Origin of the sequence: Ramlibacter sp. (assembly GCA_019635435.1) — a bacterium.
GTDB lineage: Bacteria > Pseudomonadota > Gammaproteobacteria > Burkholderiales > Burkholderiaceae_C > JAHBZM01.
This window is the reverse complement of sequence record JAHBZM010000001.1, coordinates 2,085,362-2,141,532: the sequence shown is the minus strand read 5'-3', so window position 1 is coordinate 2,141,532 and position 56,171 is coordinate 2,085,362. Positions and strand designations below refer to the sequence as shown.

Annotated in this window: 55 protein-coding genes and 2 tRNA genes (2 of these 57 running past the window's edge); 26 read left to right on the top strand and 31 right to left on the bottom strand. The window is 67.5% G+C overall.

Features of this window, described 5'->3' with window-relative positions:
* On the bottom strand, positions 1-1,307 hold the start of the coding sequence (gene clpB, locus KF796_10320; protein MBX3587032.1) for an ATP-dependent chaperone ClpB. 1,339 nt of this gene lie to the left of the window's left edge; the window shows 1,307 of its 2,646 coding nt (coding positions 1-1,307); its start codon is at positions 1,305-1,307; the stop codon falls past the left edge of the window.
* 107 nt (positions 1,308-1,414) lie between these two features.
* On the opposite strand from clpB, the gene KF796_10315 reads away from it, so the two are divergent.
* Complete coding sequence (locus tag KF796_10315) at positions 1,415-1,987, top strand: hypothetical protein (GenBank protein MBX3587031.1); 573 nt, start codon at positions 1,415-1,417, stop codon at positions 1,985-1,987.
* Between the two features lie 20 nt (positions 1,988-2,007).
* On the opposite strand, the gene moaE is transcribed toward KF796_10315, so the two are convergent.
* The 7 genes from moaE to KF796_10280 all read right to left on the bottom strand — a co-directional run bounded on the left by moaE (position 2,008) and on the right by KF796_10280 (position 8,717).
* The gene (gene moaE / locus KF796_10310; GenBank protein ID MBX3587030.1) at positions 2,008-2,469 is read right to left on the bottom strand and encodes a molybdopterin synthase catalytic subunit MoaE; all 462 of its coding nucleotides are present in this window, start codon (positions 2,467-2,469) and stop codon (positions 2,008-2,010) included.
* Positions 2,470-2,556: 87 nt separating this feature from the next.
* Entirely contained in the window at positions 2,557-2,808 is a 252-nt protein-coding gene (gene moaD / locus KF796_10305) for a molybdopterin converting factor subunit 1 (GenBank protein MBX3587029.1), read from the bottom strand.
* On the bottom strand, positions 2,805-4,070 hold the full coding sequence (locus KF796_10300; GenBank protein MBX3587028.1) for a molybdopterin molybdotransferase MoeA: 1,266 nt from the start codon (positions 4,068-4,070) through the stop codon (positions 2,805-2,807). Before KF796_10300 ends, moaD begins: the two co-directional genes overlap by 4 nt.
* The gene (mobB, locus tag KF796_10295; GenBank protein MBX3587027.1) at positions 4,067-4,600 is read right to left on the bottom strand and encodes a molybdopterin-guanine dinucleotide biosynthesis protein B; all 534 of its coding nucleotides are present in this window, start codon (positions 4,598-4,600) and stop codon (positions 4,067-4,069) included. The genes KF796_10300 and mobB overlap by 4 nt, the downstream gene beginning before the upstream one ends.
* Before the next feature lie 97 nt (positions 4,601-4,697).
* Entirely contained in the window at positions 4,698-6,113 is a 1,416-nt protein-coding gene (locus KF796_10290) for a threonine synthase (protein MBX3587026.1), read from the bottom strand.
* Positions 6,114-6,123: 10 nt separating this feature from the next.
* Positions 6,124-7,446 carry a homoserine dehydrogenase gene (locus KF796_10285; protein MBX3587025.1) on the bottom strand — a complete coding sequence of 441 codons (1,323 nt, stop codon included), beginning with the start codon at positions 7,444-7,446 and terminating at the stop codon, positions 6,124-6,126.
* Positions 7,447-7,493: 47 nt separating this feature from the next.
* Positions 7,494-8,717 (bottom strand): pyridoxal phosphate-dependent aminotransferase, encoded by a 1,224-nt coding sequence (locus KF796_10280; protein MBX3587024.1) that lies wholly within the window; start codon positions 8,715-8,717, stop codon positions 7,494-7,496.
* A 99-nt stretch (positions 8,718-8,816) separates the two neighbouring features.
* Here KF796_10280 and KF796_10275 point away from each other — a divergent pair, with 99 nt between their 5' ends.
* The 3 genes from KF796_10275 to KF796_10265 all read left to right on the top strand — a co-directional run bounded on the left by KF796_10275 (position 8,817) and on the right by KF796_10265 (position 11,679).
* Positions 8,817-9,194 carry an Mth938-like domain-containing protein gene (locus KF796_10275; protein ID MBX3587023.1) on the top strand — a complete coding sequence of 126 codons (378 nt, stop codon included), beginning with the start codon at positions 8,817-8,819 and terminating at the stop codon, positions 9,192-9,194.
* 105 nt (positions 9,195-9,299) lie between these two features.
* A complete protein-coding gene (locus KF796_10270; protein ID MBX3587022.1) occupies positions 9,300-9,776 on the top strand; it encodes a peroxiredoxin in 477 nt (158 codons plus the stop codon).
* Positions 9,777-9,951: 175 nt separating this feature from the next.
* On the top strand, positions 9,952-11,679 hold the full coding sequence (locus KF796_10265) for a PhoH family protein (GenBank protein MBX3587021.1): 1,728 nt from the start codon (positions 9,952-9,954) through the stop codon (positions 11,677-11,679).
* A gap of 72 nt (positions 11,680-11,751) precedes the next feature.
* Here KF796_10265 and dnaB read toward each other — a convergent pair whose 3' ends face one another.
* The 8 genes from dnaB to ppsA all read right to left on the bottom strand — a co-directional run bounded on the left by dnaB (position 11,752) and on the right by ppsA (position 19,739).
* A complete protein-coding gene (gene dnaB, locus KF796_10260; protein MBX3587020.1) occupies positions 11,752-13,158 on the bottom strand; it encodes a replicative DNA helicase in 1,407 nt (468 codons plus the stop codon).
* A gap of 180 nt (positions 13,159-13,338) precedes the next feature.
* Positions 13,339-13,791, bottom strand: coding sequence for a 50S ribosomal protein L9 (gene rplI / locus KF796_10255; GenBank protein MBX3587019.1), 453 nt, complete (start codon positions 13,789-13,791; stop codon positions 13,339-13,341).
* A gap of 12 nt (positions 13,792-13,803) precedes the next feature.
* Entirely contained in the window at positions 13,804-14,085 is a 282-nt protein-coding gene (gene rpsR, locus KF796_10250) for a 30S ribosomal protein S18 (GenBank protein ID MBX3587018.1), read from the bottom strand.
* 15 nt (positions 14,086-14,100) lie between these two features.
* Complete coding sequence (gene priB / locus KF796_10245; protein ID MBX3587017.1) at positions 14,101-14,433, bottom strand: primosomal replication protein N; 333 nt, start codon at positions 14,431-14,433, stop codon at positions 14,101-14,103.
* Positions 14,434-14,453: 20 nt separating this feature from the next.
* The gene (gene rpsF, locus KF796_10240; GenBank protein ID MBX3587016.1) at positions 14,454-14,822 is read right to left on the bottom strand and encodes a 30S ribosomal protein S6; all 369 of its coding nucleotides are present in this window, start codon (positions 14,820-14,822) and stop codon (positions 14,454-14,456) included.
* 131 nt (positions 14,823-14,953) lie between these two features.
* Positions 14,954-15,217 (bottom strand): DUF4212 domain-containing protein, encoded by a 264-nt coding sequence (locus tag KF796_10235; GenBank protein MBX3587015.1) that lies wholly within the window; start codon positions 15,215-15,217, stop codon positions 14,954-14,956.
* A gap of 2 nt (positions 15,218-15,219) precedes the next feature.
* Entirely contained in the window at positions 15,220-17,274 is a 2,055-nt protein-coding gene (locus KF796_10230) for a VC_2705 family sodium/solute symporter (protein ID MBX3587014.1), read from the bottom strand.
* Between the two features lie 71 nt (positions 17,275-17,345).
* Positions 17,346-19,739 (bottom strand): phosphoenolpyruvate synthase, encoded by a 2,394-nt coding sequence (ppsA, locus tag KF796_10225; GenBank protein ID MBX3587013.1) that lies wholly within the window; start codon positions 19,737-19,739, stop codon positions 17,346-17,348.
* 199 nt (positions 19,740-19,938) lie between these two features.
* Here ppsA and KF796_10220 point away from each other — a divergent pair, with 199 nt between their 5' ends.
* Positions 19,939-20,760, top strand: a complete 822-nt coding sequence (locus KF796_10220; GenBank protein MBX3587012.1) for a kinase/pyrophosphorylase — start codon at positions 19,939-19,941, stop codon at positions 20,758-20,760.
* A gap of 56 nt (positions 20,761-20,816) precedes the next feature.
* On the opposite strand, the gene KF796_10215 is transcribed toward KF796_10220, so the two are convergent.
* From KF796_10215 to KF796_10185, 7 genes are read right to left on the bottom strand one after another with little or no spacing between them, the layout of a single operon-like run.
* The gene (locus KF796_10215; protein MBX3587011.1) at positions 20,817-21,608 is read right to left on the bottom strand and encodes a heme ABC transporter ATP-binding protein; all 792 of its coding nucleotides are present in this window, start codon (positions 21,606-21,608) and stop codon (positions 20,817-20,819) included.
* Positions 21,608-22,657, bottom strand: coding sequence for an iron ABC transporter permease (locus tag KF796_10210; protein MBX3587010.1), 1,050 nt, complete (start codon positions 22,655-22,657; stop codon positions 21,608-21,610). Before KF796_10210 ends, KF796_10215 begins: the two co-directional genes overlap by 1 nt.
* On the bottom strand, positions 22,654-23,109 hold the full coding sequence (locus tag KF796_10205; protein MBX3587009.1) for a hypothetical protein: 456 nt from the start codon (positions 23,107-23,109) through the stop codon (positions 22,654-22,656). Before KF796_10205 ends, KF796_10210 begins: the two co-directional genes overlap by 4 nt.
* Positions 23,106-23,975 (bottom strand): ABC transporter substrate-binding protein, encoded by an 870-nt coding sequence (locus tag KF796_10200; GenBank protein MBX3587008.1) that lies wholly within the window; start codon positions 23,973-23,975, stop codon positions 23,106-23,108. Before KF796_10200 ends, KF796_10205 begins: the two co-directional genes overlap by 4 nt.
* On the bottom strand, positions 23,972-25,045 hold the full coding sequence (locus KF796_10195) for a hemin-degrading factor (GenBank protein MBX3587007.1): 1,074 nt from the start codon (positions 25,043-25,045) through the stop codon (positions 23,972-23,974). The genes KF796_10200 and KF796_10195 overlap by 4 nt, the downstream gene beginning before the upstream one ends.
* A 20-nt stretch (positions 25,046-25,065) precedes the next feature.
* Positions 25,066-25,380: a hypothetical protein gene (locus tag KF796_10190; protein ID MBX3587006.1), complete on the bottom strand. Its 315-nt coding sequence runs from the start codon at positions 25,378-25,380 to the stop codon at positions 25,066-25,068.
* Between the two features lie 10 nt (positions 25,381-25,390).
* Positions 25,391-27,592, bottom strand: a complete 2,202-nt coding sequence (locus KF796_10185) for a TonB-dependent hemoglobin/transferrin/lactoferrin family receptor (GenBank protein MBX3587005.1) — start codon at positions 27,590-27,592, stop codon at positions 25,391-25,393.
* Between the two features lie 294 nt (positions 27,593-27,886).
* Between KF796_10185 and ahpC the strand changes: the two genes are divergently transcribed.
* The 18 genes from ahpC (at position 27,887) to KF796_10095 (ending at position 46,468) form a co-directional block, all read left to right on the top strand.
* Positions 27,887-28,459, top strand: a complete 573-nt coding sequence (ahpC, locus tag KF796_10180; protein ID MBX3587004.1) for a peroxiredoxin — start codon at positions 27,887-27,889, stop codon at positions 28,457-28,459.
* A 121-nt stretch (positions 28,460-28,580) separates the two neighbouring features.
* The gene (gene ahpF, locus KF796_10175; protein ID MBX3587003.1) at positions 28,581-30,149 is read left to right on the top strand and encodes an alkyl hydroperoxide reductase subunit F; all 1,569 of its coding nucleotides are present in this window, start codon (positions 28,581-28,583) and stop codon (positions 30,147-30,149) included.
* Between the two features lie 115 nt (positions 30,150-30,264).
* Positions 30,265-30,741 carry a bacterioferritin gene (gene bfr, locus KF796_10170; GenBank protein ID MBX3587002.1) on the top strand — a complete coding sequence of 159 codons (477 nt, stop codon included), beginning with the start codon at positions 30,265-30,267 and terminating at the stop codon, positions 30,739-30,741.
* A 260-nt stretch (positions 30,742-31,001) separates the two neighbouring features.
* On the top strand, positions 31,002-31,199 hold the full coding sequence (locus KF796_10165) for a hypothetical protein (protein MBX3587001.1): 198 nt from the start codon (positions 31,002-31,004) through the stop codon (positions 31,197-31,199).
* 12 nt (positions 31,200-31,211) lie between these two features.
* Positions 31,212-33,401, top strand: coding sequence for a TonB-dependent receptor (locus KF796_10160; protein ID MBX3587000.1), 2,190 nt, complete (start codon positions 31,212-31,214; stop codon positions 33,399-33,401).
* Between the two features lie 10 nt (positions 33,402-33,411).
* Positions 33,412-34,527, top strand: coding sequence for a PepSY domain-containing protein (locus KF796_10155; GenBank protein ID MBX3586999.1), 1,116 nt, complete (start codon positions 33,412-33,414; stop codon positions 34,525-34,527).
* Positions 34,528-34,663: 136 nt separating this feature from the next.
* Positions 34,664-35,437 carry a ferredoxin--NADP reductase gene (locus KF796_10150; protein MBX3586998.1) on the top strand — a complete coding sequence of 258 codons (774 nt, stop codon included), beginning with the start codon at positions 34,664-34,666 and terminating at the stop codon, positions 35,435-35,437.
* 342 nt (positions 35,438-35,779) lie between these two features.
* Positions 35,780-37,981: a TonB-dependent siderophore receptor gene (locus tag KF796_10145; protein ID MBX3586997.1), complete on the top strand. Its 2,202-nt coding sequence runs from the start codon at positions 35,780-35,782 to the stop codon at positions 37,979-37,981.
* A gap of 70 nt (positions 37,982-38,051) precedes the next feature.
* Positions 38,052-38,732 (top strand): Fe2+-dependent dioxygenase, encoded by a 681-nt coding sequence (locus KF796_10140; GenBank protein ID MBX3586996.1) that lies wholly within the window; start codon positions 38,052-38,054, stop codon positions 38,730-38,732.
* A complete protein-coding gene (locus KF796_10135; protein MBX3586995.1) occupies positions 38,729-39,838 on the top strand; it encodes an alpha-hydroxy-acid oxidizing protein in 1,110 nt (369 codons plus the stop codon). The genes KF796_10140 and KF796_10135 overlap by 4 nt, the downstream gene beginning before the upstream one ends.
* A gap of 40 nt (positions 39,839-39,878) precedes the next feature.
* Positions 39,879-40,151 carry a (2Fe-2S)-binding protein gene (locus KF796_10130; GenBank protein MBX3586994.1) on the top strand — a complete coding sequence of 91 codons (273 nt, stop codon included), beginning with the start codon at positions 39,879-39,881 and terminating at the stop codon, positions 40,149-40,151.
* A gap of 87 nt (positions 40,152-40,238) precedes the next feature.
* Complete coding sequence (locus tag KF796_10125) at positions 40,239-40,925, top strand: energy transducer TonB (protein MBX3586993.1); 687 nt, start codon at positions 40,239-40,241, stop codon at positions 40,923-40,925.
* An 8-nt stretch (positions 40,926-40,933) separates the two neighbouring features.
* The gene (locus KF796_10120; GenBank protein ID MBX3586992.1) at positions 40,934-41,662 is read left to right on the top strand and encodes a MotA/TolQ/ExbB proton channel family protein; all 729 of its coding nucleotides are present in this window, start codon (positions 40,934-40,936) and stop codon (positions 41,660-41,662) included.
* 2 nt (positions 41,663-41,664) lie between these two features.
* A complete protein-coding gene (locus tag KF796_10115) occupies positions 41,665-42,072 on the top strand; it encodes a biopolymer transporter ExbD (protein MBX3586991.1) in 408 nt (135 codons plus the stop codon).
* Between the two features lie 155 nt (positions 42,073-42,227).
* Positions 42,228-42,983: a carotenoid biosynthesis protein gene (locus KF796_10110; protein ID MBX3586990.1), complete on the top strand. Its 756-nt coding sequence runs from the start codon at positions 42,228-42,230 to the stop codon at positions 42,981-42,983.
* On the top strand, positions 42,980-44,398 hold the full coding sequence (locus KF796_10105; protein ID MBX3586989.1) for a DUF2236 domain-containing protein: 1,419 nt from the start codon (positions 42,980-42,982) through the stop codon (positions 44,396-44,398). Before KF796_10110 ends, KF796_10105 begins: the two co-directional genes overlap by 4 nt.
* Positions 44,376-46,157 (top strand): diguanylate cyclase, encoded by a 1,782-nt coding sequence (locus tag KF796_10100; GenBank protein MBX3586988.1) that lies wholly within the window; start codon positions 44,376-44,378, stop codon positions 46,155-46,157. The genes KF796_10105 and KF796_10100 overlap by 23 nt, the downstream gene beginning before the upstream one ends.
* A 107-nt stretch (positions 46,158-46,264) precedes the next feature.
* Positions 46,265-46,468 (top strand): hemin uptake protein HemP, encoded by a 204-nt coding sequence (locus KF796_10095; protein ID MBX3586987.1) that lies wholly within the window; start codon positions 46,265-46,267, stop codon positions 46,466-46,468.
* A 94-nt stretch (positions 46,469-46,562) separates the two neighbouring features.
* Here the strand turns inward: KF796_10095 and KF796_10090 are convergent, their stop codons facing one another.
* Positions 46,563-46,970 carry a heme-binding protein gene (locus KF796_10090; protein MBX3586986.1) on the bottom strand — a complete coding sequence of 136 codons (408 nt, stop codon included), beginning with the start codon at positions 46,968-46,970 and terminating at the stop codon, positions 46,563-46,565.
* Between the two features lie 205 nt (positions 46,971-47,175).
* Between KF796_10090 and KF796_10085 the strand changes: the two genes are divergently transcribed.
* Positions 47,176-47,865, top strand: coding sequence for a Bax inhibitor-1/YccA family protein (locus KF796_10085; GenBank protein MBX3586985.1), 690 nt, complete (start codon positions 47,176-47,178; stop codon positions 47,863-47,865).
* A 58-nt stretch (positions 47,866-47,923) separates the two neighbouring features.
* Here KF796_10085 and rlmD read toward each other — a convergent pair whose 3' ends face one another.
* From rlmD to surE, 5 genes are all read right to left on the bottom strand, one after another.
* Positions 47,924-49,357 carry a 23S rRNA (uracil(1939)-C(5))-methyltransferase RlmD gene (gene rlmD, locus KF796_10080; protein MBX3586984.1) on the bottom strand — a complete coding sequence of 478 codons (1,434 nt, stop codon included), beginning with the start codon at positions 49,355-49,357 and terminating at the stop codon, positions 47,924-47,926.
* A gap of 25 nt (positions 49,358-49,382) precedes the next feature.
* A complete protein-coding gene (gene rpoS, locus KF796_10075) occupies positions 49,383-50,345 on the bottom strand; it encodes an RNA polymerase sigma factor RpoS (protein ID MBX3586983.1) in 963 nt (320 codons plus the stop codon).
* A 65-nt stretch (positions 50,346-50,410) separates the two neighbouring features.
* On the bottom strand, positions 50,411-51,292 hold the full coding sequence (locus KF796_10070; protein ID MBX3586982.1) for a peptidoglycan DD-metalloendopeptidase family protein: 882 nt from the start codon (positions 51,290-51,292) through the stop codon (positions 50,411-50,413).
* Positions 51,293-51,305: 13 nt separating this feature from the next.
* A complete protein-coding gene (locus KF796_10065) occupies positions 51,306-52,067 on the bottom strand; it encodes a protein-L-isoaspartate(D-aspartate) O-methyltransferase (GenBank protein MBX3586981.1) in 762 nt (253 codons plus the stop codon).
* 26 nt (positions 52,068-52,093) lie between these two features.
* Positions 52,094-52,870 (bottom strand): 5'/3'-nucleotidase SurE, encoded by a 777-nt coding sequence (surE, locus tag KF796_10060; protein MBX3586980.1) that lies wholly within the window; start codon positions 52,868-52,870, stop codon positions 52,094-52,096.
* 114 nt (positions 52,871-52,984) lie between these two features.
* Between surE and KF796_10055 the strand changes: the two genes are divergently transcribed.
* The gene (locus KF796_10055; protein MBX3586979.1) at positions 52,985-53,959 is read left to right on the top strand and encodes an NADPH:quinone oxidoreductase family protein; all 975 of its coding nucleotides are present in this window, start codon (positions 52,985-52,987) and stop codon (positions 53,957-53,959) included.
* Between the two features lie 39 nt (positions 53,960-53,998).
* Positions 53,999-54,074 (top strand) — tRNA-His (locus KF796_10050).
* A 78-nt stretch (positions 54,075-54,152) separates the two neighbouring features.
* Here KF796_10050 and KF796_10045 read toward each other — a convergent pair.
* Both KF796_10045 and KF796_10040 read right to left on the bottom strand, forming a co-directional pair.
* Positions 54,153-56,090 (bottom strand): SurA N-terminal domain-containing protein, encoded by a 1,938-nt coding sequence (locus tag KF796_10045; protein ID MBX3586978.1) that lies wholly within the window; start codon positions 56,088-56,090, stop codon positions 54,153-54,155.
* A gap of 60 nt (positions 56,091-56,150) precedes the next feature.
* Positions 56,151-56,171 (bottom strand) — tRNA-Val (locus tag KF796_10040) (it continues 55 nt past the right edge of the window).

Genomic DNA, 56,171 nt, shown 5'->3' with positions numbered 1-56,171 from the left:
TTCGAGGCCTCGTCCTTCTCGCGCTTGATGGCCTCGCGCTCGATCTGCAGCTGGATCAGACGGCGGTCGAGCCGGTCCATGACCTCGGGCTTGGAGTCCATCTCGATCTTGATCTTGCTGGCCGCCTCGTCGATCAGGTCAATCGCCTTGTCGGGCAAAAAGCGGTCGGTGATGTAGCGGTGGCTGAGCTCGGCCGCGGCCACGATGGCCGGGTCGGTGATCTGCACGCCATGGTGCACCTCGTATTTTTCCTGCAGGCCGCGCAGGATGGCGATGGTCGCCTCCACGCTGGGCTCGCCCACCAGGATTTTCTGGAAGCGGCGCTCCAGCGCGGCGTCTTTCTCGATGTATTTGCGGTATTCGTCCAGCGTGGTCGCGCCCACGCAGTGCAGCTCGCCGCGCGCCAGCGCGGGCTTGAGCATGTTGCCCGCGTCCATCGCGCCCTCGGCCTTGCCGGCGCCCACCATGGTGTGCAGCTCGTCAATGAAGACAATGGTCTGGCCCTCGTCCTTGGCCAGTTCCTTGAGCACGGTCTTCAGGCGCTCCTCAAATTCACCGCGGAATTTGGCACCGGCCAGCAGCGAGGCCATGTCCAGGCTCAGCACGCGCTTGCCCTTGAGCGAATCGGGCACTTCACCGGCCACGATGCGCTGGGCCAGGCCCTCGACAATGGCGGTCTTGCCCACGCCGGGCTCGCCGATCAGCACCGGGTTGTTCTTGGTGCGCCGCTGCAGCACCTGGATGGCGCGGCGGATCTCGTCGTCGCGGCCGATCACCGGGTCGAGCTTGCCCAGGCGGGCGCGCTCGGTCAGGTCCAGGCAGTATTTCTTGAGCGCCTCGCGCTGGCCTTCGGCGTCGGCGCTGTCCACGCCCTGCCCGCCGCGCACGGCGTCGATGGCGGCCTCCAGGCTCTTGCGCGTGAGGCCGTTGGCGCGGGCCATCTGGCCCAGCTCGCCCTTGTTGTCGGCCGCGGCGAGCAGGAACAGCTCGCCGGCAATGAACTGGTCACCGCGCTTGAGCGCTTCCTTCTCGGTGGCCTGCAGCAGCTTGCCCAGTTCGGGGCCGCCCTGCACCTGCTCCTGGCCCTGCACCTGGGGCAGCTTCTTGATCGCGGCATCGGCCGCGGCCTGCAGGCCCGGCACGTTGACGCCGGCGCGTTGCAGCAGGGCCTTGGGCCCGTCGTCCTGGCGCAGCATGGCGGCCAGCACGTGGACGGGTTCGATGTAGGCGTTGTCATTGGCCAGGGCCAGGCTCTGGGCATCACCCAGGGCTTCCTGGAATTTGGTGGTCAGTTTGTCGAGTCGCATGAGGGCTCCGTGTCTTGTCGCATGTCCGGCACCTTGGGGTTATCCACAGGTTTTCAAGGTCAGTTTGCGCCTGCGCGCGAGGGCGCGGGCTGACTAAAATCAACCGGATGAAAGTTCACCAGTTATCCGTCACCTACCTGGGCGAGCAGGACCGCGTGCTGGTGCGCATCAACACCACCGAAGCCGAGGAACTGCGCCTGTGGTTCACGCGCCGGCTCACGCTGGGGCTGTGGCCGCTGCTGAACAAGGTGCTGACCGAGCAGCTGGTCAAGCTGGAGGCCAGCGTCACCTCGGGCACGGGCGCCGACGAGGACATGAAGGCCATGCTGGCCGATTTCCGCAAGCAGGAGTTCCTGCAGCAGGCCGACTTTGACACCCCTTACAACGAGAAACAGAACTCCCTGCCGCTGGGCGAGGACCCGCTGCTGGTGACCGACGTGAGCATCACGCCGCTGCCCGGCAGCATGGTGCGGCTGGACTTTGTGGAGAAACCGCCCGGCGACGGCGCGCCCCGCAGCTTCCAGCTCGAACTCGACCCGCAACTGATGCAGGGCCTGCTGCACCTGACGCGCCAGGCCCTGGTGCAGGCCGACTGGCAGGTGCCGCAGGCGGTGGCCACGCCGGCCGAGCCCGAGGCGCCGGACGACCCGTCGCAGGGGCGGCCGCGCTACCTGAACTGAGTCAGCTCAGCGCAGGCTGATCAGCTCAGGCCCCAGCGCGCCAGGGCCTCGTCGTCCTGCGCCCGCGCATCGACCCAGCGCGCGCCCTGCGGGGTCTGCTCCTTCTTCCAGAATGGCGCGCGGGTCTTCAGGTAGTCCATGAGGAACTCGCAGGCCTGGAAGCTCTGGCCGCGGTGGGCCGAGGTCACGGCCACCAGCACGATCTGGTCCAGTGGCTGCAGCAGGCCCACGCGGTGGATCACGCGCGCGGCGTGGATGTCAAAGCGCTTGAGCGCCTCGTCGATCATGGCCTCGATGGCCTTCTCGGTCATGCCGGGGTAGTGCTCCAGTTCCATCGAGCCCACCTGGGTGCCGTCATTGCGGTCACGCACCGTGCCCACAAAGCTGCAGACCGCGCCCACGCGGCCATCGCCCTGGCGCAGCGCGGCAATCTCGTCGGCGAGGTTGAAATCGGCCTGCTGGATGGACACGCGCGCCGGCATGTTCAGCCCCCGCCGGGCCGCCCCAAGGCGGCTGAAGCCCCCTCGGGGGGCAGCGCAGCACACAAAGTGGCAAGCGTGGGGGCCATGTCAGCCCCCGGTCACCGGTGGAAAGAACGCCACCTCGCAGCCCTCGGCCAGCACCGCGGCCTCGTCGGCCATGACCTGGTCAAGCGCGGCGCGCACGGCCCGCCCGCGCGCCAGGCTCTGGGCATGGGCGCCGCCGCGCGCGATCAGCTCGTCGCGCAGCGCGCCCACGGTGGTGGCCTGGGTCTGCACGGTTTCGCTGCCCTGGCCAAGGGCCTCGCGGATCGAGGCAAAGTACTTGATGCCCACCTTCATGCCATGAGCTCCGTGAGTGAAATGAACGGCACGGTGTCGCCGGGCGCGATGGTGCGGCCCGGCGCGATGTCCACCAGGCCATCGCCCCAGACCATGGAGGTCAGCACGCCCGAGCTCTGGTTGGCAAACAGGTCCAGGCCGCCCGCCGCGTTGCGCCGCACGCGCACGAACTCGCGGCGCCGGTCGGCCCGGGGCCAGGCAAAGTCGGCCCGCGCGGCGGCCGCCGGGACCGACAGCGCGGTTGCGCCCTGCAGCTTGAGGATGAAGGGCCGCACCAGCAGCAGATAGGTCACGAAGCTGGACACCGGGTTGCCCGGCAGGCCGATGAAATGGGCCGCGCCCACCCGCCCATAGGCAAACGGCTTGCCGGGCTTGATGGCGAGCTGCCAGAGGTCCAGCGAGCCCAGCTGCTGCACCGCGGGCTTGACATGGTCTTCCTCGCCCACCGAGACGCCGCCACTGGTCACGATCAGGTCATGGGCCTGCGCCGCGCCGCGCAGCGCCTGCACGGTGGCATCGAGCCGGTCGGGCACCACGCCCAGGTCGGTGACCTCGCAGCCCAGCCGGCGCAGCAGAGCGCGCAGAAAGAAGCGGTTGGCGTTGTAGATGGCGCCGGGCTTCATCTGCTCGGGCGGCACATCGCCGGGCAGCACCAGTTCGTCGCCCGTGGAGAACAGGGCCACGCGCGGGCGGCGGGCCACCGGCAGCCCGGCCAGGCCCATGCTGGCCGCCAGGCCCAGCGAGGCGGCGTCCAGCCGCTGGCCCCGCGCCAGCACCACGCTGCCCAGACGGATGTCTTCGCCCGCGCGGCGGATGTGCTGGCCCAGCGGCGGCGGCGCGGCGAAGCTCACGCGGCCTTCGCCCGCGGGCTGGGCCTCTTCCTGCATCACCACGGCATCGGCGCCCGGCGGCACGGGCGCGCCGGTGAAGATGCGCGCCACGCTGCCCGGGGCCAGGGCCGTGCCCGTGCTGCCCGCGGGAATGCGCTGGCTCACGGCCAGGGGCTGGCCGGCGGCGGTGGCGAGGTCGGCCACGCGCACGGCGTAGCCGTCCATGGCGCTGTTGTCCTGCGGCGGCACCTGCAGGGCCGAGACCAGGTCTTGCGCGAGCACGCGGCCGTCGGCCTCGAAGGTGGAGACGGTGTCGGTGCCGGCCAGCGGCGTGGCGTGGCCCAGCAGGTCGGCCAGCACCTCGTCGAGCGGGCGCAGCGGCGCGCGCGGGGCGGCGGCTGGCGAGGTGGCCTGGGGAGTGGAAGCGCTCATGCAAACAGTTCCGGGTTGTAGTCGAAGCGTTCGCCATTGTCGGCCAGCCAGCGCGCGATGGCAGCCGGGTCGTCCAGATCCAGCACCGGGCGCAGGGTGGGTTCGGGCAGCTGCGCGGGCAGCGACGTGGCCACGGCGGCAATGAAGTCGTCGTGCGGGTAGCGCACCGGGTGGCCCGCGGCCGCGCGCCAGACCTCGATCTTCTGGAGGTTGCTGTCCCGAAAGCCCTCCACCAGCACCCAGTCCACGCCCTCGTAGAGCTCGGCCAGCAGGTGGTGCACCGTGAGCGGCGTGGGCTGCTCGAACTCGCGCATCAGCGCCAGCCGCTTGTCCGAGGCCACCACCACCTCGAAGGCGCCGGCCTCGCGGTGGCGGAAGGTGTCCTTGCCCGGGTGGTCGATGTCGAACCTGTGGTGCGCGTGCTTGACCACCGACACGCGCTGGCCCAGCGTCCTGAGCGCGGGAATGAGCTGCTCGATCAGCGTGGTCTTGCCCGCGCCCGAGAACCCTGCAAAGCCTGCGACCTTCATGTGAACTTCCGGTTTGCTATGGTTTCAGGTGCACACAATGGCCGCCCCGTCTGGACTCCAGGCCTGTTTGACTCCAAACTCGGGCGCCACAGGTGCCTCAGGCGCAATGTGCCGCAATGTAGGCCTGCACGGCCGCGGTGTCGGCCGGCACCACCTGCACGCGCTTGGGCAGGTCTTCAATGCCCTCGAACTGCGGCGGGCGCTCGGGCTCATGGCCCAGCGCCTCGACGATGGTGGCGGCGAACTTGATGGGCAGCGCGGTCTCCAGCACCAGCATGGGCACGCCGGGCGTCAGGTGCTCGCGCGCCACCTTCAGGCCGTCGGCGGTGTGGGTGTCGATGGTCACGCCAAACCGCTGGTGCGTGTCGCGGATGGTGGCCAGGCGGTCGGCGTGAGTGCTCTTGCCGCTGACAAAGCCAAAGGTTGACGCAGCCCTGGCAAATGCCGGGTCGCCCGACAGGTCGAAGCGGCCCGTGGCCGACAGCTGCGCGCCAAACAGGTCCTTGACCCGCGCGCCATCGCGGCCCAGCAGGTCGAACACAAAGCGCTCGAAGTTGCTGGCCTTGGAAATGTCCATCGACGGGCTGGAGGTCTCGTGCGTGTCGGCGCTGCCGCGCACCCGGTAGACGCCAGTGCGGAAGAACTCGTCGAGCACGTCGTTTTCATTGGTGGCCAGCACCAGCTGGTCGATCGGCAAGCCCATGCTGCGCGCCACATGGCCGGCGCAGATGTTGCCGAAGTTGCCGCTGGGCACGGTGAAGCTGACTTTCTGCGTGTTGGCCGTGGTGGCCTGCAGGTAGCCGGCAAAGTAATACACCACCTGCGCCACCAGCCGGGCCCAGTTGATGGAGTTGACGGTGCCGATGCGGTACTTGCGCTTGAAGGCCAGGTCGTTGCTCACGGCCTTGACGATGTCCTGGCAGTCGTCAAACACGCCTTGCACCGCGAGGTTGTGGATGTTGGCGTCCTGCAGGCTGAACATCTGCGCCTGCTGAAACGGGCTCATGCGGCCATGCGGGCTGGTCATGAACACGCGCACGCCCTGCTTGCCGCGCATGGCGTACTCGGCCGCGCTGCCGGTGTCGCCGCTGGTGGCGCCCAGGATGTTGAGCTGCTCGCCGCGGCGCGCCAGTTCGTACTCGAACAGGTTGCCCAGCAGCTGCATGGCCATGTCCTTGAAGGCCAGCGTCGGGCCGTTGGACAGGGCCTGCAGGCTCAGGCCCGGCTCCAGCGGCTTGAGCGGCACGATCTGCGGCGTGCCAAAGACGGCCTCGGTGTAGGTCTTGTGGCACAGCGCGCGCAGGTCAGCGGGCGGGATGTCGTCGATGTACAGCGAGAGGATTTCAAACGCAAGGTCGGCATACGCCAGGCCGCGCCAGCGCGTGAGCGTGGCATCGTCCACCTGCGGGTAGCGCTCGGGCAGGTACAGGCCGCCATCGGGCGCCAGGCCCTCCAGCAGGATTTCGCAGAAGCGTTTGCGGTCGGGGTGGCCGCGGGTGCTCAGGTAGTGCATGCCTTGGTCCTTACGCCAGCTCTTCCTTGCGGATGCGCGTGATCGGCGCCACCACGGTGGGCAGGGCCTGCATCTGCGCGAGCGCCTCGTTCATGGTGCCCTCGCGCGTGTCGTGCGTGAGGATGATCAGGTCGGTCTGGTTCTCGCCGGCCTGGCTCACCTCGTCGGCCTCGCGCTGCAGCACGGCGTCGATGCTGATGCCCGCGCCGGCCAGGATGCCCGTGACCTTGGCCAGCACGCCGGCCTCGTCGGCCACGCGCAGGCGCAGATAGTAGCTGGTCACCACCTCGCTCATGGGCAGCACAGGCGCGTCGCTCATGGCATCGGGCTGGAAGGCCAGGTGCGGCACGCGCTGCGCGGCGTCGGCCGTGTGCAGGCGGGTGATGTCCACCAGGTCGGCAATCACGGCGCTGGCCGTGGGCTCGGAGCCCGCGCCCTTGCCGTAGTACAGCGTGGTGCCCACGGCATCGCCCTGCACCACCACGGCGTTCATGGCCCCTTCCACATTGGCGATCAGCCGCTTGGTGGGCACCAGGCTGGGGTGCACGCGCAGTTCAATGCCCGTGGCCACGCGCTTGGTGATGCCCAGCAGCTTGATGCGGTAACCCAGCTGCTCGGCGTACTTGATGTCGGCGGCGCCAAGCTGGGTGATGCCCTCGACGTAAGCCTTGTCAAACTGCACCGGGATGCCGAAGGCAATGGCGCTCATGAGCGTGACCTTGTGCGCGGCATCGACGCCTTCGATGTCGAAGGTGGGGTCGGCCTCGGCATAGCCCAGGCGCTGCGCTTCCTTGAGCACCACGCCAAAGTCCAGCCCCTTGTCGCGCATCTCGGACAGGATGAAGTTGGTGGTGCCGTTGATGATGCCGGCGATCCACTCGATGCTGTTGGCCGTGAGACCCTCGCGCAGCGCCTTGATGATGGGAATGCCGCCGGCCACCGCGGCCTCGAACGCCACCATCACGCCCTTGCGGTGCGCGGCGGCAAAAATCTCGGTGCCATGCACGGCCAGCAGCGCCTTGTTGGCGGTGACCACATGCTTGCCGGCCTCGATGGCCTCCATGACCAGGGCCCGCGCAATGCCGTAGCCGCCGATCAGCTCGATGACGATGTCGATGTCAGGGTTGGCAATGACGGCGCGCGCGTCGTTGACCACCCGGGCCTGGTCGCCCACCACGGCCTGGGCGCGCGCGGTGTCCAGGTCGGCCACCATGGTGATCTCGATGCCGCGGCCGGCGCGGCGGCGGATTTCTTCCTGGTTGCGCTTGAGCACATTGAAGGTGCCACTGCCCACGGTGCCAATGCCCAACAGGCCTACTTGGATCGGTTTCATCTTGCTTTTTCTGAATAAAAGTGGCTGTAGTCCACGCCAGCCGGCGCTCAGGCGCTACGTTTTCGATAGCTTTCGAGGAACCGCGCAATGCGGCCGATGGCTTCGCGCAGGTCGTCCTCGTGCGGCAGGAACACGATGCGGAAATGGTCCGGCGTGGCCCAGTTGAAGCCCGTGCCCTGCACCAGCATCACGCGTGTTTCCTGCAGCAGCTCCAGGAAGAACTGGCGGTCGTCGGTGATCGGGTAGACCTTGGGGTCCAGCCGGGGGAACATGTACAGCGCGGCCGACGGCTTGACGCAGCTCACGCCCGGAATGGCCGTGATCAGCTCGTAGGCCAGGTCGCGCTGGCGGCGCAGGCGCCCGCCCGGGGCGATCAGCTCGTTGATGCTCTGGTAGCCGCCCAGCGCGGTCTGGATCGCCCACTGACCCGGCACATTGGCGCACAACCGCATGTTGGTGAGCATGTTCAGGCCTTCGATGTAGTCGGCCGCGGGCTTCTTGTCGCCCGACACCACCATCCAGCCGGCCCGGTAGCCGCAGGAACGGTAGCTCTTGCTCAGGGAGTTGAAGGTCAGCGTGAGCACGTCTTCGCTGAGGCTGGCGATGGCCGTGTGCTTCGCATCCTCGTACAGCACCTTGTCGTAGACCTCGTCGGCCAGGATCACCAGGCCATGCTCGCGCGCGATCGCGACGATGGCCTTGAGCAGTTCGTCTGAGTACAGCGCGCCCGTGGGGTTGTTGGGGTTGATGACGACGATGCCCTTGGTGCGCGGCGTGATCTTGCGGCGCAGGTCGTCCAGGTCGGGCATCCAGCCGTTGGCCTCGTCGCACAGGTAGTGCACCGGCGTGCCGCCCGACAGGCTGACCGCGGCGGTCCACAGCGGGTAGTCGGGCGACGGCATCAGCAGTTCGTCGCCGTCGTCGCACAATGCGTTGGTGGCCATGACGATCAGCTCGCTGGCGCCGTTGCCCAGGTAGATGTCTTCCAGCACCACGCCCTTGATGCCCTGCTGCTGGGTGTAGTGCATCACGGCCTTGCGCGCCGCAAAGATGCCCTTGCTGTCCGAATAGCCGGCCGAGGTGGGCAGGTTGCGGATCATGTCCTGCTGGATTTCCTCGGGCGCATCAAAGCCGAACGGCGCCATGTTGCCGATGTTGAGCTTGATGATCTTGTGGCCGTCTTCCTCCATCTGCCGGGCCGCATCCATGATGGGACCGCGGATGTCATAGCAGACGTTGGCCAACTTGGCAGATTTCTGGACGGTCTTCAAAGTCCCTCCGGGGGCGTTTTTACGGGGTGAAACCTATAATTTGACCACAGTTCTGCATTCTTTTAGTGCAGCGCAACATTCAACCTCCCCCCATGCACCATGAAGCTGCAGCCTGACAAATCCGACGTCCAGACCATCAGTGGCTATGGCCCCGGCTGGGTCGGCGTGCAGGGCGAAAAGATCACCGGCAGCGTCATCATCGGCTCGCGCGGCCAGCGCATGGCCTGGCCCTGCAGCCGCTTTGAAGAGCTGGACGCCAGCCACTTCGAGCAACTCGCGGCGCTGCAGACCGAGCTGGTGATCTTCGGTTCCGGCGCGCGCCTGCGCTTCCCGCAGGCCGCCTGGCTGCGGCCGCTGATCGAGCGGCGCATCGGCCTGGAGACCATGGACACGGCCGCCGCCTGCCGCACCTACAACATCCTCGCGGGCGAGGGCCGTGACGTGGTGGTGGCGGTGCTGCAGGAGCCTCTGGAGTGAGGCGCGGGAGTTGCGCAGCGTTTCGGGGTAAAATCTCGGGTTGCAAAGGGGAAGCCCAGTCCCCGAGTCGCAACGAGCAACCCCTGTCACACGAGATATCAATTCATGGCGATCGTTGTCAACAAACCCATCCCCGAATTTGAAGCGAACGCCACGGGCGGCATCAAAGTTTCCAACACCTCCCATCTGGGCCACGTCGTGGTGCTGTACTTCTACCCCAAGGACAACACCCCCGGCTGCACGACCGAGGCCATGCAGTTCCGCGACAAGTACAAGGACTTCGTGAAGGCCGGCGCCACCGTGTTCGGTGTGTCGCGCGACAACATGAAGTCCCACGACGACTTCAAGGCCAAGCTTGAGCTGCCGTTCGAGCTGATCGCCGACACCGAAGAAAAAATGTGCCACATGTTCGGCGTGGTCAAGAACAAGATCATGTACGGCAAGAAGGTCAAGGGCATCGAGCGCAGCACCTTCCTGATCGGCGCCGACGGCCTGCTCAAGAACGAATGGCGCGGCCTCAAGGTGCCGGGCCATGTGGACGACGTGCTCAAGGCCGTCAAGGCCCTCAAGAAGGCCGCCTGACGTTTTGCAGCAACAGCCGCGGCGTGCGGTTGAAGCGTCATCGGACTTGTGCATAATGAACTCATGCCGTTGATCCCGACGCACCGCGTCATCACCGCCAAACCCGAAAAAGCCGCCCGGCTCGCCTGGCGGCTTTTTCGCTTTTTGATCCCCTACCTTGTGAGTGCCCCCACCCATGCCATTGCCACCCGCCCCTACCAAGCGCGCCGCCCTGCTGTCCCCCGAGGCCTACGACGCCCCGGCCCGGTCCACGCACAAGGCATCGCGAAAATCGGAGGCGCACTTCACGGACAGCCCGCTGGCTGACAAGCCCCAGGCCATGGACTTCGACCCGCGCAGCGGTGGCGGCGCGCTGCACCCCGCGGCGTTCAGCGCCGAGCCGGCCGTGCAGGCCATGATCCAGGTCGAAACACGCAAGCGCCCAAGCCCCGCCGTCACGACCGCCGCCCCCGCCACCCCCACGCGCAGCAAGCGGCCCCGCCCCAGCGGGCCGGCCAAGCTGTTTGTGCTGGACACCAACGTGCTGCTGCACGACCCGATGTGCCTGTTCCGCTTCGAGGAGCATGACATCTTCCTGCCGATGATCGTGCTGGAAGAGCTGGACGGCCACAAGAAGGGCATGACCGAGGTGGCCCGCAACGGCCGCCAGACCAGCCGCACGCTGGACGCGCTGGCCGGCGCCCAGGGCGCCGACATCGCGGCCGGGCTCAAGCTCAACACCACGGGCCACCGCGAGGCTGGCGGCAGCCTGTTCTTCCAGACCGAGCCGTTGGACGCCAAGCTGCCCACCAGCCTGCCCCAGGGCAAGGCCGACAACCAGATCCTGGGCGTGGTGCAGGCCCTGCGCGACCTGCACGTGGCCAAGGCCAAGGCAGCCAATGTGCCGGCCCGCGACGTGGTGCTGGTGTCCAAGGACATCAACATGCGGGTCAAGGCCCGGGCGCTGGGCCTGGCCACCGACGACTACCAGAACGACAAGACGCTGGAAGACGGCGACCTGCTCTACGCCGGCGCGCTGGCCCTGCCGCCGGACTTCTGGGCCAAGCACGGCAAGACCGTGGAAAGCTGGCAAAGCGGCCTGCACACCTTCTACCGCGTGACCGGCCCGATCGTGCCCAGCCTGCTGATCAACCAGTTCGTGTACTTCGAGTCCCCGGGCGAGCCCAGCCTGTACGCGCGCGTGACCGAGGTGCGCGCCAAGACCGCCGTGCTCAAGACCCTCAAGGACTACGGCCACCTCAAGAACTCGGTCTGGGGCGTGACCACGCGCAACCGCGAGCAGAACTTCGCGATGAACCTGCTGATGGACCCCGAGGTGGACTTCGTCACCCTCACCGGCACCGCGGGCACCGGCAAGACGCTGATGGCGCTGGCCTCGGGCCTGACCCAGGTGCTGGACGACCGCCGTTACACCGAGATCATCATGACCCGCGCCACCGTGAGCGTGGGCGAGGACATCGGCTTCCTGCCCGGCACGGAAGAGGAGAAGATGGGTCCCTGGATGGGCGCGCTGGACGACAACCTCGAGGTGCTGGCCAAGACCGAGACCAGCGCCGGCGAATGGGGCCGCGCGGCCACCAACGAGCTGATCCGCAGCCGCATCAAGATCAAGAGCATGAACTTCATGCGCGGGCGCACCTTCCTGAACAAGTACGTCATCATCGACGAGGCGCAGAACCTCACGCCCAAGCAGATGAAGACGCTGATCACCCGCGCCGGCCCGGGCACCAAGATCATCTGCATGGGCAACCTCGCGCAGATCGACACGCCCTACCTCACCGAGGGTTCATCAGGCCTGACCTTTGCGGTGGACAAGTTCAAGGGCTGGCCGCACAGCGGCCACATCACGCTGGCCCGCGGCGAGCGCTCGCGGCTGGCCGATTTTGCCTCCGAGGTGCTTTGAGTCAGGCTCAAAGCTGCTCGGTTTTTGATAGCACGAAGTGGCCGGCTGGCCTGGACTCCAGCCCTGTTTGGCTTAAAAGTCGTCGCTCATGCCACTGGCCAGGCTTTCAAACTTGGTCAGCGGCTTGAGGAAGGCCAGCTTGCAGGTGCCCGTGGGGCCATTGCGCTGCTTGCTGATGATGATCTCCGCCACGCCGGGCTCTTTCGAGTCCTTGTTGTAGTAGTCGTCGCGGTAGATGAACATGATCACGTCGGCGTCCTGCTCGATGGCGCCGGACTCGCGCAGGTCGCTCATCATGGGGCGCTTGTCGGTGCGTGACTCCACGCCGCGGCTGAGCTGCGACAGCGCAATCACCGGGCACTGCAGTTCCTTGGCCAGCATCTTGAGGCCGCGCGAGATTTCGCCCACGGCGGTGGCGCGGTTCTCGTCGTTCATGCTGCTGGACACGCTCATGAGCTGCAGGTAGTCGACCACGATCAGGCCCAGCTTGCCGCACTGGCGCGCCAGCCGCCGCGCATTGGCGCGCAGCTCGCTGGTGGTCAGGCCCGGCGTCTCGTCGATGTGCAGCGACACATTGCGCAGCTTCTCGATGGCCTCGGTCAGGCGCGGCCACTCGTCGTCGGTGAGCTTGCCGGTGCGCAGGTGGCTCTGGTCGATGCGCCCGATGGAGCCGACGATACGCACGGCCAGTTGCGAGGCCCCCATTTCCATCGAGAACACCGCCACCGGCAGGCCTTCGTTGAGCGCCACGTGTTCGGCGATGTTGATCGCCAGCGCGGTCTTGCCCATGGACGGCCGCGCCGCCAGCACGATCATGTCGCCGGCCTGAAAGCCCGAGGTCATGCGGTCCAGGTCGTAGAAGCCGGTGGGCACGCCCGTGATGTCGTTCGGGTTGTCGGCCATCTCCTGCACGCGGTCCAGCAGCTCGACCACCAGGGAGTCCATGCCCTGGAAGCCCTGCTTCATGCGCGAGCCTTCCTCGCCGATGTTGAAGATCTTCTGCTCGGCCTCGTCCAGGATCTTGTCGACCGGCTTGCCCTGGGTGTTGAAGGCCGCGGTGGCAATCTCGTCACTGGCGCTCACCAGCTTGCGCAGGATCGAGCGCTCGCGCACGATCTCGGCATAGCGGCGGATGTTGCTCGCGCTGGGCACGTACTGCGCCAGCGAGTTGAGGTAGGCCAGGCCGCCAATTTCCTCGGCCTTGCCCAGGCTTTGCAGCTGCTCGTAGACCGTGATCACGTCGGCCGGCTTGGTCGCGTTGACCAGCCCGCCGATCGAGGCGTAAATCAGCCGGTGTTCGTAGCGGTAGAAGTCACTGTCGGTCAGCAGGTCGCCCACGCGGTCCCAGGCGCCGTTGTCCAGCAGCAGGCCGCCCAGCACGCTCGACTCCGCTTCGATCGAGTGCGGCGGGATGCGCAGCTGCGCGACCTGGCGGTCGGAGGAAAAGTCGTCTTCGAGGGAACTTAAAACGGCGGACATTCGGGACCTTTGGTAACCGGCCATGCTAAGGCGCGCCACCCCTCACGTCCAGAGCAAAGCCATGGGGGAAAGGTGTGGATAAATTTTGTAAGGCTGTGGATTCCCGGTGGCCAACGCGGGATAACCAGGAGCCCAAAGAAAAAGGCCGCCCGAAGGCGGCCTGTGCGGGGCCGGTGGCGATCAGGCGGTTTCGCCGAGCACCGTCACGGTGATGTCAACCGTCACGTCGGTGTGCAGTTGCACGCTGACGGTGGAGTCACCCACGGCCTTCACGGGGCCATTGGGCATGCGGACCTGGGCCTTGGCGACCTTGTAGCCCTGCTTGGCGAGCTCTTCGGCGATGTCGGCGTTGGTCACCGAGCCGAACAGGCGGCCATCGACGCCGGCCTTCTGGGTCAGCTTGATGGTCAGGCCAGCGAGCTTCTCGCCCTGGGCCTGGGACTCCGCCAGCTTGGCCGCGGCGGCCTTTTCGAGTTCGGCGCGCTTGGCTTCGAACTCGGCCTTGTTGGCGGCGGTGGCACGGCGGGCACGGCCCTGGGGAATCAGGAAATTGCGGGCGTAGCCGTCCTTGACCTTGACGATCTCACCGAGGTTGCCAAGGTTCACGACCTTGTCGAGCAGAATGATTTGCATGGGGGTCGCTCCTTAGATGCGGTGCTGGTCGCTGTACGGCACCAGGGCCAGGAAGCGCGCGCGCTTGATGGCGGTGTTCAGCTGGCGCTGGTAGATCGCGCGGGTGCCCGTGAGGCGGGCCGGGATGATCTTGCCGTTTTCGGCAATGAAGTCGCGCAGGACATCAACGTCCTTGTAGTCGATTTCCTCGACGCCGGCGACGGTGAAGCGGCAGAAGCGCTTGCGCTTGAACAGCAGCGACTGGGTGTTGCGCTTCGGGCGCTTGTCTTTGTTGAATTTCTTGAACGTGGCCATGATGGGACCTCTTCTCTAAATGGGAGGGGCAGAACCTGGGGTCTGTCCCGCAAAGCTAACTTGATCTGCCAGGAATTCCTGGACGTGGAACACGACGTACTTGCCGTTGCGCGGTGTGGCCAGAAAGCCGCTGAACCTGCCGGTGCTGCCGATGGGCCGTTTGCCGAGGGTTTCGGCCAGGGCGCCCAGGGCCACCGCCTTGATCGCCGCCTTCACCTGCCGGGTCTGCCCTGCTTCAACCACCTCGGACTCGTGTTCGAGCCGCAGGTCAAGCGCGGGGATTCCGGCCGGTGTGTACCGCAGGGCCTTGGCCTCGGCGATACAGGCGTTCAGGACCAGCTGGTTCACTGACTGCCGGCGCGCACGCGTCAGCTGTTCGCGTACTCCGCCTGTTGGGCCTTGCGGGCCTCTTCACGCTCGACGGTCTTCATCATCGCGGACGGGCCGGTGTCGGCCTTCTTGCGAACGACGGTCAGGTGGCGCAGCACGGCGTCGTTGAACTTGAACGCATGCTCAAGTTCAGCCATCACGGCCTGGTCAGCCTCGATGTTCACGCACAGGTAGTGGGCCTTGGCGAGCTTGTTGATCTGGTAGGCCAGCTGGCGGCGGCCCCAGTCTTCTACGCGGTGGATCTTGCCGCCGCCGGCGGTGATCATGCCCTTGTAGCGTTCCAGCATGGCCGGAACCTGTTCGCTCTGATCCGGGTGGATCAGCAAGATGATTTCATAATGACGCATGGACACTCCTTGTGGATGGGCCAGCCCTCGCTAACGGGATCAGCGGGAGCCGGCTGTTGGTAAAGCCGCCCACTGCGTCAGAAGTGGTGCGGCAAGGCAAAGCCAAGCATTATAGCCCAACCGCGACGGGGTCAGGGCGGCGGCTCGTCCTGGATGCCGTACTCGCGGTCCAGCCGGTTCATGAAGCGCGCGTAGTACCAGATGATCAGCACATAGACGATCAGCGCCCCCTGAGCGCCCATCCAGAAGCTGAAGGGCCAGCCGAAAAAGCGGAACTGCAGGTCGCGCGCGAAGTAGACCACCACGAATGTCACCAGGAACCAGGCGCCCAGCAACAGCGCCGTGACCCACGCGGTCTTGCGCCGGTACTCGCGATCACGGGTGGAAGGCGGCATGCTCAGTCCCCTCCCCGGGTCGCCAGGCTCACGACCAGGGCGATCGCAAAGCCCGTCAGCACCCCGAACACACCGGCCGACACCGGCAGGATGCCGAACCAAAGCACCGAGCCCGCCTCCAGGCCCAGAAAGGCGCGGACCGCGGGCGAATTGGCCAGCATGTAGTACACGGTCACGCCCAGCCCGCCCAGCATGCCCGCCACGGCGCCGGCCCGGGTCGCGCCGCGCCAGAAGATGCCCAGCACCATCACCGGCACAAAGGCCGAGGCCGCGAGCGAGAACGAGGCGGAGACCAGCGGCAGGATGTCGGCCGGCTTGAGCGCCGCCACAAAGGCCGCGAGCATGGCCACGCCCAGCAAGGCGAACTTGGACAGGATCACGCGCTGCTCGGGCGGCACATCGCGCCGCACCTCGTGGCAGTACACGTCGCGCACCAGGGAGTTGCTGATGGTCAGCAGCAGCGCGTCGGCCGTGGACAGCGCGGCCGCCAGGCCACCGGCCGCCACCAGGCCCGACACCACGTAGGGCAGGCCGCCCACCTCGGGCGTGACCAGCATCACGATGTCGGCGGCGATGCGGATTTCGCTGAACTGCAGGATGTGGTCGCCGTTGACGTCGGTGATCGAGATCAGCGCCGGATCCACCTTGGCCCACTGGCCGATCCACGACGGCAGCGCATCAAAGCTGCTGCCCACGAGGCCCTGCATGACCTCGAACTTGACCAGCACCGCGAGCGCCGGTGCGCTCAGGTACAGCAGCACGATGAAGAACAGCGACCAGGCCACCGACGAGCGCGCCTCCGACACCGTGGGCGTGGTGTAGAACCGCGTCAGCAGGTGCGGCAGGCCCGCTGTGCCCACCATCAGGCAGAACACCAGCGCGAGGAAATTCAGGCGCGACGTCTCAAAGGCCTGCTGCTCCTGGGGCGTGCCTTGCGGGTCACCGGCAAAGGCCTGGCCGTGCGGGGGCAAGCCGCCCAGCGGCTTGGCGCGCTCGTGGGCATCGGCCATGGCGCGCGTCCACAGCTCGCGGGCGCTGGCGGGGGTCTTGGGCAAGGCGGCCAGCTCGCGCGCGGCCGCGACGATCAGCGCCGAATCGGCATCGCGCGCCTTGAGCTGGCGCACCCGCTCCAGCGCCGCGGCCCGGTCGCGCCGCAGGGCGCCTTCGATGTCCTGCAGCCGCGCCTCGTATTCCTTCTCGCGCCGCTCCCAGACCCGGCGCACCTGCCGCTCGGCCGGCGAGTCGCGCAGCACCTTCTCGATCTCGGTGATCTTCTCGATCTGCTTGCCGTACACCAGCGGCGCCAGCGGGTTGCCCAGCTGCTTGTAGGCCAGCCAGGACACCGGGATCAGGAAGGCCAGCAGCAGGATGATGTACTGCGCCACCTGGGTCCAGGTGATCGCGCGCATGCCGCCCAGGAACGAACACAGCAGCACGCCGCCCAGCCCCAGCAGGATGCCGATCTCGAACTGCACGCCGGTCAGGCGCGAGGCGATCAGCCCCACGCCGTAGATCTGCGCCACCACATAGGTGAACGAGCACAGCACGGCGGCAAAGGCCGCAATCAGCCGCGGCCAGCGGCCGCCAAAGCGCACGTCGAAATAGTCCGGCACCGTGTACAGGTTGAGCCGGCGCAGGTGCGGCGCGATCAGCAGGCCGACCAGGCAGAAGCCGCCGGTCCAGCCCAGCACATAGGCCAGCCCGCCGGGCTGGGCCTCGGTGCCTGAAAAGCCCTGCAGGTACAGCCCGCCAGCCAGGCTGATGAACGAGGCCGCGCTCATCCAGTCGGCGGCGGCGGCCATGCCGTTGTACATGGGCGGGATGCGGCGGCCCGCCACGTAGTACTCGCTGGCGTCCGAGGTGCGGCCATAAATGCCGATGGCGGCATAGATCATGACCGTGGAGAACAGGAAGATCGGCCCCAGCCAGACACGCGAAAGCCCCTGGCGCTCCGCCCAGGCCATCAGCAGGAAAAACGCTGCAAGCCCGAGGCCGTAGAACGCCAGATTGCGGTGAATACGCCGCTTGTAGGCGGCGTAGGCGGGGCTGTCGGACATCCGTCCGATCATCCCACCGGGGCCGCCACCCTAGCCTAGGTATTTCCTAGAAGGAATGGCCGGCCCGTTTGTCAGCCCCGTGCAAGCTGCTTCCAGGTTTCAATGACGCTGTCGGGGTTCAGCGAGATCGAGGCAATGCCCTCGGCCGCCAGCCACTGCGCAAAATCGGGGTGGTCGCTGGGCCCCTGACCGCAGATGCCCACGTACTTGCCCTGGGCCTGGCAGGCCTTGATGGCGCGGCTCAGCAGCGCCTTGACGGCCGGGTCGCGTTCGTCAAAGTCGGCGGCCAGCAGTTCCAGGCCCGAATCGCGGTCCAGCCCCAGCGTGAGCTGGGTCAGGTCGTTGGAGCCAATCGAAAAACCGTCGAAGTACTGGAGGAACTCGTCCGCCAGGACGGCGTTGCTGGGCACCTCGCACATCATGATGACCTTGAGCTCGTCCTGGCCACGCTTGAGGCCATGCCCGGCCAGCAGCTGCGTGACCTTGTCGGCCTGGCCCAGCGTGCGCACGAAGGGCACCATCACCTGCACATTGGTCAGGCCCATGTCGTTGCGCACGCGGCGCAGGGCCTCGCATTCCATGGCAAAGGCCTCGCGGAATTCGGCGCTCACGTAGCGCGCGGCGCCCCGGAAGCCGAGCATGGGGTTTTCTTCCTCGGGCTCGTAGCGGCTGCCGCCGATGAGCTTGCGGTATTCGTTGGACTTGAAGTCGCTCAGCCGCACGATCACCGGCTTGGGCCAGAACGCCGCGGCGATGGTGGCCACGCCTTCGGCGACCTTGTCCACATAGAAGGCCTTGGGCGAGGCATGGCCGCGCGCCACCGACTCCACGGCCTTTTTCAGGTCGGCATCGACGTTGGGGTAGTCAAGGATGGCCTTGGGGTGAACGCCGATGTTGTTGTTGATGATGAACTCCAGCCGCGCCAGGCCCACGCCTTCATTGGGCAGCTGGCAGAAGTCAAACGCGAGCTGGGGGTTGCCCACGTTCATCATGATCTTGGTCTTGAGGGCCGGCATCACGCCGCGCTCGACCTCGGTGACCTCGGTCTCCAGCAGGCCGTCATAGATGAAGCCGGTGTCACCCTCGGCGCAGCTCACCGTCACCAGGGTGCCGTCCTTCAGGCGCTCGGTCGCGTCGCCGCAGCCCACCACGGCCGGAATGCCCAGTTCGCGCGCGATGATGGCCGCGTGACAGGTACGCCCGCCGCGGTTGGTCACGATGGCGCTGGCGCGCTTCATCACTGGTTCCCAGTTGGGGTCGGTCATGTCGGTCACCAGGATGTCGCCGGCCTGCACCTTGTCCATCTCGGCAATGCTGTGCACCAGCCGCACCGGGCCGGTGCCGATTTTCTGGCCGATGGCGCGGCCCTCGGCCAGCACGGCGCCGCGGCCCTTGAGCTTGTAGCGCAGCTCGGCCTTGTCGCCCTGCTGGCTCTTCACGGTCTCGGGGCGGGCCTGCAGGATGTAGAGCAGGCCATCGGTGCCGTCCTTGCCCCACTCGATGTCCATGGGCCGGCCATAGTGCTGCTCGATCACCAGCGCGTACTGGGCCAGTTGCTCGACATCGGCATCGGTCAGCGAATAGCGGTTGCGCTGCTCCAGCGGCACGTCGGTGGTCTTGACCAGCTTGCCGTCACGGGCCTTTTCCTCGTTGCTCGCAAACACCATCTGGATCAGCTTGGAGCCCAGGTTGCGGCGGATCACGGCGCGCTTGCCGGCCTTGAGCATGGGCTTGTGCACGTAGAACTCGTCGGGGTTCACGGCGCCCTGCACCACCGTCTCGCCCAGGCCATAGCTGCTGGTGATGAACACCACCTGGTCAAAGCCCGACTCGGTGTCGATGGTGAACATCACGCCGGCCGCGCCCAGGTCGGAGCGCACCATGCGCTGCACGCCGGCCGACAGGGCCACCACGTCATGCGCGAAACCCTTGTGCACGCGGTAGCTGATGGCACGGTCGTTGTAGAGGCTGGCAAACACTTCCTTCATCTTGTGCAGCACGTCGTCAATGCCGACCACGTTGAGGAAGGTTTCCTGCTGGCCGGCGAACGAGGCGTCGGGCAGGTCTTCGGCGGTGGCCGACGAGCGCACCGCGAACGAGGCGGCGGGGTTGCCCGCGCTCAGCGTGGCAAAGGCCTCGCCAATGGCTTTTTCGAGGTCGGCCGGAAAGGGCTGGGCTTCGACCCAGCCGCGGATTTCGGCGCCGGCGGCGGCCAGCGCGCGCACATCCTCGGTGTCCAGGCGCTTGAGCCGTTCGCTGATGCGGTCGGCCAGGCCGCCGTGGGCCAGGAACTGCCGGAACGCGTGGGCCGTGGTGGCAAAGCCCGTGGGAACGCGCACGCCCTGGGGCAGCTGCGAAATCATCTCGCCGAGGCTGGCGTTCTTGCCGCCAACCGCCTCGACGTCGGTCATTCTCAGGTTTTCAAACGGTACGACCAAGGCGGTCGCGCTGAAAAGTGCAGACATGGGAAAGCTCCAGAAGTTAAAACTTGTGCGACACCCCGGGCTGGCAGAGGTGTTTTCCCATGGCACGGCGGGCGGCTTGGCTGTTGTTCGAATGGGCAGCGGCGGTGCATGGCGGGGGAATTTGGATAATTGCCCCGATTGTAGGCCGCCCCCCACGCCAGCGGCCTTGCAGCAAACTGAAAGCATTACAAGGGCCGCCATGCACACACGCACCGTCTTTTTCATCTCCGATGGCACCGGCATCACGGCCGAAACCTTTGGCAACGCCATCCTGGCCCAGTTCGAGATGAAGCCCCGCCACGTGCGCCTGCCCTTTGTCGACACCGTGGACAAGGCACACCAGGTGGTGCGCCAGATCAACCACACGGGCGAGATCGAGGGCCGCAAGCCGCTGGTGTTCACCACCCTGGTCAATACCGAAATCCTCACCGTCATCGAGGAAGGCTGCAAGGGCATGCTGATGGACATGTTCGGCACCTTCGTGCGGCCGCTGGAGGTGGAGCTGGGCATCAAGTCCAACCACCGGATCGGCCGCTTCAGCGATGTGAGCAAGAGCAAGGAGTACCACGACCGCATCGAGGCCATCAATTTCAGCCTGGCCCACGACGACGGCCAGTCCAACCGCGACCTGGAGTCCTCCGAGGTGATCCTGGTGGGCGTGAGCCGCAGCGGCAAGACGCCGACCTCGCTGTACCTGGCCATGCAGTACGGCCTGAAGGCCGCCAACTACCCGCTGATTCCCGAGGATTTCGAGCGCCAGCAACTGCCGGCCGCCCTGCTCGCTCACAAGAAGAAAATCTTCGGCCTGAGCATCCAGCCCGAGCGGCTGAGCGAGATCCGCAACGAGCGCCGCCCCAACAGCCGCTACGCGAGCCTGGACAACTGCCGCATGGAGGTCAGCGAGGCCGAGGCCATGATGCGGCGCGCCGGCATCCGCTGGCTGTCGACCACGACCAAGAGCATCGAAGAGATCGCCACCACCATCCTGCAGGAGATCAAGCCGGAGCGGCTGGTGTATTGACTTGCTCTCGTTTTGATAGCTGAAAGTGGCCGCCCGGTCTGGACTCCAGCCACTTTTCAGTCAGAAATCAGCCCGAACACGTATTGCCGCCCTGCCGCGGCGCCCTGGACCGCCTCGCAGCGCACGCCCCACAGGCGCGTGACGAGTTCCGGGGTCAACACCTCCAGGCCCGAACCGGCCAGCGCCGGCTGGCCCGGCGCCAGCAGCAGCACGTCGTCGGCGTAGCGCAGCGCCAGGTTGACGTCATGCAGCACCGCCACCACGCCCACGCCCTGCGTCCGCGTCCAGTGGCGCAGCAGGTGAAGCGCCTGGTGCTGGTGCGCCAGATCCAGCGCTGCCGTGGGCTCGTCCAGCAGCAACCAGCGCGCCGCGCCATCGGGGCGCGGCTGCCAGACCTGGGCCAGCGCGCGCGCCAGCTGCACCCGGGCCTTTTCACCGCCCGACAGGGTGTTGAACACCCGTTGTGCCAGAGGCGCCACGCCGGTGGCTTCCAGCGCCTGCGTGACGATGCCGGCCTCGTCCTGCGACGGCTGGTGCCGGTGGGGGTAGCGGCCCAGCTCGGCGACCGCCTGCACGGTGAAGTCAAAGGCCACGGCGCTTTCCTGGGGCATCACGGCACGGCGCAGGGCCAGCGCTTCGGGCCGCCAACGCTGCAGCGCGGCGTCGTCCAGCGTCACCTGGCCGGCATCCGGCTTGCGCTGGCCGCTGAGCACGGACAGCAACGTGGACTTGCCCGCGCCGTTGGGCCCCAGCACGGCGGTGAAGCGGCCGGGCTGCAGGCGGGCCGTGGTTTCGCCCAGCAGCGTCCTGCCGCCCAGGGTGACCCGCGCCGCCAGGCATTGCAGCATCAGAGCCGCCCCCTGAAATGCCGCAGCATCAGCAGGAACATCGGCACGCCGATCACCGCGGTCAGCACGCCCAGCGGCAGCTCGGCCGGCTTGGCGACGGTGCGCGCCAGCGCGTCGGCCGCCAGAACCAGGGCCGCGCCCAGCAGGGCTGAGGCCGGCAGCACCACGCGGTGGTCGGGCCCGGCCACCAGCCGCACCCAGTGCGGGGCGATCAGGCCGACGAAGCCGATGATGCCGGTGGTCGCCGTGACGGCGCCCACGATCACGGCCGTGACCAGGATCAGGGCGCGCTTGGCACGTTCGACATTGACACCCAGCAGCGCCGCCTGCGCCTCGCCCAGCGCCATGGCATTCAACGGCCGGGCCCAGCCCAGTGCGGCGCAGCCCGCCATGAAGACCAGAGCGCCGACCAGCCCCACCGCGCTCCAGCGGGCACCGCCCAGGCTGCCCAGCAGCCAGAACTGGATGTTGCGCAGCTGTTCGTCGCTGGCCATGAAGCTCAGGAAACCCAGACCCGCCCCAGCCAGCGCGTTCACGGCCACACCGGCCAGCAGCATCAGCCCGATATGGGTCCCACCCTGGGTCTGGGCCAGCGCGTAGATCAAAAGCGTCACCGTCAGGCCGCCGGCAAAAGCCATCAGCACCAGCGTCCAGCTGCCCAGGGTGCGCGGCAGTTCAGGGAACCACCAGCCCCCCAGCACGATGGTGACGCCGGCGGCCAGCGCCGCACCACTGCTGATGCCCACCAGCCCGGGATCGGCCAGCGGGTTGCGGAACAGGCCTTGCATCAGCGCACCGCTGAGGCCCAGACCGGCGCCCGCCGCCGCCCCCAGCAACAGGCGGGGCAAGCGGATGTTCATGAACACCAGATGCTCGGGTGACGGGCTGGCCGACCCGCCCAGTGCGCCCCTCAACGCCTCGGCCAGCACCTGCCACAGTTGCTGCGGCGAAATGGCGTAGGCGCCGCGCGCGCTGCCGGCCACAAAGGCCACAGCCACCAGCAACACACCGCCCCACAGCACGGCGCGCGGCGAGAGGCGCGCGCTCATGGAATGCGCGGGGCCCGGTGGCCCGGTGCCGGCATGCCCCCCGGTGGGGTCAACCGGTCCTCAGCGAGGACCAGACGGCCCAGCGCCCACTGCACGAACACCAGCCGGTTGCCTTCGGCATCCAGCAGGCAGAACTCCCAGGCGCCCCAGGGCTTGAGGCGCGGGGCGTCGTCGATCCAGGCCCGCGCCGAGGCCGCCAGCCGGGCGTGGCACTGGAAGATGTCCAGGTCCGGCCCGTCCAGCGGAATGCGGCAGCAATCGGGCTGCGGCAGCTGACCGTGCTGCCACAGCTGCAGGCACAGCGGGCCATGGCGCAGCAGCGCGACCACGCCGGGCACCTCTTGCGCCAGGGTAAAGCCCAGCGCCTCCTGGTACAGGCGTTGCGTGCGCGCCAGTCGCGCGGTGCGAAGCACCGGAATGGCCAGTGCGGGGAGCCGATCCCGGTCGCTCATGCAGCCGCCAGCCTGTCGTGCACCTCGCGCACCGCCTGTGGCAGGCGCGGGCCAAAGCCCAGCAGCAGCAAGGCGTCCAGCGTGATCAGCGACCGGCGGCGGTAAGCCGGCGTCAGCGCCAGTTCGGGGCGCTGCCAGAAGCTCGCCTCGCCGCCCATGGCGTCGATGCCCTGCTGCGTGGTCAGGATGACATCGGGCGCGGCAGCGGCCATGGCCTCGGCGGTCATGGGGCGGTAGCCCTCGAAGCCGCCGATGGCATTGCGGCCACCGGCATAGCGGATCAGCGCGTCAGCCGCCGTGTGCTGTCCTGCCACCTGCGGGCTCGCGCTGTGCGACAGGATGAACAGCACGCGGGGCCGCGCGCCGCCACCCGCCTGGACACGCGCCTCGACCCGCGCCTGGACGGCGTCCCAGTCGGCATCCAGCCGGGCCTGCAGGGCCTGCGCCTGCGGTTCACGGCCGGCCGCGCGGCCCACGGCCAGCACCTTGGCGCGCACCTCGTTCCAGCTGTGGTCGGCCTGGACCAGTTCGACCTTCACGCCGGCGCTGCGCAACTGGTCCATCACCACCGGCGGCCCGGCCTCGGTGGTGGCGATCACCGCATCGGGCCGCAGCGACAAGACGCCTTCGGCCGACAACTGGCGCATGTAGCCGACCTTGGGCGTCCTGAGCGCCGCGGCCGGGTAGAGGCTGGTGGTGTCGGTGCCCACGAGCTGCGCCTGGGCGCCCAGCAGGTAGACCACCTCGGTAATGGCGCCGCTGACGGTGACCAGGCGCGCAAGGCGCGGGGACGGCTGCGCCAGGGCCTGCCGCGGCCCCGTGGCAACAAGGATCGTTGCGGTCGCCAGCAGTTCGCGCCGCTTCATGCCGCCACCCCGTCAAGACGCGACAAATCCCTGACGATCCGGCGCCACCCTTCGCGCTCGGGCTGGCCGGGCTTGCGCGCGCCAAAGAACATGGCCATGAGCCCGCCTTCCGCGTCAAACGCCTCGATCGAGGTCACCACGCCATCGGAGGTGGGCTTCTCGACCACCCAGACATGCTCGATCAAGTCCTCGCGCAGGTGCAGGTTGAAACCCGGGTCCAGCACGTTGAGCCAGTGCACCCCCTTGATTTCCATCGGCTCGACGCGCGTGACGGGCCCGCTGTGGATCTGGATGCACCCGGGACTGCCGACGAACACCATGATGGGCGTGCCGTCGAACGCCGCCTCCTGCAGCAACTCCCGCACCGCACGGCTCGAAGCACGCGCGGTGAAACGCCCCTCGGTCAGGCGAAAGCTCTGCTGGCGCTCCACCGCAAACTTCCGCAGCAGGCCGAAAAACTGGTGCGTGTCCGTCATGGCCGCCCAGGCCTCTGACAGGCCCTTGACGTCAATGCCGCTGTCAGGCCCCGGCACAGGCTTGCGATCAGGCACCACGAACACGCTGGCCAGCGATGGCTCGCCGAAATGGCGCATGACGGTCTCGAAGGCATCGCGGTCGGTCTGCTCGCGCGCAAAAATCTTGTGCACGGCGACGCCACTGGCATCAAAGAACTGCAGGCTCAGCGAGGGTGGGTTGCCCGGGTTGGCGGCGGCCTCGGTCACGGCATACCCGGCGTGCCAGCGGTCAAGAAAAAGGCGCAGATCGATGGCCTCACCCAACGCCAGGCCCATGTGCCCGCTGGCCGACAGGTTTTCATAAACGCCGGTCTTCTCGTGCACGGTGGTTTCATTGCGCGTGAGGGCCAGCACCGGGCCGCACAGGGACAGGGCGTGCAGCAGATCCATCCATGGGCCCTGCAGCGCGACCGCCTGCAGCGGGCCGTCGTGCGTCCCGGCATGGGCGGCGACAGCTTCGCCCTCGCTCACCCCGATCGCAGCGGCGGCATCCCGGGCCCGCAGTCCGGTGGCCCGCGCGGCGGCAAAGTCTTTTCTCAGTGTGATGGCGTTCATGGTGTGCCCGGAGGTAACAGTCAATTGAGTGAAGAGGGTGAGACATGCCACAGCCTGCGGTCCTGCTCGCCGGCAGAAAGGGCCTGGGCCTGGTCAAGCTGTGCCTGCCAGTGCCCGCGCAGGTTCCAGAGCATGGTGCGGAACTCGGCCGACAGAACGGGGTGCCCGGCCAACTGCGCGAGCTGGCTCACGACCTTGGCGGCCATCCGTTCACGGCGGGGGTCGCAGCACCCCTGGGCAAAGCCCGTCATCAGGGCCAGCGTGCTGGCCAGCAGCGCCTCGGCGCAGGGCAGGCGGTATTCCTCGTCGGCGTTCATTCCGGTATCGGTGTTCATGAAAATCTCCTCAGAAATCAGCCACCAGCGACACCCGCAGGTAGCGCCCGGGCTGGGTGTAGGCATCGGCCACGCTGGAGCCGGAGGCCAGGCCGCGCACATCCGACCAGTTCCAGTACTTTTTGTCGGTCAGGTTGAACAGGCCCAGGTTCAGGCGCAGGTCCTTGCGGATGCGCCACTGGCCGCTCAGGTCCAGCGTGATGGCAGCCGGCGTGGCGAACTGCGTGGCGGGAGGCGCCACCGCCGACGCCTGGTCAATGTCGCCGCCCTTCTTGGCCGCGCGATGGGTCAGGTCCATCCGCACGCTGAAAGCGGCGGCGTCGTACTTCAGGCCGGCATTCAGCCGGGACGGGTTGATGGAGTTGACCGGCAGGCCGGTCGTGCTGTCGGTGCCCCGGGTCCGGCCATAGCCGAAGGCGGAACTCCATTGCCCGCCGGCCGCCCGGCCCCATTGCACGTTGCCCTTGACCTCGAAGCCGCTGATGCGGACGTTGCCGATGTTCACCGTCTGGAACACGATGGGGTTGCCCGGCACGCCGGCACCACCCACCTGACGGTACTCCTCGATGAAGTCGCGGTAGCGCCCCGCGAAGGCCGCCACGTCAAGTGACAGCTTGTCGAGCCGGCCCCGCGCGCCCAGCTCGACGTTGCGGCTTTTCTCGGGCTTGAGGCTGGGGTTGGGCACCGTCTTGTAGAAGGCCACCAGGTTTTCGAAGAAGCCGTTGACCTGGTTCGCGTTGGGCGCCTTGAAGCCCCGGGCGTAGTTGCCGTACAGGCTCCATTGCGGTGTCACGCGGTACAGCACGCCCAGCTTGGGCGAGATCGCCGAGCCCGAAATCGACGCCGCCGGGGTGGTGGCGGGCGGCGAGAAGCCGGCCTGCGCGGCGTCCAGGCTGAAACGGTCAAGGCGCACGCCGGGCGTGATGCTCCACGGCCCGCCGATGATCTCGTCCTGCACATACACCGCCGTGCTGGCCTCCTTCGTGTCCGGGAACCGCTTGAGCGGGAAGCTCTCGCCAAAGGCCGGCGTCACGCCGGTCTGCAGGTTGACAAGATCAGCCCGCGTGTGGTCCAGGCCGTAAGTGAACTTCTGGGCCCAGCCCTGCCCCATGCGGATGACCTTGCCGGCCTGCAGGTTGGCCTGCAGCGTGCGCTCGTTGTAGGTGGTGTCGCGCACCCGGTCGGCCGCGGTGTTGCGGTCTTCGGCCACGTACTCGCGCGAATCGGCGCGCTGGTAGCTCAGCGTGGCCTGGAGTTCATCCGCCACGGCGGCATTCAGCCGCCAGGTTCCATTCCAGGTGAGGCGGTCGCGCTTCATGTCGGTGAACGAATCGGCCGCGAGTGTGGAAGTGGCGGCCAGCGGCGGCTTGGCCACGGCCGACAGCAGGTTGTAGCTGGCCTTTTTTTCCACATGCTCCAGGGTGATCACATGCTTTTGCCCGCCGCCGGGCGTGATGACCAGCTTGCCCAGCAGCGCCTGGCCCCGGTCTTTTTCCGGGTTGGGGGTGGTGCGGTCCACATTGGCGGCGTCGTTCGTCCCCATGGTGTCCAGCCCGCTGGAGCGGCTCAGGTTGCCGCCCAGCAACCACTGCACGCTGTCATTGACGCGGCCGGCCAGCGTGGCACCCAGGTTCCTGCCATGGGTGTCACCGTCATGGCCCACGCTGGCGGTGCCGCCCAGTGTTTTGCCGGGTGCGAGAAAGTTGCCCGGATCGCTGGTGATGAAGTTGACCAGCCCGCCCATGCCGTCGGAGCCATAGAGCGCGGAGGTCGCGCCCTTGACGATCTCCACCCGCTGCACCAGGCCGAGGTCCAGGTAGTCGCGCCCGAAAGCGTTGGCGCTGAACACATAGCTGCGTGGCTGGCGGATGCCGTCCACCAGCATCAGCACCCGGTTGCCATCCAGGCCGCGGATGTTGAAGCCGGCGTTGCCGTCCCGCCCGGTGCTCGAGCCTGCCGCCGTGAAACGCGCCGGCGCGCGCTGCACCGACACGTTGGGGATGTCGCGCGCCGCGTCGCGGATGTCGCGAATCTGCTTTTCTTCCAGCGCCTTGCGGTTCAGCACGTCAATGCTGGCGGGCAGTTCGTCGGGGTCCTGCTCGTTGCGCGAGCCGCTGATGACGACCTCTTTCAGCCCGCCCGCCACGGCCACCTGCTGCAGGGACGCGGTCTGCGCGTGCGCGCCCAGCGAAGCGCCCCAGGCCAGGGCCATGAGGCACGGAAGTTTTCGGAGGGGAAACGGGGAATTCGGGCGAGCAACCACGGTAAAGCCTTTGGTGATGAAACAACCGCTGGCTGCGCGGGCCCTCAGGGTTCAGACACCAGGGACGACGTTGCTCGCTGACAGATTGAATTATATGCGAATCATTCTCATTTGCAACAATCGTGGCAAAATAGCTATGATGAATCAGAAACATAAGATTCATTCATTGGATTAATCGGCCTTGCGCCGTTAATCTTTGGTCATCCGCTTCCATTTTCAATTTTTTCAAGAGAGGTAACCCGCATGTCCCTGATCAACACCGCCATTCCCCCGTTCAAGGCCACCGCCTACCACAACGGCAAGTTCGTGCCCGTCTCCGAGCAGAACTTCAAGGGCAAATGGTCGGTCGTGGTGTTCTATCCCGCCGATTTCACCTTTGTCTGCCCGACCGAGCTCGGCGACCTGGCCGACAACTACGACGAGTTCAAGAAGCTGGGCGCGGAAGTCTATGGCGTGTCCACCGACACCCACTTCACGCACAAGGCCTGGCACGACACGTCGGACACCATCGGCAAGGTCCAGTACCCGCTGATCGGCGACCCGAACCACCAGCTCGCCACCTTCTTCCAGGTGCTGATCACCGAGGGCGAAGACCACGGCCTGGCGCTGCGCGGCACGTTCGTGATCGACCCCGAGGGCAAGATCAAGACCATTGAAGTGCATGACAACGGCATTGGCCGCGATGCCAAGGAAACCCTGCGCCGCCTGAAGGCCGCGCAATACATCGCCGCCCACCCCGGCGAAGTCTGCCCCGCCAAGTGGGAAGAAGGCGCCAAGACGCTGACGCCGTCGCTGGACCTGGTCGGGAAGATTTAAGCCCACCCCCGAAGCAGGCGCGCTGCGCCTGCCTCCCCCTCAAGGGGGCGACGCCTGCGGCCCGGCAAAGCCGGTTCCGCGGTGTTTCACGACTCACATCCAAGCATTCCGGGAGAACACCATGCTCGACACCAGCCTCAAGACCCAGCTCGCCAGCTACATGGAGCGCATCACGCAGCCCGTGGAGATTGCCGCTTCGCTGGACGACTCGGCGGCGTCGGCCGAGATGCAGGCGCTGCTCAAGGACATTGCCGAAACCTCGAAGCTGGTCACCGTGAGCGAAAGCCGCGGCGGACCGCACCGCACGCCGTCCTTCTCGATCAACCGCCCCGGCGAGAGCCACGGCCCGCGCTTTGCCGGCCTGCCCATGGGGCACGAGTTCACCTCGCTGGTGCTGGCTCTGCTGCAAGTGGGCGGCTACCCGCCCAAGGTCGAACAGGCGCTGCTGGAGCAAATCCGCGCGCTGGACGCCGATCTTGAATTCGAGGTGTACGTGTCCCTGACCTGCCATAACTGCCCGGACGTGGTGCAGGCGCTGAACCTGATGGCGGTGCAGAACCCGCGCATCAAGACCACGATGATCGAGGGCGGCCTGTTCCAGGACGAGATCAACGAACGCCAGATCATGGGCGTGCCCACGGTGTTCCTCAATGGCACGATGTTCGGCACCGGCCGCCTGAGCCTCGAGGAAATCCTGGCCAAGGTGGACACCGGCGGCACCGAGCGCGAGGCGAAGAAGATCGCCGCCAAGGACCCGTTCGACGTGCTGATCGTCGGCGGCGGGCCGGCCGGCGCGGCCGCGGCCGTGTACGCCGCGCGCAAGGGCATCCGCACCGGCATCGCATCCGAGCGCTTTGGCGGCCAGGTGCTGGACACGCTGGGCATCGAGAACTTCATCTCGATCAAGGAAACCGAGGGCCCCAAGTTTGCGCTGGCACTGGAAGAACATGTGCGCACCTACGACGTGGACATCATGAACCTGCAGCGCGCCAAGGCCCTGGTGCCCGCCAGCGCCGGCAACGAAGACCTGATCGAGGTACAGCTGGAAAGTGGTGCATCGCTGAAGGCGCGGTCCGTGGTCATTTCCACTGGCGCGCGCTGGCGCAACATCAATGTGCCCGGCGAGAAGGAGTTCAAGAACAAGGGCGTGGCCTACTGCCCGCACTGCGATGGCCCGCTGTTCAAGGGCAAGCGCGTGGCGGTGATCGGCGGCGGCAACTCGGGCGTCGAAGCCGCGATTGACCTGGCCGGCATCGTGGGCCACGTGACGCTGATCGAATACGACACCCGGCTGCGCGCCGACGAAGTGCTGCAGCGCAAGCTGCGCAGCCTGGGCAACGTCACCGTGTTCACCAACGCCCAGACCACCGAGATCACCGGCGACGACAAGGTCAATGGCCTGGTGTTCAAGGACCGCGCGAGCGGCGAGGAAAAGCGCGTGGCGCTGGAAGGCGTGTTCGTGCAAATCGGCCTGGTTCCCAACACCGACTGGCTCAAGGGCACGGTGACGCTGAGCAAACACGGCGAGATCGAGGTGGACGCGCGCGGCCAGACCTCGGTGCCCGGCGTCTTTGCCGCGGGCGACGCGACCACCACGCCGTTCAAGCAGATCATCATTGCCGCGGGCGACGGCGCCAAGGCCGCGCTGGGGGCCTTTGACCACCTGATCCGCAGCACGGCACCAGCCTGAATGCGAATGCCTATCGCAATCACACGCACGCAGACCGCGTGCGTGGGGGATTGCCCGCAAGCGCGCTGATTTCAAAGACAATGGCCCGGTTCACAACCACACCGGGAGCCCCATCATGAAAGGCGACGCCAAAGTCATCGCGCACCTGCAGGCCCAGCTCAAGAACGAGCTGACCGCCATCAACCAGTACTTCCTGCACTACCGCATGTACAAGCACTGGGGCCTGGACAAGCTGGCCAGGAAGGAATACGACGAGTCCATGGGCGAGATGAAGCACGCCGACAAGCTCATGGACCGCATCTTCATGCTCGACGGCCTGCCCAACCTGCAGGACCTGGGCAAGCTCATGGTCGGCGAGGATGTTCCCGAAATCCTCAAGTGCGACCTCCAGGCCGAACAGGGCGCGCAGGCCACCATCAAGGACGGCATCGCCCACTGCGAGAGCGTGCGCGACTACGTGAGCCGCGACCTGCTGCAAGGCATCCTGGACGACACCGAAGAGCACATCGACTTCCTGGAAACCCAGATCGACCTGCTGGGCAAGGTCGGCCTGCAGAACTACCTGCAAAGCCAGATGGGCGAGTTGAGCTGAGCTCTCCAGCGGTTCACCCCTCTCCAAAGCCGGCATCCGCCGGCTTTTTGACCTCAATAAACGAGAATGGTTCTCATTTCTGAGGTAAACTGCACTCACCCGCCAGCCGACACCCTTGAGGTGAAGCCAGCCAGCAACCCGATTGCGCCTGCGCCTCGCCGATGTCCGCCCGCCCCCGATTTTCTTCGCCAAATCACTCTGTAGTCCAGGCGCCACGGCCACTTCGTGCTAGCAAATCAGTAGCAACCGCCTTCTGGCGCCTGTGGGGCTGGCCGCTGGCGCTGGGCCTGCTCACCACCAGCGGCCTGCTCAGCGCCCTGGTGTCCGACGGCTGGGGTGACGCCTGGTCATGGCTCGCGCTGGGCCTGACCGTGGCCGTGATGGCCTGGCACGCCTGGCAACGCCCCGCGCGCGCCAGGCGCGCCAGGCGCGCGCGGGGCGCATCTTCATCCCCTTGACAAGGACCTCCCATGACCCGACTCACGCCCGTGGCCTTCGCCGCCGCATTGGCCTTTCACCTTCCCGCCACCCAGGCCCAGACCGCCCCGGCAGCCGACACCCACGGCAGCAAGACGCTGTCCACGGTGACGGTCAACGCCAGTGCCGACGCGTCGGCGCAGGGCCTCTCGCCCGCCTACCCCGGCGGGCAGGTGGCGCGCGGCGGGCGGGCGGGCATCCTGGGCACGCGCGACAACATGGAGACGCCGTTTGCCATCACCAGCTACACCAACGAGCTGATCCAGGACCGCCAGGCGCGCAGCGTGGGCGAGGTGCTGCAGAACGACCCCAACGTGCGCGTGGCGCGCGGCTTTGGCAACTTCCAGGAGTCGTATTTCATCCGCGGCTTCATCCTGGGCTCGGACGACGTGGCCTACAACGGCTTGTACAGCCTGCTGCCGCGCCAGTACATCGCCACCGAGCTGTTCGAGCGCGTGGAGGTGCTGCGCGGCGCCTCGGCCTTTCTCACCGGCGCCAACCCCGGCGGCGGTGGCATTGGCGGCGCGATCAACCTGCTGCCCAAGCGCGCGCCCAACGAGCCGCTCAGCCGCGTCACGCTGGGCGCGGGCAGCGGCTCACAGGTGAATCTGGCCGCCGACGTGGCGCGCCGCTTCGGGCCCGACGGCGCCGCCGGCATCCGCGTGAATGCCGCCGTGCGTGACGGTGGCACCGGCGTCAACGACGAGACAGCAAAGCTCGGCCTCGCCGCCGTGGGCCTGGACTGGCGCAGCCGCAGCGTGCGCCTGTCGGGCGACATCGGCTGGCAGGACAACCGCCTGGCCCGCACCCGCACCAATGTCACGCCGGGCGCCGGCGTCACGGCCATTCCGGCCGCGCCGGATGCCGCCGGCAATTTCGCCCAGCCCTGGTCGTTCTCCAATGAACGGGATGTGTTCGGCACCCTGCGCGGCGAATGGGACATCAGCCCCGGCACCACCGCCTGGGCCGCCTACGGCATGCGCCGCGGCGAAGAGGCCAACTCGCTGGCCAATTTCGCGCTGGCCGACAACGCCGGCAACGGCACCACCTCGCGCTTTGACAACGCCCGCAAGGACCGCGTCAGCACCGGCGAACTGGGCCTGCGCGGCAAGCTGCGCACCGGCAGCGTGGGCCACGAATGGGTGGCCGCGGCCTCGTGGTTCAAGGCCGAAAGGGACAACGCCTACCAATGGGACTTCTTCAACACCCAGGCCACCCACCTCTACCGGCCGGTGTTCACGCCGCGGCCCGCCTTCAGCGGCGGCGGCTTCTCGGGCGGCGACCTGGCCGCGCCCAACCTGACCGGGCGCACCCGACTCACCAGCCTGGCCATTGGCGACACGCTGTCCCTGGCCGACGACCGTGTGCTGCTCACGCTGGGCCTGCGCCGCCAGAAGCTCGAAGTGAATGACTATGCCTATGGCACCAGCGCCCCGCTGGCCGAGTACAGCCAGAGCCGCACCAGTCCGGCGCTGGGCCTGGTCTACAAGGCCAGCCAGCAGCTGTCGGTCTATGCCAACGCCATCGAAGGCCTGAGCAAGGGCGACATGGCCCCGGCCGCCGCCAGCAACCGCGGCGAGTCGCTCGCGCCCCATGTATCCAGGCAAAAGGAAATCGGCATCAAGTACGACGGCGGGCGCATCGGCGGCAGCGTCGCGCTGTTCTCCACCACACGCCCGCGCGCCTTCCTGAATGCGGCCAACGTCTTCACGGCCGGCGGCCAGGACCGCCACAGCGGCGTGGAACTCAACGTCCACGGCGAAGCCACGCGCGGCCTGCGTCTGCTGGGCGGCGTCACCTGGCTGAACGCACGGCAGCAGTCCACCGGCGCCGCCGCCACCGACGGCAAGCGCGTGATCGGCGTGCCAAAAATGCAGGCGACCCTGGGTGCTGAATGGGAACTGCGCGCGGTGCGCGGCCTGGCACTGGACGCGCGGCTGGTGCACACGGGCGCCAGTTACGCCGACGCCGCCAACACCCTGGAGGTGCCGGGGTGGACGCGTCTGGACCTGGGCGCGCGCTACCTGACCGAGATGGCCGGCAGGCTGGTCACGCTGCGCGCCCGCGTGGACAACGTGGCCAACAGGAGCTACTGGTCCTCGGTGGGCGGCTACCCGGGTTCGGGCTACCTGGTGGTGGGCGCGCCGCGCACGTTCACGCTGAGCGCCTCGGTGGATTTCTGAGGCCGCCATGCTGACAGCCCGCGCCATCCGGGCCTGGCGCTGGACGCACCAATGGTCCAGCCTGGTCTGCACCGCGTTCATGCTGCTGCTATGCCTGACCGGCCTGCCCCTGATCTTTCACCACGAGATCGGGCACTTGCTGGGCACCGAGGTTGAGGCGCCGCCCGTGGCGGCCAACACGCCGCATGCCAGCCTGGACCGCGTGCTCGACGTGGCCCGCGCCCGCTACCCCGACCGCGTGGTGCAGTTCTCCTCGCAGGCCGAAGACAGCACCGACCTGTGGTTCGTCACGCTCACGCCCACGCCGGCGCCCACCGCCAACTTCCGCCAGGTGGTGGTGGACGCGCGGACCGCGCAGGCGCTGCCCAGCCCGCGGCTGGACGAAGGCTTCATGTGGGTCATGCTCAGGCTGCATGTGGACCTGTTCGCGGGCCTGCCGGGCAAGCTGTTCCTGGGGCTGATGGGCCTGCTGCTGCTCGTGGCCATTGTCTCGGGCGTGGTGCTGTACGCGCCCTTCATGCGCAAGCTGGACTTTGGCGAGGTGCGGCGCGAACGCTCCGCGCGCGTCAAGTGGCTGGACCTGCACAACCTGCTGGGCATCGTCACGCTGGTCTGGGCACTGGTGGTGGGCGCCACCGGCATGATCAACACCTGGGCCGACCTGCTGATCAGGCACTGGCAGGACGGCCAGCTCAGCACGCTGCTGGCGCCCTACAAGGACGAGCCCGTGCTGCCACTGGCGCAGCGCGGCTCGGTCCAGCGCTCGCTGGAAGCCGCGCTGGCCCACGCCCCGGGCATGAAGCTCTCGTTCATCGCCTTCCCGGGCACGGCCTTTTCCAGCCCGCACCACACCACCTTCTACCTGCGCGGCAACACGCCGCTGACCTCCCGTCTGCTGCAGCCCGTGCTGGTGGATGCGCGCACCGCACAAGTGACCGCCGCGCCGCCATGGCCCTGGTACCTCACGGCGCTGCGGGTCTCGCAGCCGCTGCACTTTGGCGACTACGGCGGCCTGCCCATGAAGGTCCTCTGGGCCCTGCTGGACCTGGCCACCATCGTGGTGCTGGGCAGCGGGCTGTACCTGTGGCTCAAGCGCAGGCCGGCCGGCAGCCCCGCCACCCCCTGAATCTGAGGCAAATCAGCCTGGAGTCCAATGCCGGCGGCCACACCATGCTACTGAATTCATAGCAGATTGGCTTCATAACCATTCGCGTACACCCATAGACCCAAAGTGCATAAGGTATCGGTGAAAATCCCTCCCCATGAGTGCCTTCCAGACCGAAAAAGTGCTGACCGTCCACCACTGGACCGACCAGTTGTTCAGCTTCACCACCACCCGTGACACCGGCTTTCGCTTCATCAACGGCCAGTTCACCATGATCGGCCTGCCCGTCAATGGCAAGCCGCTGCTGCGCGCCTACAGCATCGCCAGCGCCAACCATGAGGAAGAGCTTGAGTTCTTCAGCATCAAGGTGCCCGAGGGCCCGCTGACCTCGCGCCTGCAGCACCTGCAGCCCGGCGACGAGCTGATCGTGGGCCGCAAGCCCACCGGCACGCTGCTGCTGCAAAACCTGCTGCCCGGCGGCACGCTCTGGCTGCTGGCCACGGGCACCGGCCTGGCGCCGTTCCTGTCGCTGATCAAGGACCCCGAAACCTACGAGCGCTTTGCCAGGGTGGTGATCGTGCACGGCTGCCGCACCCAGGCCGAACTGGCCTACCGCCAGCTGTTCGAGCACGAGCTGCACGAGCATGAATACCTGGGCGAACTGGTCAGGAACCAGCTGCTGTACTACCCCACCGTCACGCGCGAGAAGTTCCGCAACGAAGGGCGCATCACCGAGCTCATGGCCTCGGGCAAGCTGTACAGCGACCTGGGCCAGCCGCCGGTCTCGGTCGACAACGACCGCTTCATGATCTGCGGCAGCCCCGCCATGCTGCGCGACCTCAAGACCATGCTCGAAGCCCGGGGGTTCAGCGAAGGCAACATGCAGCACGCCGGCCACTTCGTGATCGAACGCGCCTTCGCTGAACGCTAGGCATCCGTTCGCAAGGGGCGCTGCGCCACCGCAGACACCCCTGAGCGTCGCAGGATTGCCACAGCTCAATTGATTCTTAATGAGATGGATTCGCATTTGCGATAAACTCCGGACTGAACCATCCCCGGCCAGCCAAATCCGCGGCATCCCGCGTCCAGCCAGCCTCCCCATCGTCACCCGATCTGCCGCGAGCAGACCCATTCACTGGAGGCCACATTGGCTAAGAAAAAAGCTGGCGCCCGCGCGCGCTCCGTCCAGGGTCATCCCACCCGCTCCATCCATCCGGCACCCCAGATGCCAGCCCCGGCCTCCGAGCGGGCCCTGCTGCCCCTGGGCGCGCTGATGCTGGCGGCGTCGTTCGGCACCTGGGCTCAGAGCGCCGCCCCGGCCGAGGGCAAAACCCTGGCGCCCGTGACTGTCAAGGAACGGGCCGAAGCCCCCGAGGGCAAGGACTCGTTGCGTGCCACCGAGACCAGCATCGGCAAGGGCAACCAGGCGCTGCGCGACATCCCCCAGTCGATCACCGTGGTGACCGAGAAGCTGATGGACGACCGCAACCTGGACACGGTCAAGGATGCGCTGCGCCAGACCGCGGGCGTGACCTTCCAGGCCGCCGAAGGCGGCGAGGAAGACATCCGCCTGCGCGGCTTCTCGCTGGCCACCACCGGCGACATCTTCCTGGACGGCATGCGCGACTCCGCCTTCTACGACCGCGACACCTTCAACAACGACCGCATCGAAGTGCTGCGCGGTTCGGCCTCGATGCTGTTCGGCCGCGGCTCCACGGGCGGCGCGGTCAACCAGGTCAGCAAGGTGCCGCGCCTGGTCAATGAAAACGAGGTCACCACCACGCTGGGCAGCCACGCCTACAAGCGCGTCACGGGTGACTTCAACATCGTCACCGGCGAAAACGCCGCGCTGCGCCTGAATGCCATGGCCACCAAGGCCGACAGCAACGGCGCGGGCAGCAGCATCGACAAGAAGGGGCTCGCCGCCGCGTACCGCTTCGGCATCGGCACCGCCGACGAGTTCGCCGCCAGCCTGTACTACCTGGACAACAACAACGGCATGAACTACGGCATGCCCTGGATCAAGCCCAACGCCAGTGACACCACGGCGGCCAACACCATCATTGGCAGCCTCGACCCCGACGCCTACTACGGCATGGCCAGCGACTACAACGCGGGCAAGGCCACCGTCGGCAGCCTGAGCCACATCCACCGCTTCAGCCACGACAGCGAGCTGAAGACCCAGTTCCGCATGGGCAGCTTCAAGCGCGACCAGCGCGCCGGCACCGTGCGCTTTGCCAATGCCGCGTCGCAGCCCGGCGGGCTGGCGGTGGACCTGTCCACCTTCGGGCCCAACACCGTCATCAACCGCGGCACGCAGCTGAAGATCCAGGACCTGGACTCCGTGCAGCTGCAAAGCGACTTCAACACCAAGTTCGAGGCGCTGGGCGTCAAGCACGCCTTCATCACGGGCGTGGACATCTCGCAGGAAAAGAAGACCGTGTACTCGGCGCGCAACGCGGCGCAGGGCGGCGTGGACCTGCCCAAGCCGACCACCACCTTCGGCACGCCGAACGACGGTGCCTCCATCAACGAAGGCCTGCGCGTGCTGCGCACGGGCAACCAGTTCACCTCCAATGCCTGGGGCGTCTATGTGCAGGACCTGGTGGAAGTGGCCCCGCACTGGAAGGTGCTGGGCGGCCTGCGCTACGACAACATGCGCGGCAGCTACGACGCGTTCGGCATCCCCAACAATGCGCCGGGGCCCGTCACGACCACGTCCTACCAGCAGAAGATTTCCGAGCTGAGCAAGCGCTTTGGCGTGCTGTACCAGCCCAACGCGCTGCACTCGTTCCACTTCTCTTACGGCACCTCGTTCAACACCTCGGGCGACACCTATTCCTACAACGCCCTGAGCGCCAACACCGACCCGGAGCAAAGCGAGAACATCGAGTTCGGCGCCAAGCTCGACTCGGCCGACAAGCGCTTCACCACCCGCCTGGCGATCTTCCGCGCCACCAAGAAGAACGAGCGCAACACCGACCCCGACACCGCCGCCACCCGGCTTCTGCTGTCGGGCAAGCGCCACACCGCGGGCTTTGAAATCGACGTCAGCGGCCGCCTCACGCCCAAGTGGGAAGTCTATGGCTCCTACATGTGGATGCCCGTGGCGAAGGTGGACGTGGCCTCCACCGCCACCACCGTGGGCAACCGCGTGGGCGACCGCCCCGGCCTGAGCCCCAAGCACAGCGGCACGGTGTGGAGCACCTACCAGCTCACGCCGCAGTGGCGCGTGGGCGGCGGCCTGAACTTCCGCAGCGCGCAGTCGCCCGCCGACGTCACGGCGCCGGCCTGGGAGGCACCTGCCTTCGTCACGGCCGACCTGATGGCCGAGTACACCATCAACCAGCAGTTCGTGGTCAAGGCCAACCTGACCAATGCCACCAACAAGCTGTATGGCGAATCGCTCTACCGCGGCCACTATGTGCCGGGCGCGGGCCGCATGCTGCAGGTCGCGCTCACCGCGAAGTTCTGAGCCTGACTCCTGCAAAATGGACGCCGGCCCCTGCCAGGGGCCGGCATTTTTGTTTCAGCGAGCCCACGCCATGCTACTGACCGTTCCGGACATCCTCAGCGCCGAAGAGGTGCGCCAGATCCGCACCCGGCTTGACACCGCCCCCTGGGCCGACGGGCGCGCCAGTGCCGGCGAGCAGGCCGCGCGGGTCAAGCACAACGAGCAGTTGCCCCATGACTGTGAGGCGGCCCGCGCCGCCGGCGCGCTGGTGCTGCGCGGGCTGGACCGCCAGCCGCTGTTCCTGACCGCCGCGCTGCCCAAGAAGGTGTTCACGCCGCGCTTCAACCGCTATGGCGGGACCAGCAACCACTACGGCGACCACGTGGACAACGCGGTGCGCTTCACCGAAGCCGGCCAGCGCATCCGCACCGACGTGTCGTGCACGGTTTTCCTGTCGGACCCATCGGAGTACGACGGCGGCGCGCTGGTGGTGAAGGACACCTTTGGCACCCACGACATCAAGCTGCCCGCGGGCCATGCGGTGCTCTACCCCGGCACCAGCGTGCACCAGGTCACGCCGGTCACGCGCGGCCAGCGGCTGGCCTGCTTCTTCTGGGTCGAGAGCATGGTTCGCAGCGACGAGCAGCGCCGGCTGCTGTTCGACATGGACATGGCCCTGATGCAGCTGCGCCAGGCCCACGGCGAAAGCCCCGCCACCGTGGCCCTCACAGGCACGTACCACAACCTGCTGCGGCTGTGGGCTGACACATGACCACGGGCAGCCTCCCGGTCCCCGCGGTCCAGGCGCTGCCGCCCGGCCTGGTCACGCTGGCCGACCACGAAGCCCATGCGCGCGCGCACCTGGACGCCAATGCCTGGGCCTACCTGGGCGGCGGTGCCGCGGACGAGATCACGCTGCGCGCCAACCGCAGCGCATGGGATGCCCTGCGACTGCTACCGCGCGTGCTGCGGCCGCTGGCCACGGCCCACACGCGGGTGGAGCTGCTGGGCCGGACCCTGGCCCACCCGCTGCTGGTCGCCCCCATGGCCTGGCAGCGGCTGGCGCACGACGACGGCGAACTGGCCATGGCCCACGCCGCCGCGGCGCAGGCGGCGGGCCTGGTGCTCAGCACCCAGGCCAGCCTGCCGTTGGCCACTGTGGCCCAGGCCTTCGGCGCCTACCCGGAACGCGGACCGCTGTGGTTCCAGCTCTACCGCCAGGCCGACCGCGGCTTCACGCGCGAGCTGGCGCTGCGCGCACAAGACGCCGGCTATAAAGCGCTGGTGCTGACGGTGGACGCGCCCGTCAGCGGCGTGCGCGACCGGGAGCGGCGCGCGGGCTTCGTGCTGCCCCCCGGCATCGCATCGGTCAACCTGGCGGGGGCGCCGGTCGCGGACACGCCCCTGGACAGCGCGGCCACCTGGGCCGACGTCGAATGGCTTTGCGGCGCGACGCGCCTGCCCGTGATCCTCAAGGGCGTGCTTCACCCCGACGATGCGCGCCAGGCGGCCGCCCTGGGCGTGGCAGCGGTCGTGGTGTCCAACCACGGCGGGCGGGTGCTGGACACGGCGGTCACCACCGCCTACGCCTTGCCGGCCGTGGCCGATGCGGTGGGCACCCGCCTGCCCTTGCTGGTTGACGGCGGCATCCGGCGCGGCACCGACGTGTTCAAGGCCCTGGCCCTGGGCGCCACCGCCGTCATGGTCGGCCGCCCCTGCCTGTGGGGGCTGGCCAACGCGGGCGCGGTGGGCGTGGCCCATGTGCTGCGCCTGCTGCGCGACGAATTCGAGATGGCCATGGTCCTGTGCGGCTGCAGCTCACCGGCCGCCATTTCCCGCGAGATGGTTATTGCAAATGCGATGGATTCGCATTTATAATGACCCATCTTCAACAGCAAGCCAAATAGCCTGCCCTGCCATGATTGTCTGTGTCTGCCACCGGGTTTCTGATCGCGACATCGCGCGTCACGCGCGGGCGGGCATGGGCTTTGACGACATCCAGTTCGAACTCGGCGTGGCCACCCAGTGTGGCCAGTGCGAAAGTTGCGCGCGCGATGTGGTGGCCCAGTGCAATGCGATGCATCCCGTGGCGGCCCTGAGCCGCGAGACCGGAGCCTCGACCATCCAGCTCGCCAACCGCATCACGGAAAGCCGGGCATGGAACTCCTCTCAACCCTCGGTGGCAGCCTGATCCTGGTCGTTGGCTCGGCCTGGTGGATTTTTCGCAAATAGGCTGTGCACCATGCCTGCCGGCAGTGGCTGGCAGCCCCACCCTCCCATGACCTCGTCCTCCGCCCCCGCCCTCCCTCCTGCGCTGAGCCGCAATGCGGTGATCGCCGTCAGCGTGGTCCTGTTTCACGTCGCAGCGCTGTGGGCCCTGCAGTCAGGTCTGCTGCGCCGTGCGGTGGAGGTGATCGTGCCCGCCGAGATCATCGCGGAGTTCATTGAGCCCCCGGCCCCCAAGGTCGAGCCGCCCCCGCCGGTGCCCAAGCCGCCCGTGCCGGTGAAGCAGCCCGTGATCAAGAAGGCCGAGCCCCTGCCCCCGCCACCCATGCCGGTGGCCATTGCCGACCCCACGCCCGCGCCCAGCGCACCCACCGGCGTGGTGGCGCCCCAGCCGCCGGCGCCGCCCATTGCGGCACCGGTCGCCACCGCGCCCGTGGCCCCCCCGCCGCCGCCCAAGGTGGAGCTGCCCTCCAGCGATGCCGACTACCTGCAGAACCCCAAGCCCGCCTACCCCGCCATCAGCAAGCGGCTGGGTGAGCAGGGCAAGGTCGTGATCCGCGTGCTCATCGGCACCGACGGCACCGCGCAGAAGGCTGAAATCCGCCAGTCCAGCGGCTATGACCGGCTGGACCAGGCCGCGCTCACCACCGTGCAGCGCTGGCGCTACCTGCCCGGCAAACGCAATGGCGTGGCCGAGGCCATGTGGTTCAACGTCCCCATCAATTTTGTTCTGGAGTAAATCAATTCATGGACTCGCAATTCGGTCTCATCAATGTCTGGACGCAGGGCGATATCGTCACCAGGGGCGTCTTCCTGCTGTTGCTGGGCATGTCGCTGGCTTCATGGATGGTGATCCTGATCAAGGTGCTCGACCTGCGCAAATTCGCGGCCCAGGCGCGTGGCACCGAAAGCTTCTGGCACGCCAATGACTTCGCCGACGGCATGAACAAGCTGGGCACCGACCCTTCCAACCCGTTTCGCCTGCTCGCCGTGGAAGGCCGCGACGCCACGGCCCACATCCTGCACAAGGACGGCGCCACCAAGCCGCAACTGCATGACAGCCTCGATGTGAGCGACTGGATCACCCGCTGCCTGCGCGCCCAGCTCGACGAATCCACGGCCAAACTGCAGTCGGGCCTGGCGGTGCTGGCCTCGGTCGGCTCCACCGCGCCCTTTGTCGGCCTGTTCGGCACGGTCTGGGGCATCTACCATGCGCTGATGTCGATAGGCGTGGCCGGCCAGGCCACGATCGACAAGGTGGCGGGCCCCATTGGCGAGGCGCTGATCATGACGGCGCTGGGCCTGGCCGTGGCGATCCCGGCGGTGCTGGGCTACAACGCCCTGGTGCGCGGCAACAAGGGCGTGCTGGCCAAGCTCAACCGCTTTGCCCACGACCTGCACGCCTACTTCGTGACCGGCGCCCGCGTTTCGGCCGGCGGCACGGCGAAGATCGTGCCCATGAAGAAAGGCCTCTGACCATGGCTTTCGGCACCCAGGACGACACCGATGACGTGATGAACGAGATCAACATGACGCCGCTGGTCGACGTCATGCTGGTGTTGCTCATCATCTTCATCATCACCGTGCCGGTGATGAAGCACGCGGTCAACATTGACCTGCCGCGCGCCACCAACCAGCCCCAGGACGTCAAGCCCGAAACCGTGCGGCTGAGCGTGAACGCCCAGGGCGAGTACTACTGGAACGAGAACCGCATCGAAGAGGCCGCGCTCGAGCCTATGCTGCAAGCCGAAGCGGCGAAGAATCCCCAGCCCGAGCTGCACATCCGGGGCGACAAATCGGTGCGCTACGAGAAGGTGGCGCAGGCCATGGCGGCGGCCCAGCACGCGGGGCTGCGCAAGATCGGCTTCATCACCGAACCCAAATAGCCTTCGCGGGTCCTGCTTTCGCACCGCCACGCCGCGGGCGGGTGGCCGCTGAACCCGTGGTAGGCTTCTGCCCCATGGCGCCTGCCACCTGAACCCATGGGCCTGCACCTTCCCGCCTTTCCCACACGGCGTGCTCCCGGCGCGCGACTCCGGTCGTGACCGAAGCACCCACCCCATTCCTGCTCACCGCCGCCCTCGTGGCGGCCTGCGTGCTGCTGTTTGCCGCGGCCCTGTGGTCGGCCTGGCGGCTGGCGGGACCGCGCAGCGCCCTCGGCTTCGCGGGCCTTGCGCTCACGCTGGGCTGGTTTGCCGAGCAGATGGGTTCATCACGGGGCTGGTTTTTCGGGCGTTACCACTACACCCATGTGCTGGGGCCCGAGATCGGCAACGTGCCGGTGGCCATTGCGCTCATGTGGTTCGCGCTGTGCTGGCTGGGCTACGCACTCGCCAGCACGATCCTGTGGCGGCAACCCGTGCTGGCCCGCCCCGCCGGCTGGGGGCCGAGGCTTCTCACGGCCTGGCTGGCCGCGATGATCGTCACGGCCTTTGACCTCGGTGCCGACCCCTACTTCGTTTTCGTGCTCAAGGCGTGGATCATGGACAAGACCGACGGCGGCTGGTTCGGCGAAACCCTTCAGGGCTTCGCCGGCTGGATGCTGGTGTCGTTCACCATCATCACGCTTTTCCAGGCCTTGCTGGCACCCCGCGAGCCGGCGCGAAACGGGCCCCGCGAACGGCTCGCGGCACTGGTGCCCCTGGGCATCTACGCGTCGGGCCTGCTGTTCCAGCTGCTGTGGGGCCACCCGGTCGAAACCCGCGCGGTCGCGTTCTTCGCCATGGGCATGCCGCTGCTCATTGCAGCCGCCGCCTGGTGGCATTGGGCCCGGCCGGCCTCCGGGGCCACGGCATGACCGCCCTGTTGCTCCAGGCCATGACCCGCGTGGCCGATCCGCTGGCCGACCGCACCATCGCGGCCATCGTCGGCCCGTGGCTTGACGCGCCCGACGCCATGAAGCCGGGCATGGCCCGGCTGGCCGAGGCCACGCGCCTGATGGCCCAGTGGCGCAGCAACGCGGGCCTGGCCGACTGGCAACCGGACGATCCCGCGGCCGACCCGGCCGTGGTGGCGGCGCTGCAGGGCTACCTTGCGCAGGGCCGCCAGCTGCCTGCATGGACCGACGCCGCCAAGGTGGCGCGGGCTGAGGAAACCTTCATGCGCGAAGGACCACTGGCCTGCACGCTGCTGTTTTGCGCCAGCCTGCCCGAATGCTATGTGCCGCCCCAGCTCGCCGAAGTGCTGCACGTGGCCGGCCAGCTGGAAGCCCACACCGAGCACCGCATCCGCCAGACCGCTGCCATGGTGTTCCCGGTCATGCTCAAGGGCGGCCTGACCAGCGCCGACGGCTGCGGCATCGCCCAGGTGCTCAAGGTGCGGCTGATTCATGCCACCATCCGGCACCTGATCCTGCACGGCGAGCCCGGGCAGGTCGATGGCGTCGTGCCGGCCTCGCACCCCGCCGGGCCGCCAGGAGGCGGCCACGCCGCGCTGCACGAGGCACTGCTGTCGCATGGCTGGGACGTGCCCCGGCGCGGCCTGCCCTGCAACCAGCTGGAGCTCGCCTACACCCTGCTCACCTTTCACTATGTGTTCCTGCGGGGCATGCGGACCATGGGGCTGGGCCTGACCGATGCCGACGAGGATGCGTTCCTGCACGCCTGGAACGTGGTGGGTCACGTGCTGGGCGTGCAGGACGGGCTCATGGCCGGCCGCTACGACGAAGCCGCCAGGCTGTTTGACCACATGCGGGCCGTGGGCTGCGCGCAGGCGGCGGACCCCGACGTTCGCCCCGGGCTCGGCCAGGCTCTGGCGGGAACCATGGCCCGATCGATCCGCCTGCCAGTCCTCCGGCAGATCCCGGTGCCCATGACCCAATGGCTGATCGGCGCCGGTTCCGCGCGCGACATCGGCATCGGCGATGCCGCTCCCCTGCCGACCCGCATCGCCTTCACGCTGGGACGGACCGTGACACGGGCCATCGATGCAACGGTGCGTCTGGTGCTCCCGCAATTCTCGATCTCGCGCATGTTCACCCGGGTGCTGGGCTACCACCTGCTGAGCCGCTTTCTGCTGGACCAGACCCGGCCCCTGGGCCTGCCGCAGCAGGTGCTGAACCCGCTGCGTGACGCCGTCGCCGGCTGGCACCACGAGCCGCGCTCGCCCGACTGGCTCAACCGGCTGGAAGACGCCTGGACCACCCGCGGGCGCTGGGTGCCTCACGCAGGGCAGGCCGCATCAGCAACCGATGACCGCCATGGCACAGGCTGACGGCACGGGCATGCACCGACCCATGCGCCGCGCGCTGCGGGGACTGTTGCTGATGCTGTGCCTGTGGATCGCCGGCCCGCAGACCTGGGCCACGGCCTCGGGTGACTTCATCACGGCGCAAACCTCGTTCTGGATCGACCGCGCGGGCCGCGCCACGCTGGACGAAGTGCGGCAACTGCCCGCCGACACCTTGCAGCCGCTCGGCCAGTCCAGGTCGTTTGAACTCGATCGCGGCGCGTTGTGGCTGCGGTTTGACACCCCCGCGCTGGATGCCTCACGGCGCTGGTACCTGATGCTGGAAGGGGCAGCGTTCACCGACAGCGCCACGTTCTACCAGCAGGCGCCGGGCGGCGAGTGGACGCGCCAGGACGCCGGCGACCACCTTCCCGTGGCCGCCTGGTCGCATCCGGACCGCACGCCCGTGTTCGAGCTCGATGCGGCCGCCGGTGGCACGGTCTGGCTGCGGCTGGAGAATCACCCCGCGCCCCTGAGCCCCAGCCTGCAGCTGCTGGATGCGCAGGACCTGCGAACCCAGCGCGACCAGTCGCTGCTGCTGCTGGGTGGCTACCTGGGCTTCGTGCTGCTGGTGCTGTTTCTGGGCGGGGTCCATGTGCAGCTCTATGGCGACCGCGTGTTTGTGGCCTATGTGAGCTATGTGGCCTGCATGCTCGGCTTCCAGCTGGCCTTCACGGGGCTGGGGGGTCTGTTTTTCTGGCCCACGCTCGCGACATGGAACAACGCGGCACCCGCGCTGTTCATGCTGTGGCTGACGGCATCGGGCATCTGGTTTGTGCGCGAGGTGGCGGCCGTGCAACGCCATCACCGCGGCCTGCACCGCTTCATGACGGGTTGGTCGCTGTTCGGATTCATCTACCCGGCGCTGTACTTCCTGATGCTCAGTCCGGCGGCCTTCAAGCTGCTCAACCTGTACGGCCTGCTCTCGGTGTTGCTGAGCATGGCGGTCTGCATCTGGGCCTGGCGCAAGGGCGAGGTGTATGCGGGCTGGACCGCCCTGGGCTTTCTGCCGCTGCACCTGGCCTACCCGTTTCCCGCGCTGCGCAGCGCGGGCGTGCTGCCCGACAGCTGGGCCACCCAGTATGCGGTGCTGATCGGCTCGGCCATCGAGATCCCGCTGCTGCTGTACATCCTGCACCGTCGTGCCAAGGACTTCAACGAGAACCGGGCCCGGATGCGCGTCATCGACAGCACCGATCCCCTCACGGGCCTGACCATCCTGCCGGTGCTGCTGCTGAGGCTGGCCGACACCCTGCGCCGCGCGCGGCGCAACCGCGGTGAGTGCGCGCTGGTGCTGGTGGACCTGTCGAACCATGCGGACATCGTGGCCTCGGGGGGCCGCGAGATGGGCGAGCGGGCGCTGGTGGTGGCGGCCTCGCAGCTGTCGCAGCTGGTGCGCGATGTGGACACCGTGTGCCGCGTGGCCGACACCCGCTTCGCCATCCTGCTGGAGACGCCCTACAAGGCCGTCATGCTCAAGCTGCTGGCCCAGCACATCATTGCCAGGGGCCTGGCCGGCGCCGCTCCGCTGCCGCTGCATCTGTCACCGCGCTTTCGTGTGGTCACCATGGCGCTGCCTGAGCAGGGCCAGGGCGAACCGGCCCCCTCGGAAGCCGATGTGGCCCTGCTACTGGATCGCCTGCACCAGGTGCTGGACCAGCTGGAGCCCCACAAGGTGGTGGCCCATCTGCCGGTGGCCACACCGGCCTCCAGCCACGCATCACAGCCGGCCAGGCTGGCCTGACCCAGGGCACCCCCCGCGGGGCAGACGCCCCGCCCTGCGCCAGGAAGACCCTTGTGCCAAGGCAGAAATCGCTTGCCATTACGGTTGAGAATCATTATCATTTGCGCATGACTGATTCACGCGAAACGCCCACCCTCCCGCTCCAACCGCCCGGCGGTCAAGCGGCGATACAGGCATCGTCAGAAGACGCAGCGCGACAGGTCCACAGCACGGATCTGCTGCGGGGCAGCAAGGCCGTGGAAATCAACCACAACGGCGCGGTCTACCGCCTGCAGGCCACCAAGCTGGGCAAGCTGATTCTCACCAAATAGGTTTCATCGTGGGGCGACCCGAGGCTTACGGTCTCCAAGGTCGTTTTTGAGCCAGCCAACGGGCTTGCCCGACCAGCCAGGCTTTTTTTTGCGCTCAAAGACCGATGGCGGCAATGCCCGCGCGCGCGATCTGCGCGTCTTCGGTGGACTTGACGCCACTCACGCCCACGGCACCCAGCACCTGCCCGTCCTTGACGATGGGCACACCGCCTTCGAGCAGGCCCTTGAGGTCGGGCGCGCTGAGGAAGGACACACGGCCGCCATTGATCATGTCTTCATAGACCTTGCTTTCGCGCCGGCCCATGGCCGCCGTGTTGGCCTTGGCGGGCGCGATGTGGGCCGAGATCGGCGCGGCGCCATCGAGCCGCTGCAGCCACAGCAGGTGGCCACCGTCGTCCACCACCGCGATGCTCACGGCCCACTGGTTCTTCAGGGCTTCGGCTTCGGCGGCGGCGGCAATGGCTTTCACGTCAGCGGCTTCGAGGCAGGGTTTGGTTTTCATGGTGATGAATGAGGGTTGAATCAGGGAAGCGACAAGCATAACGGGTGCCTGTGCCGCCACTGGCCACGCACCGGGCAAAAGTAACCTTACAAAAAGTAGGAACAGGAGTACTCCCAGTCGAACCCGGGTTTTCCGGCCTGCCTGGCTTGAATCCCCCTAGAATGCCCGCATCTGCCGCTTTGCAGAACACAAGGAGTCAACGACCATGAACGAGCAAGTCCACAGCATTGACTACGGCTATGCCTCTCCCGCCGCGCAGCGCAACAAGGTGCTGCGCAATACCTACTGGCTGCTGGCGCTGAGCCTGCTGCCCACCGTGCTGGGCGCCTGGTTCGGCGTGGCCACGGGCATCACGCGCGGCCTCACGGGCGGCATCGGGCTGATCGTGTTCCTGGGCGGCGCGTTCGGCTTCATGTTCGCGATCGAGAAGACCAAGAACTCGGCCATCGGCGTGCCGGTGCTGCTGGCCTTCACCTTCTTCATGGGGCTGATGCTGTCGCGCCTGATCGCGATGGTGCTGGGCTTCAAGAACGGGCCCAGCCTGATCATGACGGCCTTTGGCGGCACCGCGGGCGTGTTCTTCGTGATGGCCAGCCTGGCCACCGTGATCAAGCGTGACCTGTCGGGCATGGGCAAGTGGCTGTTCGTGGGCGCGCTGGCGATCCTGATCGGCGGCATCATCAACGTGTTCGTCGGCTCCACCGTGGGCATGATGGTGATCAGCATGATGGCCATCGGCATCTTCAGCGCCTATATGCTGTTTGACCTCAAGCAGATCATCGACGGCGGCGAAACCAACTACATCAGCGCCACGCTGGCCCTGTACCTGGACCTGTTCAACGTGTTCCAGAGCCTGCTGATGCTGCTGGGCATCATGGGCGGCGACCGCGACTGACCGCGCATCGCGGCAACGTAAAAAAGGGGGCCTCGGCCCCCTTTTTGCATGGCGTGGATCAGGGGTCGAGCTCGAACACCGCGATGCTCTCCACATGCGCCGTGTGCGGGAACATGTTGACCACGCCCGCCTGCGTGCAGCGGTAGCCCGCCAGGTGCACCAGCAGGCCCGCATCGCGCGCCAGCGTGGCGGGGTTGCAGCTCACATAGACGATGCGCCGTGGCGGCGCCCAGCCGGCCGCTTCGGGTGGCAAGGCCGGCGCGTCGGGCGCGCCGATGCGGGCCTGGTGCAGATCAGCCAGCGCCTTGGCCAGGGCAAAGGCCCCTTCGCGCGGCGGATCGACCAGCCACTTGTCGGCAAAGCCGTCCTGCGCGAGCAGCGCGGGCGTCATGTCAAACAGGTTGCGTGCTACAAACTTTGTAGCGCACAATGGCCGCCCTGCCTGGACTCCAGCCTGATTGCGCTTGAAATTCTCGCGTGAGCGGGCCACCAGCGTCTCGCTGCCCTCGATGCCCAGCACCTCACGCGCCAGGGTCGCCAGCGGCAGCGTGAAATTGCCCAGGCCGCAGAACCAGTCGATCACGCGCTCGTCGCGCGTGGGAGCCAGCAGCCGCAGCGCACGGCCGACCAGCACGCGGTTGATGTGCGGATTGACCTGGGTGAAATCGGTCGGCCTGAACGGCATGGTGATGCCGAACTCGGGCAGCGCATAAGCCAGCTCGGGCCCGCCCTCATCGAGCAGGCGCACCGTGTCGGGGCCCTTGGCCTGCAGCCACCACTGCACCCCGGGGAGCCGGGCGGCAAAGGCGCGCAAACGGCCGATGTCGCCCTCGCTCAGCGGCTCCAGGTGGCGCAGCACCAGCGCGGTCACCTCATCGCCGCAGGCCAGCTCGATCTGCGGACAGGTTTCGATCGCGTCCATGCCTGCAATCAGTTCGCGCAGCGGCATCAGCATGGCGTTCACGTGGGGCGGCAGCACATGGCATTCCTGCATGTCGGCCACGTAGCGGCTCTTGCGCTCGTGAAAACCCACCAGCACCGTGCCCTTCTTGTGCACATGCCGCACCGACAGCCGGGCCCGGTAACGGTAGCCCCAGGGCGGCCCCTCGATGGGCCGCAGGATGCCCTCGGGGCGGACCTTGCCCAAGTGCCACAGGTTGTCTTCCAGCACCCGCTGCTTGACCGCGACCTGCGCGCCCACATGCAGGTGCTGCATCTTGCAGCCGCCGCAGGCGCCCGCATGCAAGCCGAAATGCGGGCAGCCCGGCCGCACCCGCTGCGACGATTCGCGGTGGATCGCGGTGACCGTGCCCTGTTCCCAGTTGTTCTTGCTGCGGTTGACCTTGACGCTGACCTGCTCGAAGGGCAGCGCGCCCTCGATGAACACCACCTTGCCGTCGGGCCGGCGGGCCACGCCCTGGGCGTCAATGTCCAGCGCGTCCACTTCGAGCCAGCCCTCGGGCAGCTCCTGCTTTGAATTCTCTTCTGTCATGCCTGAATTGTCTCAGGCCGGCGGACTACAGCAGCGCTTCCTTGTTGATGCCGTTGCGCACCATGTGGCGGCGCAGCTTGAGCAGCGCCTCGTTCTGGATCTGGCGCACCCGCTCGCGCGTCAGGCCCAGCCGGTCGGAGAGCACTTCCAGGGTCTCGGGCTCGCGGTCGTGCAGGCCGAAGCGGCCCTCGAGCACTTCCTTCTCGCGGCCCGACAGCGCCTCGATCCAGTTGTTGAGCAGGCGCTCCACTTCATGGTTCTGCGTCACGCCGGTGGGGTCCAGCGTGAGCTCGTCGGCCAGGCTGTCGCCCAGCGTGTGGTCGTCGTCGGAGCGGTCGACCGCGGCGTCCAGCGAGCGCGGCGTCTCCGCCATGGCCAGCAGTTCGGCCACCTCCTGCACATCGCGGCCCAGCAGCGCGGCCACGTCTTCCACGCGCACGCCCTCGCCCTCGAAGCCGTTGCGCGCCGCGGCGAAGGCCGGGTCGTTCTCCAGCGTGCGGCGCGCGCGCAGCACCTGCTGCAGCTCGCGCACCACGTGCACCGGCAGGCGGATCACGCGCCCCTGGTTCATCACGGCGCGCTCCACCGACTGGCGGATCCACCAGGTGGCATAGGTGGAGAAGCGAAAGCCCCGCTCGGGCTCGAACTTGTCGATCGCGTGCATCAGGCCCAGGTTGCCTTCCTCGATCAGGTCCGCCAGCGGCACGCCACGGCCCAGATAGCCCTTGGCGATGCTGACCACCAGGCGCAGGTTGTGCTCGATCATCGACTGGCGCGCCTCGAACTCGCCGGCGCGCGCGCGCGTGGCCATGGCGAATTCCTGCTCGGCCGTGAACAGCTCGGTGCGGCGGACCTCGCGCAGGTACAGCGTGAGCGTGTCGCTCGATTCGCCCGCCACCTCGCGCAGCGGGTCACGCCGCAGGGCTTCGGGGCTGATCTCTTCCGCGTCGTCGGCCGCGGCCGGCCCACCTTCGGCGGGCACGGACATGCCGCCGCCTTCAAGCGCGCCCGGAACTGCTGTCTTGCCGTTGCCGTTGCGCTTCTTCATGGCCGCTACCTGGCGGGAAGGTACTTGGCCGGATCCACCGGCTTGCCCTGACGCCGGATCTCGAAATGCAGCTTCACGCGGTCAGCGTCGGTGTTGCCCATTTCGGCGATCTTCTGGCCCTTGCGCACCACCTGGTCCTCCTTGACCAGCAGCGCCTGGTTGTGCGCGTAGGCCGACAGATAGGTGTTGTTGTGCTTGAGGATGATCAGGTTGCCATAGCCGCGAAGGCCCGCCCCCGCGTAGACCACGCGGCCATCGGCGGACGCCAGCACCGGCTCGCCGGCCTTGCCCGCAAGGTCCAGGCCCTTGTTCTTGACCTCGTCGTAGCCCGCAAGCACGGCCCCGTTCACGGGCCAGGCCCAGGGCAGGTCGTCTTCACCGGCTGTTGCAGCGGGCGTGGCAGGCGCCGCGGCCGCCGAGGCTGCCGGCTTGGGCGCGCTCGCGGCCTGGGTGGGCGTGCCGGCGCCCGGCGTGGCCGTGCCGGGCGCGATGGGCTTGACCACCACGCCGGTCTCGGGCGCTGGCGTGGGTGCAGCCGCCGTCACCACCGGCGGCGTGATGCGCAGGACCTGCCCCACCTCGATCACGTTGGGGTTCTCCAGATTGTTCCAGCGCACGATGTCGCGCCAGTTCTGGCCGCTTTCCAGCGCGATGCGCACCACGGTGTCGCCGGGCTTGACGGTGTAGTAGCCGGGCTTGCCGGCGTTCTCCGCGCCCGGGGGCAGCTTGGCGCCCGGGTCCACCGCCACCGGCGCGGGCCGCGCGGCACCGGTGCCACGGTCTTCCACCGGCGCCGGGGTCCGGGAACTGGAGGCACAGCCGGCCAGCACCCCGGCCACGACACAGGCCAGTGCCAGTTTCCAAACCCCGTTGCGCAACTCGATCATGTATGGATTCCCTTCAAGCGATGCCTGATTTTAGAGGGACAAAGTGAACCGCTTCCAGAACAGTTTGTTTCATTCCCGCGGAGGTCTTCTCCAGCACCACCAGCGCCTGTTTGGCCTGCGCCGTGACCATGGGCGCAACGATGCGGCCACCCACCGCGAGCTGGTCGATCCAGGCCTGCGGGATCGCTTCGCCACCGGCGGCGGCAATGATGCCCGCATAGGGCGCGCCCTTGGCAAAGCCCACCATGCCATCGCCAAACAGCAGGTGCACATTGGCCAGGCGAAACGGCCGCAGGTTGTCGCGCGCGCGCTCATGCAGGCCGCGCAGGCGCTCGATGCTGTAGACCTCGGTGGCCAGCAGGCCCAGCACGGCGGCCTGGTAGCCGCAGCCCGTGCCGATTTCGAGCACGCGGCCCAGCCGGCCCGTGGGCCCGCGCGCGCCGCCCATGAGCAGCTCCGCCATGCGCGCCACCACGTTGGGCTTGGAGATGGTCTGGCCCAGCCCGATCGGCAGGCTGGTGTCTTCATAGGCCTGGTTGACCAGCGCGCTGTCGACAAAGCGATGGCGCTCGACGCTGCCCATCGCGGCCAGCACCTGCGCATCGCTCACGCCCTGGGCCGCGAGCTTCTGCACCATGCGGGCCCGCACGGCGCTGGAGTCCATGCCCACGCCGCTGGACCGCGGTTGCGGGTCTTTCAGGCCTGTAGCCCTTGCGGGGCGGCCACTGTTCGCTATCTTTTTGGGAGCAACCGGGGCGCCGGAACGCAGGTCCATCCGGGCCGGAAAGGCCGGGCGCCGGCTCACCGCGCCTCCGCTGGCGTGGACGGCGCGAGCTGTGCCACGGTCTGGCCCCAGTAGCGCAGGCGGTCGTGGTCGGTCAGGTCCACCTGCAGCGGCGTGAGCGACACATGGCCCTGCGCCGTCGCATGGAAATCGGTGCCGTCGGCGCCGTCCTTGGCCGCGCCCGCGCCACCGATCCAGTACATGGTGTCGCCGCGCGGGCTGTCCTGCGCAATGACCTTCTCGGCCGCGTGCCGGCGCCCGAGGCGGCAGACCTTCAGCGGCTTGATGTCCGCCAGCGGCAGGCACGGGATGTTGACATTGAGCAGCCAGGGGTCGGCGGCGGGCAGCCCGGGCAGCAGGCCGCGCACCAGGTCATGCGCCTTGCGGGCCGCCGCGTCCAGGTGCTTCCAGCCCTTCTCGGTCTGCGAGAACGCGATCGCGGGAATGCCGAACAGGTAGCCTTCCATGGCCGCGCCCACGGTGCCGGAGTAGATCGTGTCGTCACCCATGTTGGCGCCGTTGTTGATGCCGCTGACCACCAGGTCGGGCCGGTAGCCGAGCAGGCCGGTGAGCGCAATGTGCACGCAGTCGGCCGGCGTGCCGTTGACATAGCGGAACCCGTTGGACGCCTGGTGCACGTACAGCGGCGAGTGCAGCGTGAGCGCGTTGGACTTGGCGCTGTTGTTGTGCTCGGGGGCCACCACCTCGACCTCGCCCAGGTCCTGCAGCGCCTCATGAAGGGCGACGATGCCCGGCGCCTGGTAGCCATCGTCGTTGCAGATCAGTATTTTCATGAGTGACAGACCATGAGCGCGATTGTAGGTCCGCCCCCGCGGCGCGCGTCACGGCAGAGACAATCGATGCCGGCGCGTTTGCCTATCATCAACGCCATCTGACAGGAGAACACGATGCATGCATGGCTTTGCGAAGATCCCACCGGCGTGGACGCCCTTCAATGGAAGGAACTGCCGACCCCGCAACCCAAAGCGGGCGAGGTCCTGATCGCGATCCAGGCCGCGAGCCTGAATTTTCCGGACCTGCTGATCGTCCAGAACAAGTACCAGATCAAGCCGCCGCTGCCCTTTGTGCCCGGCTCCGAATACGCGGGCGTGATCGAGGCCGTGGGCGAAGGCGTGACCCACCTCAAGGTCGGCCAGGCCGTGGCCTGCCTGTCGGGCACCGGCGGCTTCGGCACCCACACGATCGCGCCCGCCGCGCTGTGCATGCCCCTGCCCCCGGGCTTTCCGCCGGTGGACGCGGCGGCCTTCATCATGATCTACGCCACCTCGTGGCATGCGCTGGTGGACCGGGCCCAGCTCAAGGCCGGCGAGACCGTGCTGGTGCTGGGCGCCGCGGGCGGCGTGGGCACCTCGGCCATCCAGATCGCCAAGGCCGTGGGCGCGCGGGTCATTGCCGCGGCCTCCACTGACGAGAAATGCGCGCTGTGCCAGTCCATCGGCGCCGACGCAACCATCAACTACACCCGCGAGAACCTGCGTGACGCGATCAAGGCGGCCACGGGCGGCAAGGGCCCCGACGTGATCTACGACCCCGTGGGTGGCGACTTCGCCGAGCCGGCCTTCCGCTCCATCGCCTGGCGCGGGCGCTACCTTGTGGTGGGCTTCGCCTCGGGCCCGATCCCGGCGCTGCCGCTGAACCTGGCGCTGCTCAAGGGCGCCTCCATCGTGGGCGTGTTCTGGGGCGACTTTGCCAAGCGCGAACCCAAGGCCAATGCCGCCATGATGGGCGAGCTGGCGCAGTGGTATGCCCAGGGCAAGATCAAGCCCGTGATCGACCGCACCATGCCCATGAACGAGCTCAAGGCCGCCTACGCCCACATGGGTTCACGCGGGGTCAAGGGAAAACTGGTGATGGTGAACTGAACGGGCGCCACAAGGCCGCTATAATCTCGTTCTTTCGCGGTGGCTGTAGCTCAGCTGGTAGAGTCCCAGATTGTGATTCTGGTCGTCGTGGGTTCGAGTCCCATCAGCCACCCCACCCGATAGCAAAAAAGCCCGCCATCACTGGCGGGCTTTTTTCATGGGCTGGGCCCTTTGCGGGCCCGTTCAAAAGGCGTTACTGCGCGGGCGGGGCCTCGCCAGCGGCCTTCGCCACCGGCTTGGGCACCTTGATCTGGACCTTGAAGCGTTCCTTGAGCAGGTTGTAGTAGGCAATGCCCTCGGCCGAAGCCCACCACTGGTCATACTGGCTGCGCTCCTTGGCGGCGGTGGCCGGGTCCACCGCCTCACGGGCCACCACCTTGTTGACTTTGGCCACCACATAGCCCTGCTGCGGGCCGAGATCAACGCCCACAAAGGCCGGCAGCGAGGCCGCGTCGGCGCGCAGGATGGCGTCGATGACCTGGGGCCGCTGCATCTGGGTGTCCTCGCGCGACACCGTGATCGCGGCCGGCAGCACGGCGCTTTGCGGCGCCGCCTTCCAGGCCGCCAGCTTCTCGGCGCCTTCCTTCTTGGCCATTTCGGCGCCGCGCTGCGTCACCAGATGCTGGCGCGCCAGTTCCTTGACCTCGGCCAGCGGCAGCGTGCGCGCCGGCGTGTACTGCGTGATGCGGCCGGACACCAGGCGATTGGCCGCCACTTCCACCGCCTCGGTGTTGCGCTTCTTCTCGATCGAGTCCGGCGAGAACAGGGCATTGATGAACTTGGGGTTGGCCAGCACGCCGGTCACGCCCGGCGGCGGCTTGCGCGTCACGTCGGTGGCGACCTGGATCTTGAGCTTGAGGCGGTCGGCGGTGGGCTTGAGGCTGTCGGCCTGCTCGTAGACGCCGTTGGTGAAGGCCTCGGCCGATTCGGCGAACTTGCGCTGGGCCTGCTGCTTCTTGATGTCGCTTTCAAGCTCGGCGCGCATTTCCTCGAAGCTGCGCTGCTTGGGCGAACGGATGTCGGTGAGCTTGATGATGTGGAAGCCGAAGTCGGACTCCACCACGTCGCTGATCTCGCCCGTCTTCATGGCAAAGACCGCGTCTTCAAACGGCTTGACCATGGCACCACGCGCAAAGTAGTCCAGATCGCCGCCGGCGGGCGCGGAACCCGGGTCCTGGGAATTCTTTTTGGCCACCTCGGCAAACGAGTCCGGCGCCTTGCGCACGGCCGCCAGCAGTTCCTGGGCCTTGGCGCGCGCCTTCTCGCGCTCGGCGGCCGGCGCGCTCTTGGGCGCGTTGATCAGGATGTGACTGGCACGGCGCTCTTCCTGGCCGGCCAGCCGGCCCGCGTTTTCCTTGTAGTAGGCCTGCAGGTCCTGCTCGCTGACGGTGATGCCATCGCGCAGGTTGTCCACGTCGAGCACCACGTACTCGATGGAGGCGCGCTCCGGCGACTGGAACAGCGCGAGGTTGTTCTTGTAGAAGGTCTCGATCTCCGCGTCGGTCGGCGTGATCTTGGCCGCGAAGGCAGACACTTCGAAACGCGCCAGCTGCACCTCGCGACGCTCGAAATAGGTGCCCAGCAGCACATTGGCCGGCGCGGTGGCGGCAATGCCGGTGGTGGTCACGCCCTGCAGCACCTGGCGGCGCGCGAGGTCGGCGCGGACTTCGTTCTCGAACATCTCGGGCGTCATGCCCTGGGCGCCGACGAGGCGGCGGTACTGGTCCATGTCAAGCTTGCCATCGGGCTGGCGCAGCGAGGCTATGGCTTCGTTGGACTGCAGCTCCTGCATCAGCCGCTGGTCGCCCGTGACCAGGTGGGACTTGCCGGCCGCGGCCTGCAGCACGCGGTCGCGCACGATGCGCTCCAGCGAGGCGTAGCGCGCCTCGGGCGAGTCGGCCAGCTTGGGGTCCAGCGACGGCATCGAGCTGCGCATGCGGTCGACCTCGTTCTTGTGGGCCACATCCCATTCGGTCTGCAGGATGTCGCGGCCATCAACCTTGGCCACGACCTCACCCTTTTCCTTCATGCGGTTGTAGCCGTCCAGACCAAACAGCACGAACGACGGGATGATCAACAGGAACATCACCACCATCATGATCTTGGTGTGCTTGCGGACGAAATCAAACATGCTCTGGCTCTCAGTGGACTAAAAACACAAAAGGCGAACAGTTGTTCGCCTTCTCATGGGTGGTGGGTGCTGACGGGATCG

Bases quoted from the DNA above. Each gene is read 5' to 3' on its own strand.
- KF796_10315 (MBX3587031.1), top strand. From the start codon at position 1,415: ATGAAAGTTCACCAGTTATCCGTCACCTACCTGGGCGAGCAGGACCGC.
- moaE (MBX3587030.1), bottom strand. From the start codon at position 2,469: ATGCCGGCGCGCGTGTCCATCCAGCAGGCCGATTTCAACCTCGCCGAC.
- moaD (MBX3587029.1), bottom strand. From the start codon at position 2,808: ATGAAGGTGGGCATCAAGTACTTTGCCTCGATCCGCGAGGCCCTTGGC.
- KF796_10300 (MBX3587028.1), bottom strand. From the start codon at position 4,070: ATGAGCGCTTCCACTCCCCAGGCCACCTCGCCAGCCGCCGCCCCGCGC.
- mobB (MBX3587027.1), bottom strand. From the start codon at position 4,600: ATGAAGGTCGCAGGCTTTGCAGGGTTCTCGGGCGCGGGCAAGACCACG.
- KF796_10290 (MBX3587026.1), bottom strand. From the start codon at position 6,113: ATGCACTACCTGAGCACCCGCGGCCACCCCGACCGCAAACGCTTCTGC.
- KF796_10285 (MBX3587025.1), bottom strand. From the start codon at position 7,446: ATGAAACCGATCCAAGTAGGCCTGTTGGGCATTGGCACCGTGGGCAGT.
- KF796_10275 (MBX3587023.1), top strand. From the start codon at position 8,817: ATGAAGCTGCAGCCTGACAAATCCGACGTCCAGACCATCAGTGGCTAT.
- KF796_10270 (MBX3587022.1), top strand. From the start codon at position 9,300: ATGGCGATCGTTGTCAACAAACCCATCCCCGAATTTGAAGCGAACGCC.
- KF796_10265 (MBX3587021.1), top strand. From the start codon at position 9,952: ATGCCATTGCCACCCGCCCCTACCAAGCGCGCCGCCCTGCTGTCCCCC.
- dnaB (MBX3587020.1), bottom strand. From the start codon at position 13,158: ATGTCCGCCGTTTTAAGTTCCCTCGAAGACGACTTTTCCTCCGACCGC.
- rplI (MBX3587019.1), bottom strand. From the start codon at position 13,791: ATGCAAATCATTCTGCTCGACAAGGTCGTGAACCTTGGCAACCTCGGT.
- rpsR (MBX3587018.1), bottom strand. From the start codon at position 14,085: ATGGCCACGTTCAAGAAATTCAACAAAGACAAGCGCCCGAAGCGCAAC.
- rpsF (MBX3587016.1), bottom strand. From the start codon at position 14,822: ATGCGTCATTATGAAATCATCTTGCTGATCCACCCGGATCAGAGCGAA.
- KF796_10235 (MBX3587015.1), bottom strand. From the start codon at position 15,217: ATGCCGCCTTCCACCCGTGATCGCGAGTACCGGCGCAAGACCGCGTGG.
- KF796_10230 (MBX3587014.1), bottom strand. From the start codon at position 17,274: ATGTCCGACAGCCCCGCCTACGCCGCCTACAAGCGGCGTATTCACCGC.
- ppsA (MBX3587013.1), bottom strand. From the start codon at position 19,739: ATGTCTGCACTTTTCAGCGCGACCGCCTTGGTCGTACCGTTTGAAAAC.
- KF796_10220 (MBX3587012.1), top strand. From the start codon at position 19,939: ATGCACACACGCACCGTCTTTTTCATCTCCGATGGCACCGGCATCACG.
- KF796_10215 (MBX3587011.1), bottom strand. From the start codon at position 21,608: ATGCTGCAATGCCTGGCGGCGCGGGTCACCCTGGGCGGCAGGACGCTG.
- KF796_10210 (MBX3587010.1), bottom strand. From the start codon at position 22,657: ATGAGCGCGCGCCTCTCGCCGCGCGCCGTGCTGTGGGGCGGTGTGTTG.
- KF796_10205 (MBX3587009.1), bottom strand. From the start codon at position 23,109: ATGAGCGACCGGGATCGGCTCCCCGCACTGGCCATTCCGGTGCTTCGC.
- KF796_10200 (MBX3587008.1), bottom strand. From the start codon at position 23,975: ATGAAGCGGCGCGAACTGCTGGCGACCGCAACGATCCTTGTTGCCACG.
- KF796_10195 (MBX3587007.1), bottom strand. From the start codon at position 25,045: ATGAACGCCATCACACTGAGAAAAGACTTTGCCGCCGCGCGGGCCACC.
- KF796_10190 (MBX3587006.1), bottom strand. From the start codon at position 25,380: ATGAACACCGATACCGGAATGAACGCCGACGAGGAATACCGCCTGCCC.
- KF796_10185 (MBX3587005.1), bottom strand. From the start codon at position 27,592: ATGGCCCTGGCCTGGGGCGCTTCGCTGGGCGCGCACGCGCAGACCGCG.
- ahpC (MBX3587004.1), top strand. From the start codon at position 27,887: ATGTCCCTGATCAACACCGCCATTCCCCCGTTCAAGGCCACCGCCTAC.
- ahpF (MBX3587003.1), top strand. From the start codon at position 28,581: ATGCTCGACACCAGCCTCAAGACCCAGCTCGCCAGCTACATGGAGCGC.
- bfr (MBX3587002.1), top strand. From the start codon at position 30,265: ATGAAAGGCGACGCCAAAGTCATCGCGCACCTGCAGGCCCAGCTCAAG.
- KF796_10160 (MBX3587000.1), top strand. From the start codon at position 31,212: ATGACCCGACTCACGCCCGTGGCCTTCGCCGCCGCATTGGCCTTTCAC.
- KF796_10150 (MBX3586998.1), top strand. From the start codon at position 34,664: ATGAGTGCCTTCCAGACCGAAAAAGTGCTGACCGTCCACCACTGGACC.
- KF796_10145 (MBX3586997.1), top strand. From the start codon at position 35,780: ATGCTGGCGGCGTCGTTCGGCACCTGGGCTCAGAGCGCCGCCCCGGCC.
- KF796_10140 (MBX3586996.1), top strand. From the start codon at position 38,052: ATGCTACTGACCGTTCCGGACATCCTCAGCGCCGAAGAGGTGCGCCAG.
- KF796_10135 (MBX3586995.1), top strand. From the start codon at position 38,729: ATGACCACGGGCAGCCTCCCGGTCCCCGCGGTCCAGGCGCTGCCGCCC.
- KF796_10130 (MBX3586994.1), top strand. From the start codon at position 39,879: ATGATTGTCTGTGTCTGCCACCGGGTTTCTGATCGCGACATCGCGCGT.
- KF796_10125 (MBX3586993.1), top strand. From the start codon at position 40,239: ATGACCTCGTCCTCCGCCCCCGCCCTCCCTCCTGCGCTGAGCCGCAAT.
- KF796_10120 (MBX3586992.1), top strand. From the start codon at position 40,934: ATGGACTCGCAATTCGGTCTCATCAATGTCTGGACGCAGGGCGATATC.
- KF796_10115 (MBX3586991.1), top strand. From the start codon at position 41,665: ATGGCTTTCGGCACCCAGGACGACACCGATGACGTGATGAACGAGATC.
- KF796_10105 (MBX3586989.1), top strand. From the start codon at position 42,980: ATGACCGCCCTGTTGCTCCAGGCCATGACCCGCGTGGCCGATCCGCTG.
- KF796_10100 (MBX3586988.1), top strand. From the start codon at position 44,376: ATGACCGCCATGGCACAGGCTGACGGCACGGGCATGCACCGACCCATG.
- KF796_10095 (MBX3586987.1), top strand. From the start codon at position 46,265: ATGACTGATTCACGCGAAACGCCCACCCTCCCGCTCCAACCGCCCGGC.
- KF796_10090 (MBX3586986.1), bottom strand. From the start codon at position 46,970: ATGAAAACCAAACCCTGCCTCGAAGCCGCTGACGTGAAAGCCATTGCC.
- KF796_10085 (MBX3586985.1), top strand. From the start codon at position 47,176: ATGAACGAGCAAGTCCACAGCATTGACTACGGCTATGCCTCTCCCGCC.
- rlmD (MBX3586984.1), bottom strand. From the start codon at position 49,357: ATGACAGAAGAGAATTCAAAGCAGGAGCTGCCCGAGGGCTGGCTCGAA.
- rpoS (MBX3586983.1), bottom strand. From the start codon at position 50,345: ATGTCCGTGCCCGCCGAAGGTGGGCCGGCCGCGGCCGACGACGCGGAA.
- KF796_10070 (MBX3586982.1), bottom strand. From the start codon at position 51,292: ATGATCGAGTTGCGCAACGGGGTTTGGAAACTGGCACTGGCCTGTGTC.
- KF796_10065 (MBX3586981.1), bottom strand. From the start codon at position 52,067: ATGGACCTGCGTTCCGGCGCCCCGGTTGCTCCCAAAAAGATAGCGAAC.
- surE (MBX3586980.1), bottom strand. From the start codon at position 52,870: ATGAAAATACTGATCTGCAACGACGATGGCTACCAGGCGCCGGGCATC.
- KF796_10055 (MBX3586979.1), top strand. From the start codon at position 52,985: ATGCATGCATGGCTTTGCGAAGATCCCACCGGCGTGGACGCCCTTCAA.
- KF796_10045 (MBX3586978.1), bottom strand. From the start codon at position 56,090: ATGTTTGATTTCGTCCGCAAGCACACCAAGATCATGATGGTGGTGATG.